Annotated in this window: 53 protein-coding genes and 1 riboswitch (2 of these 54 only partly in view); of the genes, 29 read left to right on the top strand and 24 right to left on the bottom strand. The window is 73.1% G+C overall.

Annotation, left to right across the window (positions count from 1 at the left end):
• The 5 genes from uppS to C8054_RS10955 form a co-directional block, all read right to left on the bottom strand.
• A protein-coding gene (uppS, locus tag C8054_RS10975) for a polyprenyl diphosphate synthase (protein WP_233219578.1) crosses the window boundary here: on the bottom strand, window positions 1-189 show its 5' portion. Its footprint begins 594 nt before the window's first position; the window shows 189 of its 783 coding nt (coding positions 1-189); the start codon lies at window positions 187-189; its stop codon lies off the left edge, out of view.
• 55 nt (window positions 190-244) lie between these two features.
• The gene (locus C8054_RS10970; RefSeq protein ID WP_107156652.1) at window positions 245-1042 is read right to left on the bottom strand and encodes an ABC transporter permease subunit; all 798 of its coding nucleotides are present in this window, start codon (window positions 1040-1042) and stop codon (window positions 245-247) included.
• Window positions 1029-1766, bottom strand: coding sequence for an ABC transporter ATP-binding protein (locus tag C8054_RS32010; protein WP_158273839.1), 738 nt, complete (start codon window positions 1764-1766; stop codon window positions 1029-1031). The genes C8054_RS10970 and C8054_RS32010 overlap by 14 nt, the downstream gene beginning before the upstream one ends.
• 74 nt (window positions 1767-1840) lie before the next feature.
• A complete protein-coding gene (locus C8054_RS32005) occupies window positions 1841-2482 on the bottom strand; it encodes a hypothetical protein (protein WP_158273838.1) in 642 nt (213 codons plus the stop codon).
• Between the two features lie 170 nt (window positions 2483-2652).
• The gene (locus C8054_RS10955; protein ID WP_107156713.1) at window positions 2653-2955 is read right to left on the bottom strand and encodes a PadR family transcriptional regulator; all 303 of its coding nucleotides are present in this window, start codon (window positions 2953-2955) and stop codon (window positions 2653-2655) included.
• A gap of 469 nt (window positions 2956-3424) precedes the next feature.
• Here C8054_RS10955 and C8054_RS10950 point away from each other — a divergent pair, with 469 nt between their 5' ends.
• Window positions 3425-3976 (top strand): hypothetical protein, encoded by a 552-nt coding sequence (locus tag C8054_RS10950; protein WP_107156649.1) that lies wholly within the window; start codon window positions 3425-3427, stop codon window positions 3974-3976.
• 55 nt (window positions 3977-4031) lie between these two features.
• Here the strand turns inward: C8054_RS10950 and C8054_RS10945 are convergent, their stop codons facing one another.
• The 4 genes from C8054_RS10945 to C8054_RS10930 form a co-directional block, all read right to left on the bottom strand.
• Window positions 4032-4904: a C39 family peptidase gene (locus tag C8054_RS10945; RefSeq protein WP_107156648.1), complete on the bottom strand. Its 873-nt coding sequence runs from the start codon at window positions 4902-4904 to the stop codon at window positions 4032-4034.
• Window positions 4905-5104: 200 nt separating this feature from the next.
• Window positions 5105-5244, bottom strand: a riboswitch (cyclic di-AMP (ydaO/yuaA leader).
• 314 nt (window positions 5245-5558) lie between these two features.
• Window positions 5559-6323: a hypothetical protein gene (locus C8054_RS10940; RefSeq protein WP_107156647.1), complete on the bottom strand. Its 765-nt coding sequence runs from the start codon at window positions 6321-6323 to the stop codon at window positions 5559-5561.
• 150 nt (window positions 6324-6473) lie between these two features.
• On the bottom strand, window positions 6474-6893 hold the full coding sequence (locus tag C8054_RS10935; protein WP_107156646.1) for a hypothetical protein: 420 nt from the start codon (window positions 6891-6893) through the stop codon (window positions 6474-6476).
• 78 nt (window positions 6894-6971) lie between these two features.
• Entirely contained in the window at window positions 6972-8180 is a 1209-nt protein-coding gene (locus C8054_RS10930) for an acyltransferase (protein ID WP_107156645.1), read from the bottom strand.
• Window positions 8181-8324: 144 nt separating this feature from the next.
• Here C8054_RS10930 and C8054_RS10925 point away from each other — a divergent pair, with 144 nt between their 5' ends.
• From C8054_RS10925 to C8054_RS10915, 3 genes are all read left to right on the top strand, one after another.
• Window positions 8325-9650: a polysaccharide pyruvyl transferase family protein gene (locus tag C8054_RS10925; protein ID WP_107156712.1), complete on the top strand. Its 1326-nt coding sequence runs from the start codon at window positions 8325-8327 to the stop codon at window positions 9648-9650.
• A 42-nt stretch (window positions 9651-9692) separates the two neighbouring features.
• Window positions 9693-10328: an alpha-ketoglutarate-dependent dioxygenase AlkB gene (locus C8054_RS10920; RefSeq protein ID WP_107156644.1), complete on the top strand. Its 636-nt coding sequence runs from the start codon at window positions 9693-9695 to the stop codon at window positions 10326-10328.
• 70 nt (window positions 10329-10398) lie between these two features.
• The gene (locus C8054_RS10915) at window positions 10399-11706 is read left to right on the top strand and encodes a uracil-xanthine permease family protein (RefSeq protein ID WP_107156643.1); all 1308 of its coding nucleotides are present in this window, start codon (window positions 10399-10401) and stop codon (window positions 11704-11706) included.
• 105 nt (window positions 11707-11811) lie between these two features.
• On the opposite strand, the gene C8054_RS10910 is transcribed toward C8054_RS10915, so the two are convergent.
• The gene (locus C8054_RS10910; RefSeq protein WP_107156642.1) at window positions 11812-14301 is read right to left on the bottom strand and encodes a DNA topoisomerase (ATP-hydrolyzing) subunit A; all 2490 of its coding nucleotides are present in this window, start codon (window positions 14299-14301) and stop codon (window positions 11812-11814) included.
• A 32-nt stretch (window positions 14302-14333) separates the two neighbouring features.
• Window positions 14334-16475, bottom strand: a complete 2142-nt coding sequence (locus C8054_RS10905; RefSeq protein ID WP_306766810.1) for a type IIA DNA topoisomerase subunit B — start codon at window positions 16473-16475, stop codon at window positions 14334-14336.
• A gap of 278 nt (window positions 16476-16753) precedes the next feature.
• Between C8054_RS10905 and C8054_RS10900 the strand changes: the two genes are divergently transcribed.
• The gene (locus tag C8054_RS10900) at window positions 16754-18010 is read left to right on the top strand and encodes a hypothetical protein (protein ID WP_107156641.1); all 1257 of its coding nucleotides are present in this window, start codon (window positions 16754-16756) and stop codon (window positions 18008-18010) included.
• Between the two features lie 104 nt (window positions 18011-18114).
• Here C8054_RS10900 and C8054_RS10895 read toward each other — a convergent pair whose 3' ends face one another.
• Window positions 18115-18747 (bottom strand): methyltransferase domain-containing protein, encoded by a 633-nt coding sequence (locus C8054_RS10895; RefSeq protein WP_107156640.1) that lies wholly within the window; start codon window positions 18745-18747, stop codon window positions 18115-18117.
• The gene (locus C8054_RS10890; RefSeq protein ID WP_107156710.1) at window positions 18747-19184 is read right to left on the bottom strand and encodes an Rrf2 family transcriptional regulator; all 438 of its coding nucleotides are present in this window, start codon (window positions 19182-19184) and stop codon (window positions 18747-18749) included. The genes C8054_RS10895 and C8054_RS10890 overlap by 1 nt, the downstream gene beginning before the upstream one ends.
• A 153-nt stretch (window positions 19185-19337) precedes the next feature.
• On the opposite strand from C8054_RS10890, the gene C8054_RS10885 reads away from it, so the two are divergent.
• The 3 genes from C8054_RS10885 to C8054_RS10875 all read left to right on the top strand — a co-directional run bounded on the left by C8054_RS10885 (window position 19338) and on the right by C8054_RS10875 (window position 22170).
• Window positions 19338-20552 (top strand): globin domain-containing protein, encoded by a 1215-nt coding sequence (locus C8054_RS10885; RefSeq protein ID WP_107156639.1) that lies wholly within the window; start codon window positions 19338-19340, stop codon window positions 20550-20552.
• 65 nt (window positions 20553-20617) lie between these two features.
• A complete protein-coding gene (locus C8054_RS10880; RefSeq protein ID WP_107156638.1) occupies window positions 20618-21487 on the top strand; it encodes an alpha/beta fold hydrolase in 870 nt (289 codons plus the stop codon).
• A gap of 53 nt (window positions 21488-21540) precedes the next feature.
• Window positions 21541-22170, top strand: a complete 630-nt coding sequence (locus C8054_RS10875; protein ID WP_107156709.1) for a hypothetical protein — start codon at window positions 21541-21543, stop codon at window positions 22168-22170.
• A 57-nt stretch (window positions 22171-22227) separates the two neighbouring features.
• On the opposite strand, the gene C8054_RS10870 is transcribed toward C8054_RS10875, so the two are convergent.
• Window positions 22228-22422, bottom strand: a complete 195-nt coding sequence (locus C8054_RS10870) for a GTPase activator (protein WP_107156637.1) — start codon at window positions 22420-22422, stop codon at window positions 22228-22230.
• A gap of 93 nt (window positions 22423-22515) precedes the next feature.
• On the bottom strand, window positions 22516-23406 hold the full coding sequence (locus C8054_RS10865; protein ID WP_107156708.1) for a DUF72 domain-containing protein: 891 nt from the start codon (window positions 23404-23406) through the stop codon (window positions 22516-22518).
• A 117-nt stretch (window positions 23407-23523) separates the two neighbouring features.
• Between C8054_RS10865 and C8054_RS10860 the strand changes: the two genes are divergently transcribed.
• From C8054_RS10860 to C8054_RS10850, 3 genes are all read left to right on the top strand, one after another.
• The gene (locus tag C8054_RS10860) at window positions 23524-24048 is read left to right on the top strand and encodes a DinB family protein (protein WP_233219577.1); all 525 of its coding nucleotides are present in this window, start codon (window positions 23524-23526) and stop codon (window positions 24046-24048) included.
• A gap of 113 nt (window positions 24049-24161) precedes the next feature.
• A complete protein-coding gene (locus C8054_RS10855; RefSeq protein ID WP_107156635.1) occupies window positions 24162-25124 on the top strand; it encodes a hypothetical protein in 963 nt (320 codons plus the stop codon).
• A gap of 23 nt (window positions 25125-25147) precedes the next feature.
• Window positions 25148-25855 carry a Pr6Pr family membrane protein gene (locus tag C8054_RS10850; RefSeq protein ID WP_199199686.1) on the top strand — a complete coding sequence of 236 codons (708 nt, stop codon included), beginning with the start codon at window positions 25148-25150 and terminating at the stop codon, window positions 25853-25855.
• Between the two features lie 20 nt (window positions 25856-25875).
• On the opposite strand, the gene C8054_RS10845 is transcribed toward C8054_RS10850, so the two are convergent.
• Window positions 25876-27948: a glycogen debranching N-terminal domain-containing protein gene (locus C8054_RS10845; RefSeq protein ID WP_107156634.1), complete on the bottom strand. Its 2073-nt coding sequence runs from the start codon at window positions 27946-27948 to the stop codon at window positions 25876-25878.
• A complete protein-coding gene (locus C8054_RS10840; RefSeq protein ID WP_107156633.1) occupies window positions 27945-28328 on the bottom strand; it encodes an SCP2 sterol-binding domain-containing protein in 384 nt (127 codons plus the stop codon). The genes C8054_RS10845 and C8054_RS10840 overlap by 4 nt, the downstream gene beginning before the upstream one ends.
• Before the next feature lie 134 nt (window positions 28329-28462).
• Here C8054_RS10840 and C8054_RS10835 point away from each other — a divergent pair, with 134 nt between their 5' ends.
• Window positions 28463-29443 (top strand): glycoside hydrolase family 88 protein, encoded by a 981-nt coding sequence (locus tag C8054_RS10835; RefSeq protein ID WP_107156632.1) that lies wholly within the window; start codon window positions 28463-28465, stop codon window positions 29441-29443.
• Here the strand turns inward: C8054_RS10835 and C8054_RS10830 are convergent.
• Window positions 29427-29936 carry a DinB family protein gene (locus C8054_RS10830; protein ID WP_107156631.1) on the bottom strand — a complete coding sequence of 170 codons (510 nt, stop codon included), beginning with the start codon at window positions 29934-29936 and terminating at the stop codon, window positions 29427-29429. The genes C8054_RS10835 and C8054_RS10830 overlap by 17 nt on opposite strands.
• 88 nt (window positions 29937-30024) lie before the next feature.
• On the opposite strand from C8054_RS10830, the gene C8054_RS10825 reads away from it, so the two are divergent.
• From C8054_RS10825 to C8054_RS10805, 5 genes are all read left to right on the top strand, one after another.
• Window positions 30025-30540 carry a 2'-5' RNA ligase family protein gene (locus tag C8054_RS10825; protein ID WP_107156630.1) on the top strand — a complete coding sequence of 172 codons (516 nt, stop codon included), beginning with the start codon at window positions 30025-30027 and terminating at the stop codon, window positions 30538-30540.
• A gap of 189 nt (window positions 30541-30729) precedes the next feature.
• Entirely contained in the window at window positions 30730-31839 is a 1110-nt protein-coding gene (locus tag C8054_RS10820; protein ID WP_107156629.1) for a hypothetical protein, read from the top strand.
• Window positions 31840-31862: 23 nt separating this feature from the next.
• Window positions 31863-32690 carry an MEDS domain-containing protein gene (locus C8054_RS10815; protein ID WP_107156707.1) on the top strand — a complete coding sequence of 276 codons (828 nt, stop codon included), beginning with the start codon at window positions 31863-31865 and terminating at the stop codon, window positions 32688-32690.
• Window positions 32687-33646, top strand: coding sequence for a sensor histidine kinase (locus tag C8054_RS10810; protein WP_107156628.1), 960 nt, complete (start codon window positions 32687-32689; stop codon window positions 33644-33646). Before C8054_RS10815 ends, C8054_RS10810 begins: the two co-directional genes overlap by 4 nt.
• A 119-nt stretch (window positions 33647-33765) precedes the next feature.
• Entirely contained in the window at window positions 33766-35313 is a 1548-nt protein-coding gene (locus C8054_RS10805; RefSeq protein WP_107156627.1) for a hypothetical protein, read from the top strand.
• A gap of 3 nt (window positions 35314-35316) precedes the next feature.
• On the opposite strand, the gene C8054_RS10800 is transcribed toward C8054_RS10805, so the two are convergent.
• Window positions 35317-36321 (bottom strand): NADP-dependent oxidoreductase, encoded by a 1005-nt coding sequence (locus C8054_RS10800; protein WP_107156706.1) that lies wholly within the window; start codon window positions 36319-36321, stop codon window positions 35317-35319.
• A gap of 48 nt (window positions 36322-36369) precedes the next feature.
• On the opposite strand from C8054_RS10800, the gene C8054_RS10795 reads away from it, so the two are divergent.
• The 8 genes from C8054_RS10795 (at window position 36370) to C8054_RS33205 (ending at window position 45401) form a co-directional block, all read left to right on the top strand.
• Entirely contained in the window at window positions 36370-36747 is a 378-nt protein-coding gene (locus C8054_RS10795; protein WP_107156626.1) for a MerR family transcriptional regulator, read from the top strand.
• 78 nt (window positions 36748-36825) lie between these two features.
• Window positions 36826-37200, top strand: a complete 375-nt coding sequence (locus tag C8054_RS10790; protein WP_107156625.1) for a hypothetical protein — start codon at window positions 36826-36828, stop codon at window positions 37198-37200.
• Window positions 37201-37243: 43 nt separating this feature from the next.
• A complete protein-coding gene (gene pip / locus C8054_RS10785; RefSeq protein ID WP_107156624.1) occupies window positions 37244-38200 on the top strand; it encodes a prolyl aminopeptidase in 957 nt (318 codons plus the stop codon).
• A gap of 54 nt (window positions 38201-38254) precedes the next feature.
• A complete protein-coding gene (locus C8054_RS10780; RefSeq protein ID WP_107156623.1) occupies window positions 38255-39088 on the top strand; it encodes a metallophosphoesterase in 834 nt (277 codons plus the stop codon).
• Window positions 39085-39744, top strand: a complete 660-nt coding sequence (locus C8054_RS10775) for a 4'-phosphopantetheinyl transferase (protein WP_107156622.1) — start codon at window positions 39085-39087, stop codon at window positions 39742-39744. The genes C8054_RS10780 and C8054_RS10775 overlap by 4 nt, the downstream gene beginning before the upstream one ends.
• Before the next feature lie 92 nt (window positions 39745-39836).
• Entirely contained in the window at window positions 39837-42098 is a 2262-nt protein-coding gene (locus C8054_RS10770; protein WP_107156621.1) for a catalase, read from the top strand.
• A 147-nt stretch (window positions 42099-42245) separates the two neighbouring features.
• Complete coding sequence (locus C8054_RS10765; RefSeq protein WP_107156620.1) at window positions 42246-43922, top strand: discoidin domain-containing protein; 1677 nt, start codon at window positions 42246-42248, stop codon at window positions 43920-43922.
• A 102-nt stretch (window positions 43923-44024) separates the two neighbouring features.
• Window positions 44025-45401, top strand: coding sequence for a glycosyl hydrolase family 18 protein (locus C8054_RS33205; RefSeq protein ID WP_107156619.1), 1377 nt, complete (start codon window positions 44025-44027; stop codon window positions 45399-45401).
• 64 nt (window positions 45402-45465) lie between these two features.
• Here C8054_RS33205 and C8054_RS10755 read toward each other — a convergent pair whose 3' ends face one another.
• The gene (locus C8054_RS10755) at window positions 45466-46221 is read right to left on the bottom strand and encodes a peptidylprolyl isomerase (protein WP_107156618.1); all 756 of its coding nucleotides are present in this window, start codon (window positions 46219-46221) and stop codon (window positions 45466-45468) included.
• Window positions 46222-46298: 77 nt separating this feature from the next.
• Here C8054_RS10755 and C8054_RS10750 point away from each other — a divergent pair, with 77 nt between their 5' ends.
• The 4 genes from C8054_RS10750 (at window position 46299) to C8054_RS10735 (ending at window position 52224) form a co-directional block, all read left to right on the top strand.
• Window positions 46299-47453 carry an RNA ligase RtcB family protein gene (locus C8054_RS10750; protein WP_107156617.1) on the top strand — a complete coding sequence of 385 codons (1155 nt, stop codon included), beginning with the start codon at window positions 46299-46301 and terminating at the stop codon, window positions 47451-47453.
• Entirely contained in the window at window positions 47450-48055 is a 606-nt protein-coding gene (gene prfH, locus C8054_RS10745) for a peptide chain release factor H (RefSeq protein WP_107156616.1), read from the top strand. The genes C8054_RS10750 and prfH overlap by 4 nt, the downstream gene beginning before the upstream one ends.
• Before the next feature lie 101 nt (window positions 48056-48156).
• Entirely contained in the window at window positions 48157-51168 is a 3012-nt protein-coding gene (locus C8054_RS10740) for an NACHT domain-containing NTPase (protein WP_158273837.1), read from the top strand.
• Between the two features lie 228 nt (window positions 51169-51396).
• Window positions 51397-52224, top strand: coding sequence for a DUF72 domain-containing protein (locus tag C8054_RS10735; RefSeq protein ID WP_199199690.1), 828 nt, complete (start codon window positions 51397-51399; stop codon window positions 52222-52224).
• A 49-nt stretch (window positions 52225-52273) separates the two neighbouring features.
• On the opposite strand, the gene C8054_RS10730 is transcribed toward C8054_RS10735, so the two are convergent.
• The 4 genes from C8054_RS10730 to C8054_RS10715 all read right to left on the bottom strand — a co-directional run.
• Window positions 52274-53692, bottom strand: a complete 1419-nt coding sequence (locus C8054_RS10730) for an ATP-binding protein (RefSeq protein ID WP_107156613.1) — start codon at window positions 53690-53692, stop codon at window positions 52274-52276.
• On the bottom strand, window positions 53689-55356 hold the full coding sequence (locus C8054_RS10725) for an FAD-dependent oxidoreductase (protein WP_233219576.1): 1668 nt from the start codon (window positions 55354-55356) through the stop codon (window positions 53689-53691). The genes C8054_RS10730 and C8054_RS10725 overlap by 4 nt, the downstream gene beginning before the upstream one ends.
• A gap of 85 nt (window positions 55357-55441) precedes the next feature.
• On the bottom strand, window positions 55442-56275 hold the full coding sequence (locus C8054_RS10720; protein ID WP_107156612.1) for a methyltransferase domain-containing protein: 834 nt from the start codon (window positions 56273-56275) through the stop codon (window positions 55442-55444).
• Between the two features lie 33 nt (window positions 56276-56308).
• Window positions 56309-56630, bottom strand: the end of a protein-coding gene (locus tag C8054_RS10715) for an ABC transporter ATP-binding protein (protein WP_107156704.1). The gene runs 452 nt beyond the window's last position; 322 of the gene's 774 nt are visible here — the last part of the coding sequence; its start codon lies off the right edge, out of view — the gene reads right to left on this strand; its stop codon occupies window positions 56309-56311.

The following is a 56630-nucleotide window of genomic DNA, read 5'->3' as shown; positions in this document are numbered from 1 at the left end:
GACCTCGTGAAGGTGTTCGGCGCCGTAGCGGTGGCCGATCCGGGCGTCGTGGAAGCCGTTCTGGCGGGCCCAGCGCCGGTTGCCGTCCATGACCATGGCGATGTGCCGCGGCAGGGTCGATTCGGACAGGTGGTGCGCCAGACGCCGAGCATAGAGTCGGTAGGCGGCCGATTTCAGGGCGGTGAGCACCTGTCGTTTCCTTCCCTGGCTCTCGAGCCGGAAGCTGGTGGGCACGGGTCGGGTTTCAGGCGGCCGGGTCGCGGTGCCGCAGAACGAGCCAGCCGGCCGCGACGCAGAGGACGACGGTGGCCAGTTGGACCGCTGCGCCGAGGGCCAGATCGTGGGCGCCGGCCGGATCGAACAGGCCGACCCAGTTCTGCCAGTAGTGCACCGGCAGGACGGCTGCGACGGCGTGCAGGGCGTGCTGGCCGTTGATGATACTCGCGATCACCACGAAGCCGACGGCGACGGCCAGTGCTTCGGCTCCGCGTGGCAACAACAGGCCCAGGGTGAAGGCGAAGGCGGCCATGGCGAGCATGCACAGCAGCGCATAGCCGGTGGCGGTCACCACACGACCGGTCGCCTCCGCGGTTGTCAGCGGGGCCGCGCCGATGAGGTGGAACCTGTGCCAGCCGAACAGGACGGTACCCGCCCCAAGACCCGCGACCATGACGACGGCAACGGCGATCAGGGTGGCAAGTGCCGTGGCAGCGAGCTTGGCGGCCAGCAGCCGCTCGCGGGTGACCGGCGCGACGTAGAGATAGCGTCGCACGCCCCAGTCCCGGTCGGCCGAGGCGATCGCGCAGGCCAGCAGCGCGACGACGATCGGGAGCAGCAGCGGCGCCAGGAACTCCAGACTCGCCATCGCGTGATTGGCCGCGGAGTAGGGCGAGGCGCCGAACAGGCCGCTCTCGTCGCCGTTGCGCTGCCCGGGCTGACCGGCGAACGGAACGGCCGCGGCGACCGGCACGCCGGCGAGGCAGGCCAGCGCGATCAGCGTACGTACCCGGACGAGCTGGGTGGTGAGCTCAAAGCGCAGCATCGTGGTGTCCGTCCGTCATGGCCAGGTAGGCGTCCTCGAGCGAGGCGTGCGGGCCGACCAGCTCGTCGAGCGGTCCTGCGGCCGCGAGACGGCCGTGGTTCAGCACCACCGCGTGGGTGGCGAGTTGCTGCACCTCGGCGAGCTGGTGGCTGGAGACCAGCACGGTCGCCCCGGTCGCGCAACGGTCTGTCAGATGGTGACGCAGGGCGCGGACCTCGGCCGGGTCGAGGCCGTTGGCCGGCTCGTCGAGCACCAACACGTCGGGGCGGCGCATCAGCGCGGCGGCGAGCATGAGTCGCTGCCGCATGCCCATCGAGTAGCCCTTCACGCGGCGCCCCACCGCTACACCGAGGCCGGCCAGGTCCAACGCCTCGTCGAGAGCCGGCGGCGGCCACGCTCCTCCCCCGACCGACCACAACAGCCTGAGGTTGGCGGTGCCGCTCAGGTGGGGCACGAACGCCGGACCATCGATGAGTACGCCGACCCGCCGCAGCACGGGTGCGCCCAGCCGCACGGGCGTGCCGGCGATGCGCGCGGTGCCGGAATCGGGGGTGGACAGCCCGATGAGCATCCGCATCGTGGAAGTCTTGCCGGCGCCGTTCGGGCCGAGCAGCGCGCAGATCTCGCCCTCGCCGACCTGGAAGCTGAGCCGGTCGACCGCCCGATGGCGGCGGTAGCGCTTGGTCAGGCCCTCGGCCTGGATCGTCACCTGTGGTACGGACATGCGGCATCGCCCTTTCCCGGCGGAACGCCGGAAGGTCGAGAACATCGGTGGGGGTGCGGGAAGGCCGCCCTGGATCAGGCGTCGGTCAGGAGACGCCGCGCGGCGATCCCGCTGAGCACGGTCGCGGCGCACAGGACACTCAGAACCGCGATCCAGCTGGGTATGAAGGGTGTGGCCACGAGACCCTGACCGCCGTCGAAGACGGCAGCGTCGACCGTCCGTACGCGAAGACCCCAGACCAGCGCGGAGATGGTGGCACCCGCCATCCCCACCGCCATCGCGGTCACGGCCACCGTACGCAGCCGATCCGATCCGGCGACCGGCACCTGCCGCGAGATCCGCGTCGCCGCCCACGCCGTTGCGGCCAGGACGCCGAGCCCGGCGACCGCGATCACCGCGAACGCGGCGATGTTCGGACCCGTGGGCACCGCGTGCCCCACGATCCGTATCACGGCGTACCAGAGCGCAACCGCCGCGAGCGGGACCACGAGACATCTCCACGCGCCACCCGCGCGACCACGGACCAGAACGGCGGCAACCGGCGCCGCCGCGGTGGCCAACGCCAGCAGCGCCATCGCCGAGGCGATCACCATCGTGATGCGGGCAGTTGCGGCGATGCGCGAGAAATCCTCGGTGAGCTTCGCGAAGCCGATCCCGGCCGCCGTGAACAACGCGGCCGACCAGACGGGCAAGGCGAGCGGCGAATCTCCGGACATCAGCGCTCCTCCGTGAGCTCGGACGGCCCCGAGCAGCGAGTCGACCACGAGTCGGGGCCGGCGATGGACCTGCATGTCACAGAGCAACTGGGCGTACTCCTCGCCGTATCGGTGCCGCCACGTCGGCGGATAGCAGCCGACCAGCGCCCGCACCAGGCGGAGGTCGCCGCTCATGCCGGCCTCAACCGCAGACGCTCCAGGCTGAGGGCGGCGAGCCGTCGCATCCGCTGCGCCTGGCCGGTCAGCTCGGCCGCCCCGGCCGCGGTCAGCCGGTACGGCCGGCGCCGCCCCTCAGCCGGCAACCCTTCGATCAATCCGCGCTCCTCCAGCCGTTGCAGGGCTGCGTACAACGTTCCCGGGCCCAGCGTCACGCCCGCCTGTTCGGTGATATCCGTGGTGATCGCATAGCCGTGCTTCGGGCCCCCCGCGAGGCTCGTCAGCACCAACAGTCCCGGTTCGGCCCACCGGCCCATTTCCTCGCCCACAGCTCCTCCGCCATCCGTTATATCGTCCAACGTACTACGCGCGGCGTAGTAGCACCAGCTATTCACGCCGCGACGGCCCTGGAGACATCTGGTGTTCCACTCCGGGGCGGGTGGGACGGTGGTGACACGTGGTGGGTGTTCTGGGAGTGCAGAGGATGGCCGGTGTTCGGCGCGGATGGGTCGGGTGGGTGGGGTTGTCCGGTTCGGCGGTGGTGGGCGGCACGCTCGCGGCGGAATCGTCGACGGGGTGGCGGCGTTGTATCCCGGTGCACGGCCGAGGAAGGCAAGCACCCCCGGCCCCGCCCGGGAATGACGGTGGGTCCCCGGTCGTTACACACACGTCCGGCGCCGCGTCGAGGCCCCCCGCCCCGCGAGCAGCCGGATCCCCCCGAACTTTTTGTGCGCCTGACGGTGCCCGCACCTCCCCCGGTGCGTTGACCCCCGAATGGAGCCCCCCATGAACACGATGCTGCGTAAGAGCGTGCTGGGTATTGCTGGTCTGGCGTTCACCGGTGGTGTGTTCGCCGGTCCGATCGCCGGTCACGTCGAGTCCGCGCACGCCGCCACGGCGAAGCCGGTCGCGGTGGCGAGCGTGCAGGGTGAGCAGTCCACGATCAACCTGAACGACGAGCAGACGGCCAACGTCAAGGCGATCATCGCGGCGACGAAGAAGGCCGGCCTGCCGGAGCGGGCCGCGGTGGTCTCGATCGCGACGGCGTTGCAGGAGTCGAAGCTGGAGAACCTGGGCCACCTCGGCGACAAGAATGACCACGACTCGCTGGGCCTGTTCCAGCAGCGCCCGTCGAGTGGTTGGGGCACGCCGGAGCAGATCACCGACCCGGAGTACTCGACGCTGGCGTTCCTGAAGGGTCTGAAGCAGGTCGACGGCTGGCAGGACATGCCGCTGACCAAGGCCGCCCAGACCGTGCAGGTGTCGGCCTACCCGGACGCGTACGCCCAGTGGGAGAAGCAGGCCACCGACCTCGTCAACAAGCACTGGAACAGCTGAGACAGCACGAAGGCCGGCACCCCTGCCCGGGGTGCCGGCCTTCGCGTGCGTACGGTCAGGCGGAGTAGCCGCGCGTGGCCATCCAGTTCGCCAGGTCGATGGTGCTGATCCAGTACGCCGGCAGCGACGGGTCGGCCGAGTCGGCGATCCGTACGGTCCGGCCGTCGTTCTGGTAGCCGACCACGGCGATGTAGTGGCCGCCCGGGAACGAGTGCCAGCCGCCGTTGGTGTCGGTGGCGTCCCCGACGACGTTCGAGACCACCGCCCGGCCGTTGCGGACCGCGTTGACCACGTCGGCCTGGAGCCGGTCGATCTGCGCCTTGGTGGCCGTGCCGGGGATCATGCGGGTCCGGTACGGGTCGCCCTTGACCTGCTGGTTGAGCACCCGGGTGGTGTCCTCGGCCGAGTTGGTGCCCATCTCGGTGGTACCGAGCGCGACGGCGAGCGTGTCCTGGCTGCGCTCGATGCCGGTGGCACTGAGCGCGTTCCGCACCGCGGCCGGGCCGCAGTAGTAGTAGGTGGTCTGCGCCTGGTAGTCGTAGTCGAGCACCTTGCTCGACGGCGGCTTCGGCGTGGCCTTGCGGGTGGTGTCCGGGTCGGCGACCTTCGCCGACGGCGAGGCCGTGGGCGAGGCGCTGGGCGAGCGGCGGGGCGAGGCGCTCGGCGAGGCGCTCGGCGACGCGCTCGGTGACGCGCTCGGCGACGGGACGGCGATGCGCGCCTCGCTGCGGCTGGCGGTGTCGCCGAGGCGGGAGCCGAGTTCCGCCACCGCGGCGGTGTTCTCCTGCCGGGTCGGCGTGTCGTCGGTGGCGGTCAGCGCGGCGCCGGTGCCGCCGGCCAGCACGAGGGCCGCCGCCGAACCGGCGACGATCTGGTACGGACGTTCGGTCGCGAGACGACGCAGGTGGCGCTTCAGGTGGTACTTCACGGGTTTCCTCCACGGTGTGGGCGGCACGCGTCGACCCCGCGCGTGGAGGAACTCACACGCGCTGGCGGGCGGGACGGCCGCGGGAAGTCGCCCGGATACCGGGCGGGACGGGGTCGGAAGCGCGTCGCGTCAGGCGAGCGCCGGCACCCCGGGGCCGTGGAGGCGGGGAGACGTTCGGGGGGTGGTGGGCACGGGAATGGAACTCCTTCCGTGGCCGCCGACCGGGTTAGCTGACGGATTCGGGCGGGAAGTACGCCCTACCGCGGCCGTGGGCTCGCGGATTCACCCCGGTGTTGCGTTGGGTCCCCGGTTCGTGTGCACGATTAGGCGGGTCGGCGCGGCGTCGCCATCTGCGATCGGGAACCGCACCGGACGCGCCGACACTACCGGCGGGTACACGCCCTGCCAAGCGCTCTCACCTGCCTAAACGTCCTCGACGACTACGGATTCGGAACAGCCGGTCACCGACCTCCCTCAATGGGACGAGCGGCCATGTCGGCGCCGTGCGGCAGGAAGCGGACATCCGGCCGGCGGAGAATCGGGCAGCGGGCGCGGCAGGGGCCATCGATCCGGCCAGCCGCCGGCGGACGACACCGGTGACCGGCCTCACCGGTTTCGGGTAACGATTCGGTCGACGTGCTTCCCGGGGGCCGCTCAGCCGACACGGGCCGGACGCCACCGGGCCCCGCGCACCGCCGACGGGACCGGGACGCGGCTCGCCGTCGAGACGCGGGACGCGGGCGCCGGCCGCAGCGCCGTGATGGCCGCGTACGACTCGGCGGCGAGCGTCCGGGCCGCCTCGGCGGCCAGTTCGGCGTCCCGCCACGCCAGGCGTTCCCGCTCGGCGGCCGTCTCCCAGCCGGCCCGCCGCCCGTCGCGGACGGTCCGGGCCAGCGCGATCTCCTGTTCGGCCGGGTGCCGGCGCGGGTCCCACCCGTTGCGGTGGGCCAGCACGTCGGCGAGCTGGCGGGCGGTCAGCTCCCCCCGCCAGTGCGCCGTCATGGCGGCGTGGTGCAGCCAGCGTTCGCGCGCCGCGTACTCGGCGGGGGTGCGGGGGGTGTGCGGGGCGGGCAGCGCGCCGGCACCGGCCAGGCGGCGGGCGGCGGCGTCCGCCTCGTCGTAGGCGGTCCAGGCCCGGTCGGCCTCGCTCTGGGCGGCCAGCCACTGCTCGCGCCGGCGGCGGGCGGTCTGCGTGGCCCCGGCGGCGGCCACCGCCACCTCGTCGGCGTAGCGGGCCAGGTCGGCGCGGTGGAGCGCCTCCGCGTCGACCGGGTCGGGTACCGGCTCACCCGCGCCGTCGCGTTCCGGTCGGGCGACCAGTACGGCGAGCAGGACGAGGGCGAGCACGGTCAGCGCCGACCAGATGGCGGCGGCCTCGGGGACGGCGGTGAGGAAATTGAGGAGAACGGTCTGCGACATGGTCGGCACCTCACGGGAGACAAGTGGCGGGTAACTCCGCACGGCCGGTCGGGGGCGGGGCGCGGCCGGAGTTCGGGCGCCGCCGGGCCGCCGAGGGGCGGTACGGGGTGAGGTTCGGTGGGCGCGGTCACGGGCCGGGCCCGTGGCGGGTCAGCGGGCGGGCGGGGCCCGCGGACCGGCCGGAGCCGGCGGCTGGCCGACCGGGAACGGGTGCCGTCCGGTCGGTGGCGGGACATCGCCCGCCGGCTGCGGCTCGGGAACGCCGACGCGGCTCCGCTGCCGATCGACGACGGGGACGCCCTGCCGATCGGCGGCGGCGTCGCCCTGCCGATCGGTGACACTGCCGTTCGGCCGTTCGGCGTCGGCGTAGCCCAGCCGTTCGGCGTCGGCGTCGGCGTCGGCCCGCAACCCGGCGACCGGGCCGGCCGCCGCGGGTGCGATCGGGGACACGCCGGTCGGCAGCGTGGCGGCGCCCAGCGAACAGGCCACGACCACGGCGAGACTGGCCAGCATCCGTGCGAACCAGCGCGCCACCCACCACACGGGACAGGTGAGCGCGATCGGAGCCACGGGAACAAATTACCGCCGATCCGGGCACGGCGCATCGTCGCCCGGCGTGTCGCGACGCCGTTGACCAGGGTGGACCGCTCAGTCCGGCCGGCGCCGCCCGGCGTACTCGATCGACGGGTCCGGCTCCCCGGCGGACACCGCGCCGGTGTCGTCGACGGCCGCGCGCGGCGCGGGCACACCCGGTCCCGGCGCGGCGGCGGCCGGGCCGCCACAGGCCCGGCGCGACGGGCCGAGGCGGCGCATCATCGGCTCCTCCACCCAGCGGTGCAGCACGGCGGCGAGCGCCAGGGTGAGCAGCAGGAAGCCGAGCACCGCGAGCGGGCCCCGCCACCCGGGCAGCCCGGTCCCCCAGTCCCCGGTGAGCCGCAGCACGGTCACCATGACCAGCACGTGGACCAGGTAGAACGCGAACGAGACCTCACCGAGCCAGAGCATCGGCCGGGACCGCCACGGGGTCCGCCGGCCCCGCACGTCGGCGTCCGCCGCAGCGGTGATGACCAGCAGGTACGCGACGGCGAGCAGCGCCGCCCAGAACTCGGCCCGGATCCACAGCGCGGCGACCACCCAGGTGGCGACGAAGGCCAGGCTGGCCGTGGTCAGCCCGGGGCCACGCCAGCGGTGGCGGCGCATCAGCTCGGCGGCCGCCGCCCCCATCCAGAACTCGAACGAGCGGGTGACCGGGAAGATCTGCGTGAACCACCACCGCTGCTCCTCGGGCACCAGGTGCTGGCCCGGCCAGAGCGCCAGGATGAGCAGCGGCGCGGCGACCAGCACGGCCCGGAGCACACCGGTACGCGCCCGGCGCAGCCACGGCACCACCAGCGGCAGGCACAGGTAGAAGGCCAGCTCGCAGGAGAGCGACCAGCTCACGTTGTTGATGCTGTAGAAGTAGCCGTTGAGCGGGATCCACGCCTGGACCAGGAACAGGTTCCCGATCGCGGCCCACGGCAGCACCGGGTCGGCGAACCAGGCCGCCACGGCCAGCGCCGCCAGGAACGTCACCACGTGGTTCGGGTAGATCTTGGCCGCCCGGCGGCGCAGGAACGTCCACCCCGACTCGCCGTCCCGGTACGACCAGACGAGCACGAAGCCACTGAGGATGAAGAAGAACTCGACGCCGGAGAGGCCGAGGCTGAAGACCTTGCCCATCACCGCCTGCCACTGCGGCTCCGCGATGATCCGCATGGTGCCCGCGTGGAAGCCGAAGACCAGCAGGGCCCCGATCCACCGCAGCCCGGTCAGCGACGGCAGACGCGGGGCACGGGTGGTGGTCGGGGCGCTGGTCATCCCGGGCACCTTACCGGGTGGCCGGGGCGCGTTCCGGCGCGGCGACGTCCGGGCCGGTCCCGGCGGGCGGCGGATAGGATTTCCGTTCCCGCGCGGCGGGGCCCCATCGGGCCCGCCGGGCCCGTACGGAAGGTGAGCAACCGGATGCACCAGCGGATCCTCCTCCGCGCCCGCAAGGGCCCGTTCGACGTCCTGACGCCCGAGGAGACCTTCGCCGGCAACTGGATCAGCGACAACACCGGCAACCTGGTCTTCAGCCACGCCGCGCACAAGCTGCTGGCCACCTCCACGGCGGAGGTCACGTCGACCCGGAAGCTCGCCGACCCGCGCGACGCCGACGAGATCAACGAACGGTACGACGCCTTCGTCATTCCGCTGGCCAACGCGTTCCGGCGCAGCTTCATCAACCGCCTCGAACCGATGACCCGGCTGATCGAGCGGCTGAAGATCCCGGTGGTGGTCCTCGGTGTGGGCGTGCAGACGAACGTCGACGGCGACCGGGAGTACCTCCGCCAGATCGACGAGCCGGTGAGCGCGTTCTGCCGGGCGGTGCTCGACCGGTCGCACAGCATCGGGGTGCGCGGCGAGATCACCGAGAGCTACCTGCGTACGCTCGGTTTCTCCGCGGTGGAGCAGATCGGCTGCCCGTCGATGTTCCTGCACGGGGACACGTTCACGCTGGAGAAGACCCGGCCGGAGCTGACCACCGACGACCGGATCGCGCTGACCATCTCCCCGTACGTCTCGTCGATGGCGCCGGTCGTCCGCCGCCACCGGGAGCGCTACCCGAACCTGTGCTACGTGCCGCAGGACCTGCGCACGCTCGGCACGCTGCTCTACGGCGACGCGCCCGAGCACCGGGGCAAGCACAGCGAGATGCCACTGCACACCTCGCACCCGCTCTTCGTCGAGGACAAGGTGCGGATGTTCGTCGACCCGTGGACCTGGATGGCCCACCTGTCCGGCTTCGACTTCAACTTCGGCACCCGCATCCACGGCACCATCACGGCGCTGATCGCCGGCACGCCCGGCTACCTGTTCGCGCACGACTCGCGCACCCTGGAGCTGGCCCGCTACTTCGGCATCCCGCACCGGATCATGCGGGACGTGCCGGCCGACGTCGACGCCGCCGACCTCTACGCCGAGGCCGACTACACCGCGCTGACCGAGGGCCACCAGGCCCGCTTCGACACCATCACCGCGTTCCTGGCCAAGCACGACCTCGGCACCTCGTTCGCCGACGGCGACAGCGCCGCGGCGTTCGACAGGCGCGTCGCGGAGACCGAGTTCCCGCCGGCGGTCCGCCCGGCCGCAGCCGCGCCGCCGACCGAGCTGCTGACCCGCATCCAGCGGCTCCACGACGAGAACCGCCGGCTCGCCGACACCGTGCGCACGCTGCGCGCGCAGGGACTGCGCGAGCGGATCAAGCAGGCCGTCCCGGACCCGGTCCGCCGGATGCTGCGACGCTGATCCGTCGTACGCCTGTTCGACCGTCGGGGTACGATCGCCTGCGTGTCCGACGTCGCGTACCAGCCCTCGATGCTCGACCTGGCCGAGCACGGGCCGACCCTCGGTCCGCTCGCGGGGCGGATCCGGCACGAGCTGAGCCGGGGCGCCTGGGTCGACCACCTGCCCGGCTGGGTGCGGGGCTCCGACGCGGTGCTCGACACGCTCCGGCACGACGTGCCGTGGCGGGCCGAGCGTCGCACCATGTACGACACCGAGGTCGACGTGCCGCGCCTGCTCTGCTGGTACGCCGGCGGCCGACCGCTGCCCCACCCGGTGCTCACCGCCGCCCGCGACGCGCTCACCCGGCACTACGCACCCGAGCTGGGGGAACCGTTCGTCACCGCCGGCCTGTGCCTCTACCGCGACGGCCGGGACAGCGTCGCCTGGCACGGCGACACCAAGGGCCGCTCCGCGCACACCGACACCATGGTGGCGATCGTCTCGTTCGGCTCGCCCCGCCCGCTGCTGCTGCGCCCGCGCGGCGGGGGCGGCCCCGGCGTGCGCTTCCCACTCGGCCACGGCGACCTGGTGGTGATGGGCGGCTCCTGCCAACGCACCTGGGAACACGCCGTGCCGAAGACCACCCGCCCGGTCGGGCCCCGGGTCAGCGTCCAGTTCCGCCCCGCCGGGGTGGCCTGACCCGGCCCCGTGCTAGAAACAACTCCCAGGGTCGATCCCGCCCCCGTCACCCGAGACAAAGGGCGAGGCGATGACCCAGCTCCCCACGATCCGCCGCTCCCCGTGGAGCCTTCACGGCGACGGCCGGTCGGTACGCCCCGGCGACGTGGTCCGTCCCGACGAACGGCTCTCCTGGCCGCGCACCGTCGGGGTGGGCGTGCAGCACGTGGTCGCCATGTTCGGCGCCACCTTCACCGTGCCGCTGATCACCGGCTTCCCGCCGGCCACCACGCTGTTCTTCTCCGGCCTGGGCACGCTGCTGTTCCTGCTGATCACCGGTAACCGGCTGCCGTCGTACCTCGGTTCGTCGTTCGCGTTCATCGCCCCGGTGATCGCCGCCAAGACCGACGGCGGCATCGGCGCGGCCCTGGGCGGCATCGTGGTCGCGGGCGCCGCGCTGGCGCTGGTCGGCGTCGTGGTGCACGTGGCCGGCGCCCGGTGGATCGACGCCCTGATGCCGCCGGTGGTCACCGGCGCGATCGTCGCGCTGATCGGGCTCAACCTCGCGCCGGTCGCCTGGGACGGTGCCGGCGCCGGCACCGGCGTCAAGGCGCAACCGCTGATCGCCGTGGTCACGCTGCTGGCGATCCTGGTCGCCACCGTGCTGTTCCGCGGTTTCCTGGCCCGACTGTCGATCCTGCTCGGCTTGGTGGTCGGTTGGCTGGTCGCGGCGCTGACCGGCCAGCTCGACCAGCAGGCGGTCACCGGGCTGCGGCAGGCCGCCTGGGTGGGGCTGCCGGAGTTCCACACGCCCAGCTTCAGCCTGCGCGCCGTGGTGCTGGTCATCCCGGTCATCCTGGTGCTGATCGCGGAGAACGCCGGGCACGTCAAGGCGGTCGCGGCGATGACCGGCCGCAACCTCGACCGGCAGATGGGCCGCGCGTTCCTCGGCGACGGCGTCGCCACCGTGCTGGCCGGCGCCGGCGGCGGTTCCGGCACCACCACGTACGCGGAGAACATCGGCGTGATGGCCGCGACCCGCGTCTACTCCACCGCCGCGTACTGGGTGGCCGGCGGCACGGCGATCCTGCTCGGGCTCTGCCCGAAGTTCGGCGCGCTGATCCTCACCGTGCCGGCCGGCGTGCTCGGCGGCGCCACCACCGCGTTGTACGGCCTGATCGCGGTGCTCGGCGCCCGCATCTGGATCGAGAACCGGGTCGACTTCCACGACCCGGTCAACCTGTTCACCGCCGCGGTCGCGGTGATCGTCGGCGCCGCCAACTACACGCTGACCGCCGGTGACCTCTCCTTCAACGGCATCGCGCTGGGCACCGCCGCCGCCCTGGCGATCTACCACGGCATGCGCCTGATCGCCCGCCTCCGCAACACCACCCCCTGACCCTCGCCCCGGGCCCTCTTTCACGGAAAGAGTGGCTATCCGGGGCGGAATAGCCACTCTTTCCGTGAATCAGCGCGCGCCGGGCGGGGTGGGGGTGGGGTGGGGTCAGTCGCGGTCGATGTGGTGGCCGATGACGGTGGGGCCGAGCATCACGGCGAAGCCGGAACCGTCGCGGCGCGGGTCGGCCGGGGGCAGGTCCACCGGGTCACCGTTGGCCGTCGCGCCCACCGGCCGCGGGCCGATCCAGGCCACCGACAGCTCCACCTCGCCCTTGAGGAGCCGCTGCGCGCGCACGCCGCCGGTCGCCCGTCCCTTCGCCGGGTACGCCGTCATCGGCGTCACCTTGACCGTGGCGCCGGTCGAGGTGACCACCATCGGCTCGCCGTGCCGCGGATCGTCGGTGCGGACCGCGCCGAAGAAGACCACCCGCGCCCCCGCCGGGAGGTTGATGCCGGCCATCCCGCCGCCCTTGACACCCTGCGGACGGACCAGGGACGCCGGGAAGCGCAGCAACGACGCCTCCGAGGAGACGAATGCCAGCGCCTCGGTGCCGTCGGCCAGCCAGGACGCGCCGACCACCTCGTCGCCCTCCCGCAGCGAGATCACCTCGAACTCGTCCGAGCGGACCGGCCAGTCGGGCGCGCACACCTTCACCACGCCTTGCCGGGTGCCCAGCGCCAGACCGGGCGACCCCTCGGCGGACGGGCCCAGCGGCGCCAACCCGACCACGGTCTCCCCCGGCGCCAACGGCGCCAGCTCGGCGGCCGACATGCCGCCGCGCAGCGACACCGTGCCGGACTGCTCCGGCAGCACCGGCAACGGCAAGACGTCGATCTTGAACGCCCGGCCGGCGCTGGTGACCAGCAGCACCCGCCCCCGGGCGGTGGAGTGCGCCACCGCGCGTACCGCGTCGTGCTTGACCCGGCCGCTGCGGCGACGCGCCTCGGCCGCCTCCTCCGACTCGGCCGCGGTGCGGGCGACCAGCCCGGTCGCGGAGAGAATCACCTGGCACGGATCGTCGGCGACCTCCAGCGGGCCGGCCGGCACCGAGGCGGCGAGGACCTCCTTCAGGTCGCCGTCGACGAGGGTGGTGCGCCGCGGCACGCCGAACTGCTTCACCACCGCGGCCAGCTCGTCGGAGACCAGCTTCCGCAGCACCTTCTCGTCGTCCAGGATCGTCGACAGCTCGGCGATCTCGCCGCGCAGCTTCTCCTGCTCGGTCTCCAGCTCCAGCCGGTCGTACCTGGTCAGCCGACGCAACGGGGTGTCCAGGATGTAGCTGGCCTGGATCTCGGAGAGCGTGAACCGCTGCATCAGGCCGTCCTTGGCGGCCTGGGCGTCCTCGCTGGCCCGGATCAGCTTCACGACCCTGTCGATGTCGAGCAGCGCGATCAGCAGCCCGTCGACCAGGTGCAGCCGCTCCTCCCGCTTGCGCTTGCGGTACGCGGTGCGCCGGGTCACCACCTCGTAGCGGTGGGACAGGAACACCTCCAGCAGCTCCTTGAGCCCGAGCGTGCGCGGCTGGCCGTCCACCAGCACCAGGTTGTTCACGCCGAAGGACTGCTCCAGCGGGGTCAGCCGGTAGAGGTCGGCCAGCAGCGCCTGCGGGTTGACGCCGACCTTGCACTCGACCACCAGGCGGGTGCCGTTCTCCCGGTCGGTGAGGTCCTTGACGTCGGCGATGCCGGTCAGCCGCTTGGTCTTGTTGACCTCGTTGGTGATGGCCGCGATGACCTTCTCGGCGCCGACGCCGTACGGCAGCTCGGTGACGGTGATGGCCTGCCGGCCCCGGCTGCCCTCCAGCGGGCCGATCTCCACCCGGCCACGCATCCGCACCACGCCGCGCCCGGTCTCGTACGCCCGGCGCACCTCGTCCAGGCCGAGCAGCAGCCCGCCGGTGGGCAGGTCGGGGCCGGGCACGAACTCCATGAGCTTGTCGAGCGTGGCGTCCGGGTGGTTGATCAGCCAGCGGGCGGCCTGGACCACCTCGCCGAGGTTGTGCGGAATCATGTTGGTCGCCATCCCGACCGCGATCCCGGACGCGCCGTTGACCAGCAGGTTCGGGAAGGCGGCCGGCAGCACGGTGGGCTGGGTCAGCGAGCCGTCGTAGTTGGGCTCGACGTCGACGGTGTCCTCACCCAGCTCGCCGACGAGCAGCATGGCCTCCCGCGACATCCGGGCTTCCGTGTAACGCGCGGCGGCCGGTCCGTCGTCCGGGCTGCCGAAGTTGCCGTGCCCGTCGATGAGCGGGACGTTGAGCGAGAAGTCCTGCGCGAGTCGCACCATGGCGTCGTAGATCGCGGTGTCGCCGTGCGGGTGGTAGCGACCCATCACGTCGCCGACCACGCGGGCCGACTTGACGTGGGAGCGGTCCGGCCGGAACCCCGACTCGTGCATCGACCACAGGATGCGCCGGTGCACGGGCTTGAGCCCGTCCCGGGCGTCCGGCAGGGCGCGGGAGTGGATGACCGAGAACGCGTACTCCAGGTAGGAGTCGGAAACCTCGGTGACCAGCGGGTTGTCGAAGACCCGGGCGCCGGCCTGGTCGAAGGCGGAGAGGTCGGCCTTCGCGCGGTCGTCCTTGCGGCGTGCCATGGTGCAGCTTCCTTCCGAAACGAACGCGGTGGTCAGGCGTCGATGGCGTCGCGGTCGACGCGGTCGGCGGAGTCGATGAGCCAGTTGCGGCGGGGCTCGACCTTCTCCCCCATGAGCAGTTCGAGGATCCGCTCGGCGGCGTCGACGTCGTCGAGCGTGATCCGGCGGACCGCCCGGGTGGCCGGGTTCATGGTGGTCTCCCACAGCTCGTCGGCGTCCATCTCGCCGAGGCCCTTGAAGCGCGGGATCGGGGTGACGATCTGCTTGCCGGCCTTCTCCAGCTTGCGGACCGTCGCCTCCATCTCGGCCTGGGTGTAGGTGTAGACGGTCTGCGGGTTACGCCCCCTGGTGGTGATCTTGTGCAGGGGCGGCATCGCGGCGTAGAGCCGGCCGGCCTCGATCAGCGGGCGCATGTAGCGGGCGAAGAGCGTGATCAGCAGCGTCCGGATGTGCGCGCCGTCGACGTCCGCGTCCGCCATGATCAGGACGCGGCCGTAGCGCAGCGTGGACAGGTCGAACGTCCGTCCGGAGCCGGCGCCCAGCACCTGCACGATCGCCGCGCACTCGGCATTGTCCAGCACCTGCTGGAGGTTGGCCTTCTGCACGTTGAGGATCTTGCCGCGGATCGGCAGCAGGGCCTGGTACTCGGCGGATCGGGCCAGGCGCCCTGTCCCGAGGGCGCTGTCCCCCTCCACGATGAACAATTCACTTCTGTCGATGCCTCCGGCGCGGCAGTCGACCAGCTTGGCCGGCATGGCCGCGCCCTCCAGCGCGGTCTTGCGGCGGGCGGCGTCCTTCTGCTGCTTCTGGGTGAGCCGGACCCGGGCCGCGTCGACGATCTTCTGGAGCACCGTGCGGGCCTCGGCCTTGGTGCGGCGGTCGTCCAGCCAGCTCTTGAGGTGCGCCTCGACCAGACCCTGGAGCACCTTGGTGATGCCGGCCGTGGAGAGCTCGTCCTTGGTCTGCGAGGTGAACTGCGGCTCCGGGATGCGCACGTGCACCACAGCGGTCATGCCCTCCAGGACGTCGTCCAGGGTGGGCGCGTCCTCCTTGGGCTTGAGCAGACCCCGGGTGGTGCGGGCGGCCTCCGCGAGAGTGCGGGCCAGCGCGCGCTCGAAGCCCTTGCGGTGGGTGCCGCCGTGGGCGTTGCGGATGGTGTTGGTGAAGCACTCGACGGTGCGGTCGTAGCCGGTGCCCCAGCGGAACGCGATCTCGACCTCGGCGCGACGCTGCACGTTGGACTGCATGACGCCGTTGGCGTCGGCGGCGTTCTCGCGGTAGGTGCCCTCGCCGGTGACCAGCAGCGTGCCGGAGACCGGGCGGTCACCGGCCGGGGCGAGGAACTCCACCATGTCGGTCAGGCCGTCGGGGAAGTGGAAACGCTCCTCGACCGCCTCCTCGCCGGTCTCGTCGCGCAGCCGGTAGGCCACGCCGGGGACCAGGAAGGCGGTGTTGCGCAGCTTGAGCCGGACCGCCGCGGTGTCGAGCGTGGCGCCGGTCTCGAAGTACCGCGGGTCGTGCCACCAACGGATCGAGGTGCCGGTGCGCTGGCCGCGCTTCACCGCGCCGACGACCTGGAGACCGGGACCGGGGGTGAACGGCGCGTCCGGGCCGTCGCCGTCGAAGATCCCCGGTACGCCGTGGCGGAACGACATGGCGTGCACCTTGCCGGCGCGGCGGACCGTGACGTCGAAGCGGCGGGAGAGCGCGTTGACGGCGGAGGCGCCGACGCCGTGCAGGCCGCCGGAGGTCTTGTAGCCGGAGCCGCCGAACTTGCCTCCGGCGTGCAGCCGGGTGAGCACCAGCTCGACGCCGGAGATGCCGGACTTGGCGTGCACGTCGGTGGGGATGCCGCGGCCGTCGTCGTCGACCTGGACCGAGCCGTCGGCGTGCAGGATCACGTCGACGGCGGTGGCGTGACCCGCGACACCCTCGTCGGTGGAGTTGTCGAGGATCTCGTTGACGAGGTGACCCACGCCACGGCTGTCGGTGGAGCCGATGTACATGCCGGGGCGCTTGCGGACGGCGTCGAGGCCCTCCAGATGGGTCAGGTCGTCGGCCCCGTAGAGCGTCTCAGGCTGTGCGGTCAACTGGTCGTACTCCCAGGTCTCGGCGGTGTGGTGCCGTTCACCGTGAGCGGTCCCACGGCGATCGCCGGGCGCGGCGCGCCGCAGCGAGCCTAGCCCGGCGCTCCGACAGGTCCGATGCACCCGGGTGCGGTGTTGCCCGGTCGACCTGCGGGCCGCCCCCGGCGGCGGTGCCCGACGACGACGGAAAGGCGTCCCTGCCCGACAACGACCGGGCCGCCGCTCGTCTTCCCGGTCGCTCGCGGGCGGATTGTGAACACCGGTCGTGACCACGTGTCCGGGCATTGACGCCCGTCACACGCCCGTGATGTGATCGCCACCTCAGAGGATCTTTCACGTTTCTATGTGTGAGGGTGAGGTGGGGCATGTCCGTGTTCCGTCGTTCCGTGCTCGTGGCGGCGCTGGCGCTCGCCACGGCAGCGCTGCCGGCCGCCGTGGCGCCCGCCGCGCCCGCCGCCGCGGCGCTGCCCACCGCCGCGGTGGCGTTGGGTGACAGCTTCATCAGTGGCGAGGGCGCCGGCGGGTACGCCCCGGTGGTCGACGTCAACGGCGTCGCGCAGGGCTTCCCCGGGTGGTCGGCGGCGAACGCCAACGCCTACTTCTGCCACCGCTCACCGAACGCCTCGCTGTTCCGGGCCGACCTGCCGGGCATCGCCGCGCGGTTCAACCTGGCCTGCTCGGGCGGGCAGCCCTACGACATCGCCAACGCCTCGGCCGGCCGCGCCAAGGGCCGGCAGGTGGCCGCCCAGCTCGACCAGCTCCGCTCGGTGGCCCGGACCCACGACATCGACCTGGTGCTCGTCGGGCTCGGCTCGAACAACAGCTCCTTCACGTTCGGCAGCGTGGCGGAGAAGTGCGCCAACCGGTTCATCGCGGACGCGTGGACGGGCTGGTGGGAGTTCTGGGCGTACCTGGGCGGGCCGGTGGAGCAGAAGCCGTGCACCGACGCCGACCTGGGCACCGCCGCGCAGTTCTCGGCCGCCACCGCGGAGACCACGGCGGCGCTGCGGCAACTGCTCACCACGCTCGACGAGGTCGACGCGGACGGCCAGCACCGGGTGGTGTTCCAGGACTACACCAACCCACTGCCGTACGAGCTGGACCAGAGCTACTGGAGCGAGGACAGCCGGGACGACACCCGGGACAAGTTCCGCGCGCTGGGCGCGGAGCGGTACGCGGCCGGCTGCCCCATCCACCGCGCCAGCCTGGCCCCGGGCCAGCGCTTCTCCCAGGGGCTCGGCACGCTGGTCAGCTCCGTTCGCGGCACGCTGGCCGCCGAGTTCCCGGCCGACGACCTGGTCTACCTGAACGTGCAGCGGGCGTTCGACGGCGCCCGGCTCTGCGAGTCGGCGGGCAGCCCGGCCAACACGCTGGCCACCCCGATCCGGCTGATGGACGGCCCGAGCGGCACCTTCGTGACCAGCCTCTCCGGCTACGACAAGCTGGACATCCAGCGGATCGCGAACGCCTGCGGCACCTACTTCCAGACCTGCCAGGAGTCGTGGCACCCGAGCGCCGCCGGCCACCAGGTGCTCGGCCGCTGCCTGAGCGGAGCGGCGGTGACCGGGGCCCGCGCCGTGTCCTGCGTCCGCGCCCCGGACGGCACGATCAGCGTGAGCTGACGCCACCCCGGCCCAGCGGGAGCGGACGCCACCCGACCAGCGGGCGCTGAGGACGCCGGCCGGCAGTCACCGGCCGGCGTCCCCGCGCGTGGGCACGCGGACGGTCAGGCGCGGGTCGCGGTGCCGAGCACGTGCGGCGAGGCGGGCGCCGGGATCCCGGCGGCGGGGAAACGGAACCGGTCCAGCCCGGTCACGGTGAAGCCGGCGGCCCGGATCGCGCCCACGGTGTCGCGGGCGGTGTGGCAGCCGGCGCAGAGCAGCGGCCAGAGCGTCGCGTCGGCGAGCCGCTGGGCCCGGCGCAGGCCCGGTGTCGACGCGACCACGTGCTCGTAGAAGCGCAGCTCGCCGCCGGGCCGGAGCACCCGGCGCGCCTCGCGCAGCGCCACCGCCTGGTCGGGCACCGAGCAGAGCACCAGCGACAGCACCACCACGTCGACGGCGCCGTCGGCGACCGGGAGCGCCTCGGCCACACCGGCGGCGACAGACACCGGAACCGGGGCGGTGGTCGCGGCGGCCCGGGCGAGGGCGCGCAGCCGGGGTTCCGGCTCCACGGCGAGCACCCGGGTCACGGTCGGCGGGTAGTGCGGCAGGTTGCGTCCGTTGCCGGCGCCGACCTCGACCGCCCGGCCGTGCAACCCGGCGACCAGGCGCCCCCGGTGCGTGGCCGCGCCGGCGGCGTCCATCGCGACGCTGGCCCGGGCGAAGAGCCGGGCGAAGACCGGGTGCGAGACGCCCATCAGGGGACGGCCGGCCGGGCGCCGAGGCTGAGCAGCAGCGGGCCGGCCGGGCCGTCGACCAGGTCGCCGAGGCGTACGCCGTCGAGCACGGCGAGGAACGCGGCCTGGGCCCGGCGCAGCTCGCCGCGCAGCCGACAGCCGGTGACCAGCGGGCAGGCCGGTTCGGCGCAGTTGACCACCTCGTCGTCGCCCTCGAAGGCGCGCACCACCGCGGCGACGGTCACGTCGCCGGCGTGCTCGGCGAAGGCCACCCCGCCGGAGCGGCCCCGGATGGTGACCAGGACGCCGAGCCGCTGCAACCGCTGCACCACCTTGGCCACGTGGCTGCGGGGCAGGGCGAGCCGGGTGGCCAACTCGTCCACCGTGGCCCGGACCGGGGACGCCGCGGTCAGCATGGCGATTCGCAGCGCCATGTCGGTCGACCGGTTGAGCCTCACACCACGACAGTAGTCACTGGACGCCGTGGGCGACACGGGCCGATCGACGGTGATCCGCGCCACGTCCGTTCCGGGACCTTGGACCCTGAAGAGGAATCTTTGACTCCTGTTTCGTGGTGGTCGACCCCGTTCGACGCCAGAAGGAGACAAGCCGTGCTCTCGGAATCCTCCGCCGCCGTGGTGACCGCGACCCTGCCCGCCGTCCGGGCCCACGGCGAGGCGATCACCGGCCGGTTCTACCGACGGATGTTCGACGCCCACCCGGAGCTGCTCGACCTGTTCAACCGGGGCAACCAGGCGACCGGCCAGCAGAAGGCCGCGCTCGCCGCGGCGGTGGTCGCGTACGCCGGGCACCTGACCGGGGACGCCGCCGGCCTGCCGTGGGGGCCGGTCCTGGACCGGATCGCGCACAAGCACGCCTCGCTCGGCATCACCGCGACCCAGTACCCGATCGTCGGCCGGCATCTGCTCGCCGCGGTCGCCGAGGTGCTCGGCGACGCCGTCACGCCGGCGGTCGCCGCCGCCTGGGACGAGGTCTACTGGCTGCTCGCCTGCGAGCTGATCGCCCGGGAGGCGCGACTGTACGCCGGCGCCGGCGTGCCGGAGGGCGGCCCGGTGTGGCGGGACTGGCGGGTGACCGGCCGGGCCCGGGCGACCGCCGACGTCGTCTCGTTCACGCTCGCGCCGGCCGACGGCGGCGCGGCCCCCGACTTCACGCCCGGCCGGTACGTCTCGGTCGCGGTCGACCTGGACGACGGTCGGGGACAGCAGATCCGGCAGTACAGTCTCTCCGGCCGACCGGGTGCCGCCGAGTGGCGGATCACCGTGAAGCGGGTCCGTGGTCAGGCCGGCGCGCCGGACGGCCTGGTCTCCGGGTACCTGCACGACCGGGTGTCGGTGGGCGACACGCTCCGGCTGAGCCCGGCGTTCGGCGAGGTCGACGCGACCGGTGACGGCGGGCCGCTGCTGCTGGTCAGCGCCGGCATCGGGATCACCCCGGCGATGGCGACGCTGGCGCACCTGGCCGAGCGGGACCCGCGCCGAGAGGTGACAGTGGTGCACGCCGATCGCGCCGCCGCCGCCCACGCGCTGCGGCACGAACTGCCCGCGATGCAGGAGCGGCTGCCGAACCTGGCGGTCCACCTCTGGTACGAGGACACCGCCGACGCCGAGTTGCCCCCGCTGAAGGCGGAGGTACGCGCCGGCCTGGTCGAGCCGGCCCGGATCCCGGTCGCCGCCGGGGCCACGGCCCACCTGTGCGGCCCGATCGCGTTCATGAACCTGGTCCGTGGTGACCTGCTGCGCCGGGGTGTGCCGGCCCGGCGGATCGCCTACGAGGTCTTCGGCCCCGGGATGCTGCCCGGCTGACCGGCCGGGATGGGTGCGACGGGTCCACCCACCGTTTGCTACCCACCGGTAGCTAGGCTGGGCCGGTGAGTGGCGAGTACGCGCAGGAGTACGTGGACGTCGACGGCGCCCGGCTCGGCGTCCAGGTCTATCCGGAGCCGGCCGGGCCACCCGGCGCGCCGGTGGTGGTGATCTGGCCGGCGATGGGCGTCCGGGCCCGCTACTACCGTCCGTTCGCCGCCGCGCTGCGCGACGCCGGGCTCGCGGTGATCGTGGCGGACCTGCGTGGCACCGGGGAGAGCACCCCGGCGCCGGCGCGCACCTGCCGGTACGGCTACGCCGAGCTGGCCACCGACGTCGGCGCGGTGCTGGACGCGCTCAAGCCCCGGTTGGACGGCCGCGTCCGGGTGCTGCTCGGGCACTCCCTCGGCGGGCAGGTGGCGGTGCTGCACCAGGCGCTGCACGACGCCGGCCGGGTGGACGGGCTGGCGCTGGTGGCGGTGGGCCTGCCGTGGTGGCGCCGCTACCCGGGCCGACGCGGCTGGGGCGTGCTGCCGTACACCCAGGGCATCGCCGCGGTGGCCCGGCTGCTGGGGGTCTGGCCCGGCTGGGGGTTCGGCGGCCGGCAGGCGAGCGGCGTGATCCGCGACTGGGCGCACACCGCCCGGACCGGCCGGTTCCCGGCGCTCGACGGCGTCGACGCGGAGGCCGCCGTGCGGCGGATCCGCACGCCGGTGCTCGCGGTCAGCGTCGACGACGACCAGTACACGCCGCACGAGACGCTGGACCACCTCTGCGACAAGCTGACCGGCGCGCCGGTGACCCGGCACCGCTACACGGTGGCCGAGGCGGGCGCCGCGCTGGACCATTTCACCTGGGTCCGCGCGGCGGCGCCGCTGGCCGCCCGGGTGGCCGCGTTCGCCGGCGCGCTGCCGGGACGAATCCCGGGGGCGTGAGCCGGCCGAGGACGGGTATGCCGCACCGCCCGAACACGGCGGAGGGGGATCAGATGTCCGAACGGCACACCGCGTTGCGCTCGATGCACGACCTGGGCCTGGCGGCCTGGTTCGGCGGCTCACTGATGGGGGCGCTCGGCGTCAACGGCGCGGCGGCACGAATCGACGACACGACTCAGCGACTGCCGGTGGCCTCGGCCGGCTGGGCGCGGTGGACCCCGGTGAACGCGGCGGCGATCGGCGCCCACCTGGCCGGCGCGGTCGGTGAACTGGTCACCGAGACCCCGCGGATGGCCCGGCAGTCCGGGGTGGGGAAGGCCAGCGCGGTGAAGACCGTGCTGACCGTCGGCGCGCTGGCGGTGACCGGCTACAGCCGGCTGGTCGGCATGCGACTGGAGAAGGCGGGCGGGCCGCCCGTCGACGGGATCACCGAACCGAACCACCACACGCCGGCCACCGTCGCGGCCAGCCAGCGGCAGATGAAGCTGCTCCAGTGGGCGGTGCCGGCGCTGACCGGCGCGCTCGTCGTGATGACCGCCTACATGAGCGAGCAGCAGAAGCCCGGTCAGGTGTTCCGCGGCATGCTGGACCGTGCCGGCGGGCTGATGTCCGCGCCGAAGAACCTCGGCAAGATGGCCGCCGTGGGCGCGGCCGGCCGTCAGTTGGTCGCGTCCGGCCGCTGAGCCACCGCGCGGCCGGCGACCCACATCGGGGTGGTTCGCCGGCCGCGCGGTGCCCGGTCAGGAGCCGGTGCCGTCCTCCCCCGGCGCGCCGGGCGCGGACGGTTCGTTGTCCGGCACCGGCGACCCGGTCACCGGTCGCCCGGTGTCGTGCACCAGGTCCGGGGCCATGCTGCCGCCGTGCGCCTCCTCGGCCTCCCGGGTCGCCCGGGGATCCCGGCCGTCCGCTGTCGTCTCGTCCCGCCGTTCGTCCATCTGTTCGTCCCCCTCGCTGTCGTCCCTGGCCGGTACCCGTGCGGCAGCCGGAAAAACCCGGGGTGCTCCGGTGGGCCGGTCAGGGCGCCACCGCTAGGCCCGCACGGCGGCGGGCACCACGCCGAGCAGCTCGGCGAGGCGGGCGGCGTCCCGTTGGGCCTGGTCGCCGCAGCAGTTGTTGGTCAGCACGTGCAGCTCGGCGCACTGGTCGGCCAGCTCGCGCAGCAGCACGGACCAGTGCCGCAGCTCCGAATCGCCGTAGGCGTAACGGAACCGCTCCTGCTTGTCGCCGCTGGACCAGGCGTCGCTGTGCCCGTGGAACCGGACCACCGCCAGGTCGGTGGTGGCGACCAGGATCGGCGGCACCGAGGAGACGTGGCCCTGCGGCATGTCCACACAGCCGTATCCGAGGCCGTGCTCGCGCAGGAACGTCACGGTGTCGACCACGGCGTCCTCGGTGAACCAGGAGGAGTGACGCAGCTCGACGGTGACCGGAAAGGGCCGGCACCGCTGCGCGGCGGCCAGGATCCGCCGCCGGGCCGCTTCGCCGCGGGCCAGCCACGGCGGGAACTGCAACAGCACCGCGCCGAGCCGGTCGGCCGCCGCGAGTGGCGCCAGCGCCGCGTGGAACCGGTCCCAGAGCTGGTCGTACGCCCCGGCGGACAGGTCGCGCCACCGGATCCGGCTCGGGCCACCGGTCGGCCGCAGGTCCTTCGGCAGCGCGTCGACAGGCGTGTGGTGGCCGGTGAAGAGCCGGAACGCCTTGACGTCGAAGGTGAAGCCGGGCGGGGTGGCGTCCGCCCACGCCGTCGTGGTCTCCGGCGCCGGCACGGCGTAGTACGAGGTGTCCACCTCGACCAGACCGAAGCGCTCGGCGTACCAGCGCAGCCGGCCGGCCGGCGTGTTGGCCCCGCGCGGGTACCAGCCGGAACGGACCAGCATCTGATCGGCCCACGAGGACGTGCCCACCTTGATGACACCCATGTCGTTCAGTTCACCGCGAACCGGACGGACCGGCAACCGGAGGCTCCGGTGTGGATCGCCGCAGTTGTCGGTGCCGGGTCGTACCGTGACCCGGGAACGATCGAAGGGACGAACGGCATGGCTGTCACGAACGACATGGCTGTCACCGACCGGGTGCCCACCGGCGAGCGGGCCGATCTGCTCGCCGCCCTGCGCCGGCACCGCGGCTTCCTGCGCCAGACCGTGGCCGGGCTCGACGACGCGCAGGCCGCCCGCCGCAGCACGGCCAGCGAGCTGTGCCTCGGCGGGATCGTCAAGCACGTGGCGATCACGGAACGGAGCTGGGCGCGCTTCGCGGCGGGCGGCGCCGAGGCGATGCGGAGCGAGCCGGTCGACTGGGCCGGCCAGTTCCGGATGGACGAGGGCGACACCCTGGCCGCGCTGCTCGCCGAGTTCGACCGGGTGGCCGCCGCGACGGACGCGCTGGTCACCACGCTCGACCTGGACGCCGCGCATCCGCTGCCCGACGAGCCGTGGTTCGAGCCGGGCGCCGCCTGGACGGTCCGCCGGGTGCTGCTGCACCTGATCGCCGAGATCGCCCAGCACGCCGGCCACGCCGACATCATCCGCGAGTCGATCGACGGCGCGAAGACCATGGGCTGACCCCACCCGTCCCCGGGGCGGGGCGGCGGCGCAGGTGAGGGTGACCGGTCTCACGCCGCCCGCCGGGTCCGGCGTGTGACGCTCCCACAGGTGGCGGCGCTGAGGGTCACGAGATGGACGCATCCCGCCTGGACCAGGAAACCGTCGAGCGACTGCTCGCCGGTTCCTCCGTCGGCGCGCAGACCGCTCCCCCCGCGCTTGTCAGGTTCCTCGACGCCGTCCGGGCGGGGCCCGACGCCGGGGAGCTCGACGGCGAGGCCGCCGCCGTCGCGGCGTTCCGGGCGAACGTCCCGGCCATCGGTCGGGCGGCCGGCATCCCGGAGCTACGGCCGGCGGCCGGCGCCCCCGGTCGACGGCCGGCGGCGGGACGCCCCGCCACCGGCGGGCGTCCGGCCCGCCGGTTCGCCGGGTTGCTGGGCGTCAAGCTCACCGTCGCCACGCTTGCCGCGTCGCTCACCGGTGGCGTCGCGCTGGCCGCGGTCACCGGCAACCTGCCCGGCACCACCCGCGACGAGACGCCACCGGTCGGCACCAGCACCGGCACCCGCCCCACGGCCCCGTCCACGCCCCCGGGCCGCCCGAGCCGTCCGGCCCCCGGTCCCACCGTCGGCGCCCCCGACCCGTCCGCCCCGGCCAGGCTCTGCGCCGCGTACCGGGCCGTCGCCGGAGCCGAGCGACGGCGCGCGCTGGGCACCCCGGCCTTCGCCGGGCTGGTCGCCACCGCCGGCGGCCCGGGCCGGGTGGCCGCCTACTGCGCCGCCCTGCTCGACGGCGCCGGTGCGCCGAGCGGCGCCGGCTCCCCGGCGTCGGGTGGCCCGAGCGGGCCGGCGGAGCACCCGACGGGCGGGCCACCGACAGGTGTCGTTCCCACCTCGGTGCCGTCCGGCCCTCCGGCCGGCACCGTACGGCCACCGACCGCCACCGCCACCGCCGGACCCCCGGTCAGCCCCACCGCCGACACCGCGCGGACACCGGCCGGTCCCGGCTCCGACACCGCGCGGACACCGGACGGCCCCGGCGCCGACCGGACGCCTGACGACGCCGCACCCGACCCGACCGGCCGGCGCGCCGGTTGACGACCGGCTGGTAACTTGCCCCGGTGACCCCGCGGCGTCGCCGACCGGCGATCCTCCTCCGCCTGGCCCTGGTGCTCGGCGTGGTGGCCGGCATCGTGCTCACCGCGCTCGGCCCGGCCACGGTGACCGGCCTGCTGCCGTACTTCACCATCCAGAGCAACGTGGCGGTCGGCGTCCTCGCCGGCTACGCCGCCTGGTGCGCGGCGCGCGACCGGCCGGAGCCGCCGAGCGCGCTCAAGGGCGCGGTGACGCTCTACATCACCATCACCGGCACGGTCTACCACCTGGTGCTGGCCAACCCGGCGAGCCCGTTCGCGATGGCCCAGCCGCACCGCGAACCGGGCGAGTGGTGGGGCAACCAACTGCTGCACACCGTGGTGCCGCTGCTCGCGATCGCCGACTGGGCGCTGTTCGACAGGCGCGGCCGGCTGCGCCCCCGGTACGCCGCCTGGTGGCTGGTGTTCCCGCTGGCGTACCTGGGGTTCGCGCTGATGCGCGGGCTCGTCGTGCACCGCTACCCGTACCCGTTCCTTGACGCCGGGCAGCTCGGCTACGACGGTGTCGGGCTCAGCGCGCTCGGCTTCGCCGCGGTGTTCTGGCTGCTGGGCCTTTTGTTCGTGGGCGTCGACCGGCTGCTCGCCCGGGCGGGTGCGGCACCGGCGGCGCCGGTGGGCGGGCCGCTGTCCCCGGCCACCGAGCCGACGACACCGGCGAACCGCGGCGCCGGCTGACACTGGCGGCTGACAGCGGGTCAGGCCGCGTCCCGGGTGCCGGCCCGCAGCCGCCGGCGGCTGTCCCGTTCCCGGCCGTACGAGTCGGCCCGCCCCCAGCGGCCCGGCACGTCGAGCAGCTCGATCCGGCCGTAGCCGGCCGGGATGGCGGGGTCCACCAGCAGGTTGTCCCCGCACGGCCGCAACCCCAGCATGACCGCGACCAGCATCAGCAGGCCGCCGGAGGCCCACGACTGCGGTCGGCCGGCGGCCGGGAGCTGCACCGGGTACTTGGTGACCCGGCGCGGGTAGCCGGCGATCACCTCCGGCACCGACCCGCCGAGCGTCTCCGCCACCCCGAGCACGCCGGCGGCGATCCGGGCGGCCTCCGCGTCGTAGCCGTAGCGACGCAGACCGGCCGCGACGAGCGCGTTGTCCGACGGCCAGACCGCGCCGAGGTGCGCGCCGACCGGGTTGTACGGCCGCTGCCCCTCGGCGTACGTGCGCACGCCCCAGCCGGAGAAGAGGTCCGGCCCGCACAGGTGGGCGGCGAGCGAGTCGGCCCGCTCGGGTTCCACGATCCCGCTCCAGAGCAGGTGCCCGAGGGCGGAGGTGAGCGCGTCGACCGGCTCCCCGTCGGGGGTGAGGGCCAGCGCGTAGTAGCCCCGCTGGGGGAGCCAGAAGTCCCGGTTGAACCGTTCCCGCAGCCGCGCCGCGTCGGCCTCCAGCCGCTCGGCGTACTCCGGGTCGTCCCAGCACTCCCGGGCCAGCCGGGCGCCCCGGATCCGCGCGTCGTACGCGTACCCCTGGAGTTCGGCGGTGGCGCGCGGGAACGGCGGCTCGACGCCGTGCCGGTCGACGATCGCCTCCGGCGAGTTGCGCCAGGTCTGGTTGGCCAGCCCGTTGACCGTGTTGCGCGGCTGGTAGCGCAGGTAGCCGTCGCCGTACGGGTCGCCGTACTCGGTCAGCCAGTTCAGCGCCATCCGGGCCGGGTGCCGCAGTTGCCGGACCAGGTCCGCGTCGCCGCTCCAGCGCTCGTACTCGTCGAGCAGGACGACGAAGAGCGGCGTGGTGTCGGCCGCCCCGTAGTAGAGCGCGGTCGGCTCCTCGTCGAACGCGGCCGCCTCGCCGTACCGCAGCTCGCCGAGGATCTTGCCGGGCTCCTCGTCGTGGTAGTCGTCGAGTTGACCGCCCTGGGCCAGCGCGAGCATCCGCAGCGTCGGCGGTGTCAGTTCGGGCGTGAACGGCAGCGTCTCCAGGCAGGTGATCAGCGCGTCGCGCCCGTACAGCGTCATCGCCCAGGGCAGCCCGCCGACCGGCACCCGCTCGGCGTACGCCAGGGGGGTGTACCGCAGCGCGGCGAGGTCGGTCAGCGCCTGCCGGTACGCGGCGGCCAGGGGTTGGCGTTCGGCGACCAGTTGCGGCGCCTGGTCGAGCCAGCGGTCCAGGTCGTCCCGCATGCTCCGCCGGACCTGCTGGCGGTGCGCCTCGATGTCGCTCCGCAGGTCCCGTTCGCCGGCGCCCTGGATGATCATCCGGACGTGCAGCTCGGTGTGCCAGGCGCCGTTCGGGTCGACCCGGATCCGGAACGTCATCCCCTGCTGGTCGACCTCGACCGGTGCGGTGCTGGAGACGCGGGTCTCCCGGGTGAACCGTCCGCGCCGGTAGCGGATCCGCAGCTCGCGCTGCTCCGAGTCGGCGGTGGCCACCGGCCGGCGCGGCGCGGGATGGCGGATCTCGGCGGTGTCGGCGAAGTCGCTGCCGATCTCCATCCGCACGATGAAGTCGGCCGGCTCGGCGGAGTGGTTCAGCACCGTGATCTGCTCGTGGAACGCCTCGCCGACGGAGCGGTGCCGGATCACCGAGACGTCCGCGTCCACGTAGTGGCTGGCGGCGCCGGGCACCAGCACGTAGCGGGTCTCGTAGTAGGTCAGGTCGTCCCGGGAGAGCGAGTGCAGCCGCTCGCCGTCGACCGTCAGGATCCACCGGGACAGGAACCGGGTGTCGAAGGAGAACAGGCCGATCGGGGCGCACGGGTGCGCCTCCATGTCGCCCTGCGCGTCGCCCATGGCGAAGGCGTTGCCGGCGAGGACGGAGACGAGTTCCTGTTTCATCGGGCCACCGGCCGGTGGGGGGAGCCGGCCACGTCCCGGGGATGCCGGGCCCCGGGCGGGCCGGGGAAGATCCGGCGCAACGTCATCAGGAGCTGGAGGTTGCCCTGCGCGCTGATGTCGTTGCGCAGCACCGCCGCGGCCAGGTGCAGGTGACCCGCGGCGATCCGGTCGAACACCTCCCGGTCGGCGTGGACCACCAGGTCCGCCTCCTCGGCCGAGCGGGCCACCCGCACGTCCTGCCGGTCGATGCTCAGGTACCAGTGTTCGGTCCGGCCGCCCTCCCGCAGGTCCAGGCGGATGGTGCCGGAGGTGGTCTCCGGCAACTCGGGGTGCCGGCCGGCCGCCCCCCGGGCGAGGTGCTCCGCGGCGGAGGTGCTCATCGGTCCTCCCTCGTGCGTCGTCGCGGCGGCCCGACGCGCGGCTCCGCCCGTGGCCGCAGCGTTCCCGCCGCCGGGGTGAGTCCAACTCACCCGGTCCGGGTGAGACGGGCCGCCGGGGTGGGTACCGGACGGGCATGTCGACGACCGCTGACGCCACCACCGACCGGGTGCTGCTCGCGCTGCTGACCATGCAGCGGGAGTCCTGGGAGCAGGGGATCACCGGGCAGGCGTTGCTCGACCTGGGCCGTCTCGACGCGGCGACGCTCGTCGCGGACGCCGCGGTGACCCGGCAACGGCCCGACGGCCGGCTCGGTGAGCTGGCCGGGTCGGTGGGCGCGGTGAACGGCGCCGCCTGCGGCGAGGTGGTCCGGCACGCCGAGACCACCACCGGCGATCCGAGGTACGCCGCCGCGCTTGACGCCCAGCTCGACTGGCTGACGCGCCGGGCCCCCCGGGACGCCGACGGCACGCTGTTCCACCTGCTGGACGGCCGGCAGGTGTGGGCCGACACGGTCTACATGGTGGTGCCGCTGCTCGCGTTGACCGGCCGGACGGAGCTGGCCGCCCTCCAGGTGACGGGGCACCGACGCCGGCTGCACGACGCGCGTACCGGCCTCTACGCGGCCCGCTGGGACGCCGACCGGGGCGAGCTGGACCGCCCGCAGCCGTGGGGCACCGGCAACGGCTGGGTGGTGGCCGGGATCGCCCGGGCGCTGCGCCTGACGTCGGACTGGCCGACCGGGACGCGCGCCGAGCTGGCCGGGCACGCCGCGGAGGTGCTGACCGCCTGCCTGCGGTACCGCACCGACGACGGCCTCTTTCCCGACGTGCTCGACGACCCCGGCGCGTTCCGCGAGGCGAACACCGCCCAACTGCTCGGCTACGCGGCGTTGACCGGGGTGGCCGACGGCTGGCTGCCGCCGTCGTGGTTCGACACCGGCGCGGAACTGCTGGCCGCTGCCGCCCGGCGGGTGGACCGGTACGGGCGGGTGACCGGCGTCAGCGGCGCGCCGGACTTCGCCGGCCCGGGCACCTCCCCCGAGGCTCAGGCGTGCTTCCTGCTCGGGCAGGCCGCGCTGGATCGCGCGCGGGCGGTGGTCAGCGCTGCCGGATGAGCCCGCGCACGTAGGCGGCCTGCCCGGCGTGCTGGAGGTCGTCGTCGAGCACGCTCACCAGCCGGACGCCGAGCGTGACCGGCGGGTCCCAGTTCTCGTCCACCACCCGGTCCAGGTCGGCCGGACGCAGCCCGCGCAGGTACGCCACGCTCCGCCGCACCACCGCCCGGTGGTAGTCGAGCAGCACGCCGCCGTTCTCCGGGCGCACGGCGGCGATCTGCTCGGGCCCGTGGCCGTAGCCGGTGTCGTCCGGATCGGGCCGCAGGCCGCACCGGCCCGCCCAGTCGCCGGTGACCCAGAGCTGCCGCTCGCCGAGCAGGTCGGCGACGTGGTGGTCCTGGATCCGGGTCAGGTGCCAGACGAGCCAGCCCACCGGGTTCGCCCCGTCCGCCGGGGCGTGCCGCAGCTGTTCCGGGTCGAGCCCGTCGAGGGCCCCGGCGACCAGGTCCGGCAGTCGCCCGTACGCCTCGGTCAGCAGGTCGTTCACGTCCACGTGGCCTCACTCCCCCACCGTCTCGTGCCGTCCCCCGGGGCAGTACCGCCCAGCGGGGGCGGCAAACCTCGCCGCCTAGGGTGGTCGGGTGGTCGCGGCGCTGGAGCTGTATCTGGACACCGACGCCTCCCGGCGGATCCGGGTGTTGTGGGACCTGCTGGAGTCCGAGGGGGTGCCGAGCATGCGGTCGCTGCTCGCGCAGCGGCACCGCCCGCACGTCTCGCTGGCCGTCGCGCCCCGCCTCGACCCGGAACGGGTGGCCGCGGCGCTCGCCGGGACGGTGGTGGCCGCGCCGCTGCGCCTGGAGTTCCAGCACGCCGGCCAGTTCGTCGGACGGGTGCTCTGGCTCGGGCCGGCGCCCACCTCGGAGCTGCTGGCCCACCACGCCGTGGTGTACGAACGGCTGGCCCGGGCTGGCGTCGACGTGGTGGAGCACTACCGGCCGGGGCGCTGGGTGCCGCACTGCACGCTCTCCATGCGGGTGCCGAACCCGCTGATGGCCGCCGCGGTGCGTCGCTGCCTGGAGGTGCTGCCGCTGACCGCCACCGTGGTCGGCGCCGCCGTGACCGACCACGCCCGCGACATCGCCCGGCCCCTTCCCTGATCCCGCGCTCTCCCCCACTCCCGCGGGCGGCGGACCGCCGGAGCGGAGGCCGGGTTTCGCGCCATCTGCGCCCACCCGTGGCGATTCGCGCCGAACCGGGGCAAGCTGGTGAAAGCGCAGGTCAGAGCCTTTCTGGCCACCCGAGGACGTGCGGCCGGAGCGCTAACGAGCCCACCGAAGGAGACCGCGATGGCCGCACCCGTGATCCGTTCCGTCACCGCCACCCGGACCGTCCTGCTGCCCGGGCAGTCGACCACCGTACGGGTCGACGCCTACCACCCCGACTCACGGCTGCTCACCGTCGCCGGCCGGGTCAGCGACCCCACCGGCGCCGCCTGGGACGTCCCGGTCCGGGTGGACCTGAGCGTCCCGCTGACCATCCAGCTCACCAGCACGTCGCCCGGCGTGACGGTCACCCCGAACGGGACCGACCCGACCAGCTTCACGGTCACCGTCCTGGCCGGCCGGGGTCCGGTCACGGTGACCGCGACGGCGCGGGACGCCGCCGGCCGCACCGGCGCCGGCACCCTCACGCTGACGGTGCCGCTGCTGGTCGGGATGAGCGCCGAGAAGGGGGCCCGGACCCGGCAGGTGGTCGCCGACTATCCGGACATCCGCTACATGCGCGACTACGGCACCGACGGCCCGGACGCGGACGCGTTGCCGGAGCTGCCCGCGCTGGACGCCGGCAAGTTCGTCGACGCGCCGTCGGCCGTCATGCACGTCTCCTGGAAGGACGACGTCGAGCAGTTGGCGGGCTGGCTCGACGGCGCACGCCGGCCGATCTACCTGACCTGGTACCACGAACCGATGGGCGACGTGACGCCGGCGACGTACCGGGCCACCGCGGCCCGGGTGACCCAGCTCGTGGCCGGGCACCCCAACCGGCGCTGGGTGCTCGGGCACGGCCCGATCGTCACCCGCTACTGGCTGGACGAGGGCGGCGGCAATCCGGCCGACTGGGCCTATCCGGGCATGACGCACTACGGCGTGGACTGCTTCTCGCGGGACACCGCCGCGTACTGGCCCGCCTCCCGGATGTTCGGGGTGGCCTTCGGCAAGGTGCGTGCCGCCTGTCCCGGCGTCCGGCTGCTGGTGCCCGAGTACGGGCTGAGCCGGACCACCGCCGACACCACCGGCGCCGGCCGGGCACAGGCGGTCCGGGACCACGTGGGCTGGCTGCGTCAGCAGACCGACGTGGACGCGATCGCGTACTGGAACAACTGGGCCGAGTTCGCGCTGGGTGACCCACCCCTCGACGCCACCGCCTGGCGCGATCTCCAGTTCGTCGCGGCATAGGATGGGCCGATGAGGTGGAGCCGGTGACCGACGGGGGCGTGACGGACCCGGGCCACGGCCATGCCTGCCTCGCCTACGACGACCCGGCGGTGTTCCACGCCTGGGCGGTCGAGCAGGTCACCACCGGTCTCGCCGCGGGCGAGCAGGTCTGGCTGGTCGGTCCGGAGGAGGCCGACACCGTGGCCCGACGACTGGCCTCGGTGCCCGGCTTCGACGCCGCGCGGCGACGCGGCGCGGTCCGGCTGTTCCCGGTCGGCCACGCCTACCGCCACGACGAGGTCGTCGACCCGGAGCGGCAGGTGCAGGCATACGTGCGGGCCACCACCGAGGCGCTGGCCGCCGGCCACACCGGCCTGCGGGTGCTGGCCGAGGCGACCGGCCTGGTCCGCACCGTCGCGCAGCGCGACGCGTTCGCCCGCTACGAGCACCGCATCGACCACTGGATGCGGCACCGGCCGATGTCGGCGGTCTGCGCCTACGACCGTCGGGTGCTCGGCGACGCGGCGATCGCGGAGCTGGCCTGCATGCATCCGGAGACCAACACCGACGTGCCGTTCCGGTTGTACGCCGGCGGCGGTGACGCGGTGGTGGCGCTCGGCGGCGAGCTGGACCCGACCGCCCACCGGCTCTTCGCCGCCGCGCTGGAGCGGGCCGATCCGCGCCCGACGGCCGGGCGGCTGGTGTTCGACGCGACAGGGCTGCGCTTCCTCGACCACCGCAGCCTGCTGCACCTGCGCGACCACGCCCGTCGGCACGACGCGGTCGCGGTGCTGCGCACCCGCCGGCCGGCCGCGGCACGGCTGGCCGAGCTGCTGGGCCTGACCGAGGTACGGGTGGAGGTGGTCCGGTGAGGACCGGCGCGGCCGCCGGCCACGTGGGCTACTTCCACGAGGCCCTCCTCTACGACTCCGACGAGGAGTTGCTGGCCGTGGCGCTGCCGTTCCTGTTGGGCGGCATCGAGGCCGGCGAACGCGTGGCGGTGAGCCTGGACGCGCCGCATGCCGAGCTGGTGCGCCGGGCGCTGCCCGTCGGCGCGGACGTCACCTACCTGCCCGGCGGGGACGTCTACGCCCGGCCCGCCGCGGCGATCCGGGCCTATCGGGAGTGGTTCGCTTCGGCCACGCTGGGCCGGACGCAGCTCCGGATGGTCGGCGAGCTGCCACCGGCGCTGCTCGGCGCGACTTGGGACGCGTGGGCCCGCTACGAGTCGGCGATCAACCACGCCTACGACGACTTCCCGGTCTGGGGCATCTGCGCCTACGACCGGCGAGTCGTGCCGCCGCACGTGCTGGCCGACGTGATGCGTACCCATCCCCGGATCGCCCGGCCGGACGGCAGCCACGAGCCGACCGGCGCCTACACCGAGCCGGCGACCTATCTGGCCGAGTGCCGGCCGGCCCCGCTGGACCCGCTCCAGCAGACCGCGCCACTGGTCGAGCTGACCGATCCGACGCCGGCCCACGCCCGCGAGGCGGTACGCGCCGCCGACCCCGGGCACCTTCCGCCCGACGGCGTCGAGGACCTGGTGATGGCCGTCAGCGAGGTGGTGTGCAACGCGACGCGGCACGGGACGCCACCGGTGCGCCTGCGGTTGTGGTGCGCGGCGGACCGGATGGTGGTGAGCGTCCACGACCTGGGCGCCGGCCCCAAGGACCCGTACGCCGGGCTGCTGCCGGCCGGTGACGGCACCGAAGGTGGCCTGGGGCTGTGGATCAGCCACCAGAGTTGCGACCACGTGACGCACCACCGGGACGCCGACGGTTTCACCATCCGCCTGACGGCGGGGAATCCGCACTTCCCGGCCTGACCGTCGGACCGACCGGCGGGCCGGGGGCGGGGCGGGGCGAGCGCCGCGCGCGCACACGGTACCGTTGCGCCTCATCGTGCCCCGCGGCCTGGCGCTGGCGAACCGACGGAGGATGGCGCATGTCCAACGGTGAGGAACCGTTCGCACCCCACGACGACGTGTCCGCGCGACCGCGGTTCGACCCGGCGCTGCGCGGCTACGACAAACGGCAGGTCGACCGGTACGTCGAGCAGATGGACGGCGAGATCGGCGCGTTGACCGCCGCCCGGGACCGGGCGTACGCCCAGATCCGTGACCTGACCACGCAGGTGCAGCGGGCGCAGGCCGAGACGGTCGAGCTGCGCGACCGTCCGACGGCGGTGGACCGGGCGTCGTTCCGCGACCTCGGCCCGATGGTCGACCAGATCCTCGACCTGGCCGAGAAGCAGGCCGGTCAGATCACCGAGATGGCCACCAAGCGCGCCGACGACTTCCAGGCCCAGGCCGAGCGGGTGCTGACCGCGGCCCAGGAGCAGGCCGCCCGGGACCGGCGCGAGCTGGAGGAGGAGCTGTCCAGCCGCCGGGCCGAGCGGGAGCGGGCCGACGAGGAGCGCCGGGTCGCCGCGCAGGCGGAGCTGGCCGCGGTCCGGGAGCTGGCGGAGAAGCTGCGCGCCGAGGGTCAGGCCGTGCACGACCGGGCCCAGCAGGAGGCGAAGCGGATCAGCGAGCAGACCACGCAGCAGGTCGAGCAGGCCCGGTCCGCCTCCGAGGCGCTGGTGAAGGCCGCCCGCACCCAGATCCAGCAAGAGGTGCAGGCCAACCGGAGCAAGGCCCAGCAGGAGCTGGCCCAGTGGCAGGCGACCATGGCCCGCGAGCTGGACGAGCGGCGGGCCGCGGCCGAGCAGGAGTTGGCCGACCGGGCGACGGCCGCCGAGCGGGACATCGCCGCGCTGGTCGCCGAGGCCCAGCAGTACGCCACCGAGGTGCGTGAGCGGGCCGACGAGGAGACCGCGGCGCACCAGGTGCAGCTCACCGCCGTGCAGCGGGAGATCCAGCAGCGGCAGGAGGCGTTGACCCAGCTCAAGAGCGAGCTGGAGAGCGTCGGCAAGCAGTTGGAGCAGGCCCGTGGGGAGATCACCACGATCGAGCGGGCCGGCGCCGAGCTGGAGGAGCGGCTGGTCGGCGTACGCCGGGACCTGACCGCCGAGACCAAGCGGCTGGACGAGGCGCGGCGCGCGGCGGAGCTGGCCGAGCAGCACGCCAAGGAGACGCGGGCCCGGGTGCAGCGGGAGGCCAAGCGGGTGGCGGACCTGGCCGCGGCGGCGGTGATGGCGGCCGCCGCGGGTGGTGGCGAGACCGCCGAGTATCCGCAGGTGGCGGCGCGGCTGATGGGGACCGTCACGGCGGCGACCGAGCCGGCGCCGGTCGAGCGGACCGACGCCGACCGGACCGACGTCGAGCGGGCGGAGGTCGAGCGGGCGGACGCCGAGCGGGACGAGAACGACCGGCCCCGGGCCGGGCGCGCGGAGGCCGAGCGGGACGACGTCGACCGGCCGCGCGCCGAGCCGTTCATCGAGCGGCTGGACGGGCCGAGCTTCGACGCGTTCGCGGTGCGGACGCCGGCGCCCCGCGCGGTGCCCGAGGCGGAGATCACCGGGCCGGACACCGGCGTCCGCGCCCCGGCCTGACGGTCAGGCGACGCCGTCCGCGGCGGGCTCGTCGTCGAGCGTGACGACGAGCTTGCCGGTGACCCGGCCGGTGTCGGCGCGCGCGTGCGCGGCAGCCAGCTCGGACAGTGGATAGGTCCGCTCGATGTGGACCGTGAGCTGTCCCGCGTCGACGAGGTCGCGGATCGTGTCGAGCGGCCGGGCCAGGTCTGTCCCGCCCAGCCAGCGGTACCGTCGGCCTCGTCGGTGCGCCTGCTGTTCCGTGACGCCCGGGTCCAGCGCGGCACCGAGCAGCAGGCCGTCCGGGCGGAGCGCGTCGAGCGACAGTCCTCCGTAGTCGCCGCCGACCAGGTCGAGGACGACGTCCACGTCGCGGGCGACGCGGCGGAAGTCGGTGCGGGTGTAGTCGACGGGTTCGTGCACGCCGAGGTCGCGCAGGAACCGGTGGTGCGCGGTGCGGGCCGTGCCGAACACGTACGCGCCGCGTTGCCGGGCGAGCTGGACCGCGAGGTGGCCGACCCCGCCGGCGGCGGCGTGGATCAGGATCCGTTGGCCGGGGCGCAGGTCCGCGTACTCGACGACGGCGAGGAGCGCGGTGCGCGCCGCGACCGGCAGCGCTGCCGCCGTCGGGTGGTCCACGGTGGCGGGTCGGGCCGCCAGGCTCGCCTCCGGCACCGAGACGATCTCCGCGTACGTGCCGATGAAGTGGATGCCGTAGACCTCGTCCCCGACCCGGAACCGGCCGTCCGGCGCGGCCTCGACGACGGTGCCGGACAGGTCCGAGCCGAGGACCAGTGGGGGCGGACCGAGTTCGGGCACGAGCCCGCGGCGGATCTTCGTCTCGCCCCGGTTGACCGACGCCGCGTGCACCCGGACCAGCGCGTGTCCGGGTGCCCGGACGGGTCGGGGCACCCGGACCGTGCGCAGCACGTCGGGTCCGCCGAACCGGGTGACGACGCCGGCGCGGATCAGGTCGGGCCCGGGCGGCGGGCCCGGCGGGGCGGCGGATCCGGGAGGTTGAGTGGCCATGGCCAGCACCGTAAAGTCTCACATCGATGTGAGAGTCAAGGAGTCGCCGTGCGGATCGGTGAGCTGTCCCGGCGGACCGGAATTCCGGTGCGGATGCTGCGGTACTACGAGGAGCGCGGGCTGCTGACCCCGGAGCGCGCCCCGAGCGGCTACCGGCGGTACGCCGAGGCGGATGTGGACCGGGCCACGCTGGTCAGCAGCCTGATCAGGTCGGGGCTGCCGACCCGGCTGATCCTGCCGTTGCTTCGCGACCCGTACGGCCCGGTGGCCGGCGGCACGCCGGGCGACGAGGGGGGCGAGATGGTCGCGCTCTTCACCGCCGAGCTGGCCCGCCTCGACGACCGGATCGCGTGCATGAGCCTCAGCCGGGACGCGGTACGCCGACACCTGCGACTGCGGCGCGCTCGGGCGCGGGCGGAGCGCTGATCCCGACACCCTTGCCACCCGCGTTTGCGATATGCAAATATGTGGATCAATTTGCCGCCTCGACTTCGGGGGTTCGACATGCGGAAAGCGTCCTCGATCGGCGCGGCGGCGCTCCTGACCGTCGCCGCGGCGGGGGTCGCGGTGGTGGGCACGGCGGCGCCGGCCAGCGCGAGCTGCAGCCACTCCCACTCCAACGTGGACACCAAGTTCGGCCAGCTCTTCAACGCCACCAACGTCAACATCCGCAGCGGCCCGCACACCACCTGCGCTTCCCTGGGCTACGGCCAGCTCAGCCACAACGTCGACTTCCACTGCTTCGCCAGCGGCGACCGGGTCAGCGCGAACGGGCACACCACCTACACCTGGACCTACCTGCGGGACACCACCACCGGTGTCTCCGGCTGGGTCGCCGACGCGCTGCTCGACAACCTCGGCGGCAACGTCGCCTGCTGAACGGGTCCCCGCGACGCGGGTCGCGCGGGCAGAATCACCGGGCATGACCGGAGTCGCCCTCCACCCGCCCGTCGCGCCGTACGCCACCCACCGGGTCCCGGTCGGTGACGGCCACGTCCTGCACGTGGAGGAGGTCGGCCGGCCGGACGGCGTACCCGTGGTGTTCCTGCACGGTGGGCCCGGCGGCGGTCTGGTGCCGGCGGCGCGGCGGTTCTTCGATCCCGGGCGCTACCGCGCGGTGCTGTTCGACCAGCGCGGCGCGGGCCGCAGCACCCCGTTCGGCGAGCTGCGGGCCAACACCACCGGGCACCTGGTGGCCGACCTGGAGACCATCCGGCGGCGGCTCGGCATCGACAGGTGGCTGGTGTTCGGCGGCTCGTGGGGTGTCACGCTCGGCCTGGCGTACGCGCAGGCGCACCCGGACCGGGTGACCGGCCTGGTGCTGCGCGGCGTGCTGCTGCTGCGGCGCAGCGAACGGGACTGGTTCTACCAGGGCGGCCTGCGGCACCTCCAGCCCGAGGAGTGGGCCCGGTTCGTCGCCCCGATCCCGCCGGCCGAACGCGACGACGTGCTGGCCGCCTACCACCGGCGGTTGCACGGCCCGGACGCCGACGTGGCGCGGGCCTGCGCGCGCTCCTGGGGGCGGTGGGAGGCGGTGAACTCCTCGCTGCGCCCCGACCCGGCGGTGCTCGACCACTTCACCGCCGACGAGCAGGCGTTGCCGATCGCCCGGATCCTGTCGCACTACGCGGTGCACGGCGGCTTCCTCGCCGAGGGGCAACTGCTCGACGGCGTGGACCGGATCCGCCACCTGCCGGCCGTGATCGTCAACGGCCGCTACGACCTGTGCTGCCCGCCGGTGTCCGCGTACGACCTGGCCCGCCGGTGGCCGGAGGCGGAGCTGCGGATCGTGCCGGACGCGGGCCACTCGGCGGCCGAGCCGGGCATCGCGCGGGAGCTGCTGCGCGCCGTCGACCGGGTCGCCGACCTGATCGGCTGAACACCGCCGTTCCGCGCCTGGCCATTCGGGACCGTCGCTGGCAAGATCGGCCGAATGACGGGTGCGCTGTACGCGGTCAGTGATCTCCACGTGTCGTACCCGGAGAACCGGGCGGTGGTGGACGGCCTGCGCCCGGAGTCGGCGGACGACTGGCTGATCGTGGCCGGCGACGTCGGGGAGCTGTTCGCCGACATCGAGCGGACGTTGGCACAGCTCCGCGACCGGTTCGCCCGGGTGATCTGGGCGCCCGGCAACCACGAGCTGTGGACCCATCCCACCGACCCGGTGACGCTGCGCGGGGTGGCGCGCTACGAGGCGCTCGTCGCCATGTGCCGGGGCCTGGGCGTGCTCACCCCGGAGGACGACTATCCGGTGTGGCGGGGCGCGGACGGGCCGGTCACCGTGGCCCCGCTGTTCCTGCTCTACGACTACTCGTTCCGCGCCCCCGGCACGTCCACCAAGGAGGAGTCGCTGCGGGTGGCGTACGAGTCCGGGGTGGTGTGCACCGACGAGATGCTGCTGCACCCCGACCCGTACCCGGACCGGGAGTCGTGGTGCTGGGCGCGGCTGGCGGCGACCGAACGGCGGCTGGCGGCGGCCGACCCGGCGCTGCCGACCGTGCTGATCAACCACTGGCCGCTGGTCCGCCAGCCCACCGACGTGCTCTGGTTCCCGGAGTTCGCGCAGTGGTGCGGCACCGAGCGCAGCGCCGACTGGCACGTGCGGCACCGGGCCGCCGTCGCGGTCTACGGTCACCTGCACATCCCCCGCACCACCCACTACGACGGGGTGCGGTTCGAGGAGGTGTCGCTGGGCTACCCGCGGGAGTGGGGCCGCCGGGGCGGCGAGCCGCGCCCGATGCGGCGGATCCTCGGCGGCACCCCGTGATCGAGGCGTTGCTGCCGCCGGCGGCGGTGGCCGTCGAGGCGTTCACCGACCGGGCCGACGACGAGCCGTACCCCGGGGAGGAGGACCTGGTGGCCCGCGCGGTGGCCAGCCGCCGCCAGGAGTTCGTCACCGCCCGGCGCTGCGCGCGGGAGGCGCTGGCCCGGCTCGGGTACCCGCCGGCCCCGATCCGCCCCGGCCCCCGGCGGGAGCCGCTCTGGCCGGCCGGCGTGGTGGGCAGCATCACCCACTGCACCGGGTACCGGGCGGCGGTGGTGGCCCCGGCCGCCGCGCTGGCCGGGCTGGGCATCGACGCCGAGCCGCACGGGCCGCTGCCCGAGGGGGTGGCCGACGCGGTCACCGTCGCCGGCGAGCCGGCGCACCTGGCCGGGCTGCGCGCCGCCGACGCGGGCGTGCACTGGGACCGGCTGCTGTTCAGCGCGAAGGAGTCCGTCTACAAGGCGTGGTACCCGTTGACCAGCCGGTGGCTCGGCTTCGAGGAGGCGGAGCTGACGCTGGACCCGGCCGGCCGGTTCACCGCCCGGGTGCTGGTCGACGGCGCGCGGACCGACGGCGGGCCGCCGTTGGACGTGCTCGACGGGCATTGGTTGGTGGAGCGCGGGCTGGTGGTGACCGCGGTGGTCGTGCCGCACCGCTGACCATCCCGTCCGGGTGATCCTTGTTTGTCCTCCCCTGCCCAGGGTAGGGCCCTGAGGGCTAGGTCAAAACGCCGCAGGGAGGACAGAGCCTGATGGAATCCAGCAAGCCCGCCCAGGTCGTCAAGGGTGTCGTCGAGGCCGCTGTCGAGAAGGTCGGCGAGGCACTGACGCCGGACGTACCTGGTGCGCCGGGCAGTGCCCCACCATCGCTCGAGGAGCCGACCGCGCCGCACGGCCCGCTGCCGCCCAAGGACGAGCAGGGCGCGCCGGACACGCGTACCCCGACCGGCGCGGAGACCGGCGTGCCGAAGATCGCCAAGGGGCAGCAGGGGGCGTACCTCACCACCGCCAACGGCGCCCGGCTGCGCGACACCGACCACTCGCTCAAGGCCGGCCCGCGCGGCCCGGTGCTGCTCCAGGACCACCACCTGCGCGAGAAGATCATGCACTTCGACCACGAGCGGATCCCGGAGCGGGTGGTGCACGCCCGCGGCGCCGGCGCGCACGGCGTCTTCGTCGCCAACGGCGCGGCCGAGCAGGTCACCCGCGCCGGCTTCCTGAAGAAGGGGCGCGAGACGCCGGTCTTCGTCCGCTTCTCGACCGTGCTGGGCTCGCGCGGTTCGGCGGACACGGTCCGCGACACCCGGGGCTTCGCCACCAAGTTCTACACCGACGAGGGCACGTTCGACCTGGTCGGCAACAACATGCCGGTCTTCTTCATCCAGGACGCGATCAAGTTCCCGGACATCATCCACGCCGGCAAGCCGCACCCGGACCGGGAGATCCCGCAGGCGCAGAGCGCGCACGACACGTTCTGGGACTTCGTCTCGCTGCACACCGAGGCGCAGCACCACACCATCTGGAACATGTCCGACCGGGGCATCCCGCGGTCCTACCGGACCATGGAGGGCTTCGGCGTGCACACGTTCCGCCTGGTCGACGACGCCGGCGCGACGGTGCTTGTCAAGTTCCACTGGAAGCCGAAGCTCGGGGTGCACTCGCTGGAGTGGGAGGAGGCGCAGCTGATCAACGGCATCGACCCGGACTTCCACCGCCGCGACCTGTACGACGCCATCGAGGCCGGCGCGTACCCGGAGTGGGAGCTGGGCATCCAGGTCTTCCCGGACACGCCGGAGGAGACGTTCGCCGGGATCGACCTGCTCGACCCGACGAAGATCGTGCCGGAGGAGCTGGCGCCGGTGCAGCCGATCGGCACGCTCACGCTCAACCGGACGCCGACCAACTACTTCGCCGAGGTCGAGCAGGTGGCATTCCACGTTGGGCACCTGCCGCCGGGCATCGACGTCACCAACGACCCGCTGATGCAGGGCCGGCTCTTCTCGTACCTGGACACCCAGCTCACCCGGCTGGCCGGGCCGAACTTCACCCAGATCCCGATCAACCGGCCGCACGCCGACGTCAACGACATGCTCCGGGACGGCTTCCACCAGCAGGCGGTGCACGCCGGAGTGGCGCCCTACCGGCCGAACTCGCTTGACGGCGGCAACCCGTTCCCGGCCGGTGACCGCGAGCACGCGTTCGTCGACGTGCCGGTGACGGTGGCCGAGGCGCCGAAGGTCCGGGCCGCGCCGGCCTCCTTCGACGACCACTACAGCCAGGTCCGGCTCTTCTGGGCGAGCATGTCGCCGGTGGAGAAGGAGCACATCGTCCGGGCGTACACGTTCGAGCTGGGTAAGTGCTACCACCAGGCGATCAAGGAGCGGCAGCTCCAGTGCCTGGCCAACATCGACCCGGTGCTCTGCGAGCAGGTCGCCACCGGCCTGGGGCTGCCCGCGCCACAGCCGACCGTGCCGCTGGCCGAGGTGCAGCCCAGCCCGGCGCTGTCGCAGGTCGGCCGGGAGTGGCCGGCCGACGGCCGGATGGTGGGCATCGTGGTCGACGCCGACGGTGACCTCGACGACGTCGCGCAGGTCCAGCGCGCGGTGTTCTCGGCCGGCATGGTGCCGCTGCTGATCGCCGCGCACGGCGGCACGGTGGGCGGGCTGCCGGTGCAGCGTACGTTCGCCACCGCCCGTTCCGTCGAGTTCGACGCGGTCCTGCTGGCCGGCGCGCCGGCGCCGGCCCCGGACGCGTTGCCGGCGCGGGACGCCAAGGCCGGCGCGCCGGGTGCGACCGCCGTCGACCCGCGGGTGTCGCTGCTGGTCGAGGAGGCGTGGCGGCACGCCAAGGCGATCGGCGCGTGGGGCGCCGGCGCCGAGGTGCTGCGACTGACCGGGGTGGCTGGTTCGCCGGGCGTGGTGACCGGGGGCTCCGGCGCCGAGGCGCTGGAGTCGGTGCAGCGACTGATGGCGGCGCACCGGGTCTGGGAGCGGTTCCCGGCCTCGGTCGCCTGACCGACGCACGACCGAGGGGCGGTCCGCCACCGGGCGGGCCGCCCTTCACGCTGCTTGTTTCATCGATCTGTCTGAGTATTGCAGTTCCATGTCGCGCACTGCCATTATGACCGTCAATTTCTTCCTCCCCTCGAAGGAGCGGTCCGCATGGCGCCCACCCGCCGTACCCTGATCCGGTCCGTGGTGGCCGGGTCCGCGCTCGCCGCGCTGCCCGACCTCGCGCTCTCCCTCACCCCCGCAGCCGCCGCCAGTCCCCCCGGCGACGTGGTCGGCAAGGTCTCCGTCGGCTACCAGGGCTGGTTCAGTTGTCCCGGCGACGGCGCCCCGATCGGCGGCTGGTGGCACTGGAGCCGGGACCGGTTCCAGTCCCCCTCGCCGGCGAACACCACGATCGTGTCCTGGCCGGACATGCGGGAGTACGACCGCGGCTACCCCACCGCCTACCCGAACCTCGGCGACGGCCGGCCGGCCACGCTCTTCTCCTCCTACGACCAGCAGACCGTGGACACCCACTTCCGCTGGATGCGGGAGTACGGCTGCGACACCGTGGCATTGCAACGATTCAACCCGTTCGGTGACGAGGGGCCGACCCGCGACGCGATGGCGGCGAAGGTCCGCTCGGCGGCGGAGCGGTTCGGCCGCAGGTTCTACGTGATGTACGACGTGACCGGCTGGACCGCGATGCAGTCGCAGCTCAAGGAGGACTGGGCGACGAGGATGTCGGCACACACCGCCTCACCGGCGTACGCCCGGCAGAACGGCAAGCCGGTGGTCTGCGTGTGGGGGTTCGGCTTCGCCGACGACGGTCGGCCGTTCGCGCCCGCCGCCTGCCTGGACGTGGTGCGGTGGCTCAAGGCCCAGGGCTGCTACGTCATCGGTGGCGTGCCGACCTACTGGCGGCAGGGGATCAACGACTCCCGCCCCGGTTTCGCCGACGTCTACCACGCGTTCGACATGCTGTCGCCGTGGATGGTCGGGCGCACCGGCACGCTCGACGGGCTGGACTGGTTCCACGCCAACGTCAACGTGCCCGACCTGGCCGACTGCGCCGCGCACGGCATCGACTACCAGCCCTGCGTGATGCCGGGCGACCTGTCCGCCGGCCACCGGCGGCACGGCGACTTCTACTGGCGGCACCTCTACAACATGGTGCGGCTCGGCGCGCAGGGCCTCTACGTGTCCATGTTCGACGAGTTCAACGAGGGCAACCAGATCGCCAAGACCAGCGAGACGGCGGCGGCCACCCCGGCCGGGACCGGGATCCGGGCGCTCGACGAGGACGGCACCGCCTGCTCGGCGGACTACTACCTGCGGATCACCGCCGACGGTGGCCGGATGCTCAAGGGCCAGTTGGCGCTCACGGCGGTGCGGCCCACGCCGCCGGTGACCGCTGGCGGGCAGCCGCCCGGCGGCGACCTGGCGGCCGGTCGGCCGACGTCGGCGAGCAGCCAGCAGAACGGGCCGTTCGGCGCCGGCAACGCGGTCGACGGCGACCGGGGCACGTACTGGGAGTCGGCCAACGGCGCGTTCCCGCAGTGGTGGCAGGTCGACCTCGGCGCGACCGGGCCGGTGGCCCGCCTGTTCCTCGCGCTGCCGGCCGGCTGGGAGGCCCGGACCCAGACGCTCGCGGTGCAGGGCGGCACGGACGGCACGACGTTCACCACGCTGACCGGGCCGGTCGGCGTCCGGTTCGACCCGGCCACCGGCAACCAGGCGACGCTGACGTTCACCGCCACCCCGGTCCGGTACCTGCGGGTGCGGTTCACCGGCAACACCGGCTGGCCCGCCGGACAGCTCGCGCAACTCTCCACGTACGCCGCCTGACTCATCGAAGTTCGTCGTTGACGCCTTAGTTAATAGTCTTTAATATTTGGTCCACCTCGAGGAACACCCCCTGTCCGCCCCCGTCCCCCGGGAAGGCCCTCGATGCCCACACCCCACCTCCGGCGCCGCCTCGCCGCCGGTGCGCTCGCGCTGGCCACCGCCGCCGCGACGCTCGCCCTCACCCCGTCCGCCGCCGAGGCGGTGGTGCTGCCCAACGGCTTCAAGAGCGTCGGGTACATGCCGTCGTGGAGCGGCAGCGTCACCAGCATCCAGTACGGCAAACTCACCCACGTCAACTACGCCTTCGTGCTGCCCAACGGCGACGGCAGCCTGCGCGCGGTGGAGAACCCGAGCAAGCTCTCCTCGCTGGTCTCGCTCGGGCACGCGAACAACGTCAAGGTCTCCATCGCCATCGGCGGCTGGAACGACGGCGACGACTCCGCGTTCGAGGCGCTCGCCGCCACCTCCGGCGCCCGCGGCGCGTTCGTGAACAACGTGGTCGCCTTCGTCAACCAGTACAACCTCGACGGGGTCGACATCGACTGGGAATACCCCGACCCGGGCACGTCCGCCAGCAACTACACGCTGCTGATGCAGCAACTCGGAAGCGCCCTGCACAGCCGCGGCAAGCTGCTCACCGCCGCCGTGGTCGCCGAGGGGTACTACGTCAACGGCGTACCCACCGCGGTCTTCAACTCGGTCGACTGGCTCAACATCATGGCGTACGACGGCGGCAGCCCGCACGCCAACTACGACTGGTCGATCGCCGCCGTGAACGGGTGGAAGGCGCGCGGCCTGCCCGCTGCCAAGGCGGTGCTCGGCGTGCCGTTCTACAGCCGGCCCGGCTACTACACGTACGCCGCGCTGGTCGGCATGGACCCGGCCAACGCCAACCGCGACTGCACCACGGCCGGCGGCGCGCAGCAGTGCTACAACGGCATCCCGACGGTCAAGCGCAAGACGCAGTGGGCCCTGGCGAACGCCGGCGGCATGATGAACTGGGAGCTGTCCCAGGACACCACCGGCGCGACGTCGCTGGTCAGCGCCATCTACGACACGGTCACCGGCGGCGGCACCACCCCACCGCCGTCCGGGCGGACCGGGCCGATCACCGGCCTCGGCGGCAAGTGCGTCGACGTCGCCGCCGCCGGCACCGCCAACGGCACCGCGATCCAGCTCTACACCTGCAACGGCACCGCCGCGCAGAGCTGGACCGTGGGTGGCGACGGCACGCTGCGGTCGCTGGGCAAGTGCCTCGACGTGACCAGTGCCGGCACCGCGAACGGCACGAAGATCCAGCTCTGGGACTGCAACGGCACCGGCGCGCAGGTCTGGCAGGCGCAGAGCAACGGCACGCTGCGCAACCCGGTGTCGAACCGGTGCCTGGACGCCACCGACAACAGCTCCGCCGACGGCACCCGGTTGCAGATCTGGGACTGCTTCGGCGGCGCCAACCAGGTCTGGCGACTGCCGGCCTGAGCACCCGCCCGCGGCACCGGCCCGGCGGGGCGGCCTCGACAGCCGTCCCGCCGGGCCGTCGCCGTCAGCGGCCCCGGGTGGCCTTGCAGATCTCCACCGGCTGGGCCGGCGCGCCGTCGACCGGCGCCGGGTCCTCCGGCGTGGCGGCGATGCCGCCGGCCGCGATCCGGTCCAACGTGGCCAGCCCGGCCGCGTCGACCCGCCCGAAGACGGTGTAGTTCGGGCGCAGCGCCGAGTCCGCCTGGACCAGGAAGAACTGGCTGCCGTTGGTGTCCGGGCCGGCGTTCGCCATGGCCAGCGTGCCACGGGCGTAGAGGCGGCGTACGCCGGTCGGATCGGTCGGCGCGGGCGGCAGGTCGGTGGGCAGCTCGTCGCGGTACCGGTAACCCGGGCCGCCCTCGCCGGTGCCGGACGGGTCACCGCACTGGAGCACCGTCAACGTCGGGTACGCGGTGAGCCGGTGGCAGGGCGTCCGGTCGTAGAACCGGTGCCGGGCCAGGTGCAGGAAGCTCTGCACGGTGCACGGCGCCTGCTCGCGGTCGAGGGTGAGCCCGATCGGCCCCTGGTTGGTGCGCAGCGTGACCCGAACCGTGCCCCGGTCCGGCGTACGGCGCGGGTCCGGCGGCAGCGGCACCGGCCGGGCCGCCGGCTCGTCCGGCGTCGGCGTGTACGCGCACGGCCCCTTGGTCGGTGCGGGGTCGGCGGCCGGGGCCGCGGTCGCGGCGACGGCGGAGCCGGCGACCAGTGCGACGGCGGCCACCGTCACCCCGGCGAGGCGGGCCAGCAGCGGGGCGGCGTGCGGTCGGGTTTCGCTCGACACGTGGGTCCTCCCTGGACTCGTGGTACCAGAACGACCGGAGTCTATGGAGCCGGTGACCCGATGTCGACGAAAGTCGGTTGCCGGGCGCGGCGGGCTCCGGGAGGGTGACGGCCGTGCCCGCCTCCGTCTCCGTCTTCTCCTCCCCCGGCAGTTGGATCGAGTCCGCCGCACTCGACCAGTGCCACCAGGTCGCCGCGCTGGACGGCATGACGCACGTCGCCGCCATGCCCGACCTGCACCCCGGCAAGGGCGCCCCGATCGGCGCCGCCATGGCCTCGACGGTGCTCTACCCGTTCCTGGTCGGCTCCGACATCGGCTGCGGCATCGCGGTGTTCCCGATCGCGCTGCGCCGGGCCGTACCGGAACGACTCGCCGCCCGTTTCCCCGACCTGGACCGTGCGCTGCACCCCGGACGGGACGCCGACGACCCGGCGTGGTCGGTGCTGACCGGCGACGTGCCCGCCGGCCACCTCGACGGCCTCGGCACGGTCGGCCGGGGCAACCACTTCGTCGAGCTGGCCCGCGTCGGCGCGCTCGACGCGCCGGAGCACGCCGAGCGGCTCGGGCTGGCCGCCGGCGACCTGGTGCTGGTGGTGCACTCCGGGTCGCGTGGACTGGGCGAGCGGATCCTCCGCGACCACACCGAGGCGCACGGCGCCGGCCCGGCGCCCGATCCGGAGGCCTACCTGACCCGGCACGACGACGCCGTCCGGTGGGGCTCGCTCAACCGGCGGCTGCTGGCGGCCCGGGTCGCGTACGCGCTGGGCGCCGAGCCCACCGAGCCGGTCGTCGACCAGTGCCACAACCTGGTGGAGCTCCGTGACGGGCACTACCTGCACCGCAAGGGCGCGGCCCCGGGCGACGGCCGGGACGTGCTGGTCGCCGGCACCCGGGGCACCCCGTCCCACCTGGTGGCCGCGCACGCCGGCGCGGACGCCAACCACTCGGTGGCGCACGGCGCCGGCCGGAAGATGTCCCGCGCCGACGCGCTGCGCCGGGGCAGGGCCAAGCACACCGTCGAGGAGCTGCGCCGCACGCCGGTCGGCTCGATCGTGGTGTGCGGCGACCGGCAACTGCTGTTCGAGGAGGCGCCCACCGCGTACAAGCGGATCGAGCAGGTGATCGGCGACCTGGTGGCGCACCGTCTGGCCACGCCGGTCACCACCACGGTGCCCCTGGTCACCTACAAGACGCCTGATGTCGCGCCGGGTCGCCGCCGGGGGCGGCGGTGACGGAGCTGTTCCTGTCCGCCGGGCGCGGCCCGGCGGAGTGCGCGTGGGCGCTGGCCCGCCTGCTGTCCCGCCTGGAGGCCGACGCCGCCCGGCACCGGCTGGGCACGAGCCGGGTGGAGAGCGTGCCGGGTGACCGGCCGGCCACCTGGCGATCGGTGCGGCTGCGGATCACCGGCGCCGGCGCGGAGGCGTTCGCCGCCGGCTGGACCGGGACGCTCTGCTGGCAGGCGCCCAGCCCCTACCGGCCGGGTCACGGGCGCAAGAACTGGTACGTCACCGCCCGCCCGCACCGGGCCGACCCGGTGTCCACACCGTTCCACGAGGCCGACGTGGAGTTCGTGCCCTGCCGCACCGGCGGGCCGGGCGGCCAGCACCGGAACAAGGCCAGCACCGCCGTCCGGGCGACCCACCGGCCGTCCGGTCACGTCGTGGTGGTGGACACCGAACGGTACCTGCACCTCAACCGCCGGATCGCGGTCGACCTGCTGCGCCGGCGGGTCGCCGAGGACGACGAGGCCGCCCGGCGCGACGGCGCGACGGCCCGCTGGCGAACCCACGACGAGCTGGTCCGGGGCGACCCGACGCGGGTGGAGCAGCCGTGACGGATTTCGACCCCTCCGGACGGTTGGTTCCCATACGGGCGACTTCCTGAGACCCTTGTGTAATGCGGTCAGCCAATCCGATGCTCACCTACCGTGGGGCCTTGCGCATCCTCGGAGAGTACGACTCGCCGACGCTCAGCAAGATCGACAACCTACTGGGAGGCGTCATACTCGGTTCCGGGCTGGCCATGATTGTGACCCCCGTCGCCGGGTTGGTGGCTGCTTGGAGTTGGGTGGGCCAGAAGAACGAAGCGGTGCGCTTGATGAACAAGCTACTCCATGGCGCAATCAGAGGGCTGGGTGAGCGCACTCAGTTCGAGCGCCACCAACTGATTGGGGCGGCGCACACGGTCTTGGCGGCTGCCGCGTTTCTCGAGGTGGTGCGCAGCTCCGTCGGCGAAGAAAACTATCGAGCCGTTCAGTTGAGCGACCGTGAGGAGGAACGCGTCGCGCTGGGACGGTGGAGAATGACCGGTGAGCCATTTCTGGAGTTTCTCTACAGCCATCCCATTCCCGCACCGTCAGCCACCATCGGCTTTTACGAGAACTGCGCCGCAATTTTGGATTGGCACAATGACGCGGCTGCCCGACTACGCGATCTGATGGACAGTTACGTAGAGTCCTCCGACACCAGTCCGGAATGGCTGGCCTTGGACCCGAAAGCCTTGGCCAAGCAAGCTTCGAGTCGCTACAGGACGCTCTACCTGAAAATGTGTGCCGATGTTCCTGAGTTCTTCATTTGGGCCTCGCTCAGCGAGCACCGCGCCACTCGCAAGCACATCGAGAAGATGGGGCAGGACTTCATCAGGGCAGTCTCCACGCGAGAAGATGCCGCGCTGGCAAGAATGACCTTGATGCTTCAAGCCGTCGCCGGCGCCGAGCATTCGTACGGAAGCGAAAAGCGCTTGGTCATGAGCCGGGCAAACAGGGCTGTCCTCAGCGAGCCGATCGTGCCGATCGGGAGCCAGCTGGCCGAGGAGAGGGTCAACTTTCCCACGGTCGAAAAGGGATTTGTGAGTCCTTCATACCGCTTTTCAAGGTACACCGGCGGCCAGAGCCGCCCGTGGGACGACCGCTGGTGGACGAAGCAGGCGGTTCATAACGATCTTGATGTCAAGATGTGCTCTTTCCTCACCGCCCCCGAAGGGGTTATGCAGCCATGTCTTGTGCTTGGCCATCCAGGTGCAGGCAAATCGATGCTCACCCGGGTACTGGCTGCCAAACTCCCCTACGAGAGCTACACCTGCCTGCACGTCCCCCTTCGACGGGTGAGTTCCGATGCCCTCATCTACAATCAGATCGAAGAAGGCCTGCAGCTTGTCACCCACGGCCGCACCAACTGGTCCGAACTGACGGACCACAGCCGTGACACAGTACGAGTCATCTTCCTCGACGGCTTGGACGAAATGCTCCAAGCGTCGAGAATCCAGAGGACCGCGTATCTCCAGGATGTCGCAGAGTTTCAACGAAGGGAGTTCGCCCAAGAACGGCCAGTCTATGTGGTGGTGACGTCTCGAACTGTGGTTGCCGACCGGGTGGCGATCCCTGAGGGCACCCTGGTCATTAGACTCGAAGAATTCCACGAGGCTCAGGTTGAGAGCTGGCTGAGCAAGTGGCGAGAGGCGAACCGGCAACTCATTGACGCCGGATCAATCCGGGGACTCGATTCCCGAACCGCCATGCGGCACCGCGACCTAGCGACCCAGCCCTTGCTCCTCATGATGCTGGCACTCTATTCCGCAGACCCCCAAGCCGCAGACCTTAACAGCGACATCTCCTCCGCCACTCTCTATCGACAGCTTCTACATCAATTCGCATTTCGGGAAGCGTCCAAGAGGACAGCCGAGCCCGAGCCGGAGCCAATGCCGATCGACGATCGGATAAACAAGCATCTATGGCGATTGTCGGTAGCAGCTTTCGCCATGTTCAACCGCGGCAGTCAGCAGGTTCGGGACGATGCCCTCGGATCGGATCTATCGGTGCTCGCGCCCTCTAAGAACGCGAGCGAGGTCCGCGTCACCGAACTCGGTAGCAAGACGATCAGTGAGTTCTTCTTCGTACATGCCGCCGAGTCGGACGGTATGCGACCGAACGAGACGCGGCGTGCCTACGAATTCCTTCATGCAACTTTCGGCGAATATCTCATCGCAAGCGCCATCATCGACGAAGTCGCCAAATTGGCCGGGATCGCCCGACTGCGACGGGGCCTGGGAAATATGGACGACGAACTTCTGTTCGCACTGCTCAGCCACCAGCCGCTTGCCAACAGGTCCAGCATTCTGACCTTCTGCACACAACTGATCGAGGGTTACCACTCAACGCTCGACGAAATGTCCCTAGCTCTCTCGTCGCTCTTCATCAACGCACGCAGCCGTCCCGATTCCAGCCACTATCGCGCCTACCGCCCGTCTCCGACTGATCACGTTCGTCAGATTGCCGCCTACACCGCCAACCTACTTCTGCTGAAACTGATATGCGCCAAACAACCCGTGCCGATCGCAGATATCTATCGGAGCGAGGACGCGGAAGCACAGTGGCGTTCGAGCGTGGAAGTCTGGCAGGCATCCTTGACTCCAGAGGGATGCCTGGCGATCGCTCGCTCCATCCGATTCGACGGCACGTCGATAGCACTGGCGACCGACGCTTCAACCGAAGACGATCTTGATATCTCCTTTGCGCGCCTGAGTGGAAACCTCTTCAAGGAAATCCGGCTACGACTCGGCACCAGCCTGCTGACTGAAAAACGGTGGCACGCTCGACTCAACGAGAATGCGGAGGAGATCGTGAGTCTCCTTCTAACTCTGTGCATTGAGCACGAGTCCGCAGAGAAGCGCAAGGCCAAGAACTCGGACCAGGCGTGGGCAGCCGAACTGTTGAACATCGCACTTGTCGGAAAAAGCCTGGACATGACTGCCTACGAGACTGTGCACGAAACGGTACGGGTGGCGTTGAATACAGGAAGAAGCCCCATCAACTCCACCACCCTCATCGTCCTGAAGAGCCGCTTCCCCGAGCTCGTGCGCGACTTCCCTAAACTTCGCTCGATCGAGGGCACGCCATATGCAGTTGTCGCTGACCAACCAACGAGCCAGCACAACCCCATAGGTACCTGACGCGCCACGCGATCCGCACGTAGATCTCGTCGGTGTGGGCTGACTGACTTCCCTCGGCCAAACCACCGGGCGCGCCAAGCCGGGCCCGGCTTCGCTCGCCATGCTCGCCGGCGTCCCTCCGGACCTCCCCTGTCCACGGGAGACCGACCCGTTCCGGCCTCACCACCGTGGCCGGATACGGTGAACGCGTCGAGAGGAGACCGGATGCGGCTGCACGTCGGGTGTGCCATGTGGACGCACAAGTCCTGGGCAGGCCGGTTCCTGCCGCACCCGCTGCCGGCCGGTGAGCGGCTGCGCGCGTACGCCGGCTGGTGTGACGCGGTCGAGGGCAACACCACGTTCTACGCCACCCCGGCCCGGGAGACGGTGACGTCCTGGGCGGAGCAGACCGACCCGCAGTTCCGCTTCCTGGCGAAGCTGCCGAAGGTGGTCACGCACGAGCGCCGGCTCACCGGCGGCGAGGCCGAGCTGCGGGCGTTCCTGGACGCGATGGAACCGCTCGGCCCGCGGGCACACGTGCTCTGGGTGCAACTGCCCGGCTCGTTCGGCCCGACCGACGTGCCCGACCTCGACCGGTTCCTGCGTGCCCTGCCCGCCACCCACCGCTACGCGGTCGAGGTCCGACACCCCGCCTTCTTCACCGACCCCGACGCGGTCCGGCTGCTGGAGCGGATGCTCGGCCGGGCAGACGCGGAGTGGGTCCCGTTCGACACCACCACGTTCTTCCGGACGCCACCGACCAGCGACGCGGAACGGGAGGCGTGGACGCGCAAGCCGCGCCTGCCGCTGCGCACCGGGGCGTTGACCGACCGGCCGGTGGTGCGCTATCTCGGCCGGGACGACCCGGCCGCGACGGTCGAGGGCTGGCAGCCGTGGCTGGACGTGGTCGTCGGCTGGCTGCGCGAGGGCCGCTCGCCGACCGTGTTCGTGCATACGCCGGACAACGCGGACGCCCCCGAGCTGGCCCGGCGCTTCCACGACCAGGTCCGCGCCCGCCTGCCCGAGCTGGCGCCGCCGCCCGAACCCGAACCGGTCGGCCCGGCCACACTGTTCTGACCGCCGCCGCGGGCCGCCCGGCCGACATCGGCCGGACACCCGCGCCCGGTCAGGCCGGCGTGAGCGGCAGCAGCACCGTGAACCGGGTGTCGCCGGGCTCCGACCGGACCCGGATGTCGCCGTGGTGCTTGTTGACCACGATCCGGTACGAGATGTCCAACCCGAGACCGGTGCCCTCGCCGACCGCCTTGGTGGTGAAGAACGGCTCGAAGATGCGCGGTCGAACCGCCGGCGGGACACCCGGACCGGTGTCGGCGATCTCCACGGTCAGCCGGTCGTCGGTGCGGCCGGTGCGCACCGTCAACGTGCCCTCGCCGGCCATCGCGCCCAGCGCGTTGTCGATGAGGTTCGTCCAGACCTGGTTGAGTTCGGCCGCGTACGCCGACACCGTGGGCAGACTCCGGTCGTACTCCCGGACCACCCGCACGCCCGCCGGGATCTTCGCCTGGAGCATCACCAGCGTGGCGTCGAGCAGCTCGTGCACGTCCACGGTCTGGACGGGCGCACGGTCGAGCTGGGAGTACTGCTTCGCGGCGCCGACCAGCCCGGATACCCGGGTGACCGCATCGTCGATCTCGCCCATCAGCAGCTCGGTGTCGATGGTGTAGGTGATCCAGTGCACCGCCGACTCCAGGTCGTCGCCGCCGACCGCGGCGTCGACCTGGGCCAGCCAGCCGGTGTCGAGCCCGCCGGCCACCAGCGTCGGCGCCAGCTCCCAGGCCCCGCGTACGCCGTGCTCGTCGAGCCAGTCGGCCAGCTCGTCCTCGGCGTCGCTGGCCGCCAGCGGCGACAGCGCGGGCGCGGCGGCGGCCCGCTTCACCGCCTCCTCCTGCAACGCGACCAGGTCGTGCAGGCGCCGCCCGTCGAGCCGACCGTCGGCGATCATGGCGAGCTTGTGCCGCATCTTCGCCACCCGGCCGCGCAACGCCGACGTGGCCCGGACCGCCGCCGCCGCCGGATTGTTCAGCTCATGGGTGAGCCCGGCGGAGAGCGCGCCCAGCGCCAGCAGCCGTTCCCGCTCGCCGACGATGGTCTGCGTGTTGCGCATCCCGACGAACAGCCCCTCCAGCAGGTGGGTGGCCATCGGGAACCAGCCGCGCACGGCAGCCGCGACGATCGCCGCGGGCAGGACGAACACCTCGCAGTCGGTGACCGCGAGCAGACTGCCCTGATAGCGCTGCTCCGCCGGGTCGCCGATGTACGCCTGCATGGCACCGCCGTAGACGCCGCGCTGGCTGGTGCGGTTCACCTCCACCTCGTCGCCCTGAACCCGGCGGTGCATCGCCACGGTGCCGTCCAGCAGCACGTAGAAGCAGCTCGCCGGCTCGCCCTCGACGTAGACCGCCTCGCCGGCGCGGCGCCGCTCCACCCGGCCGTGCTCGGCCAGGTGGGCGAGCTGCTCCGGGGTCAGCGACTCGAACAGGAACAGCCCGCGCAGCTCGTCGGGGCTGAGCCGATCAGCACTCATTGCGCCTCCAAATACCGGTGCACCAGCGAGACCGCCATCGCGCCCTCCCCCACCGCCGACGCGACCCGCTTCACCGAGTCGGCCCGCACGTCCCCGGCGGCGAACACGCCCGGCATGCTGGACTCCAGGTGGTACGGGTCGCGCGGCAGGGACCAGCCGGCCGGCCGGTGGCCGCCCCGGGTGAGGTCCGGCCCGGTCAGCACGAAGCCCCGACGGTCCCGGACCACCGCGCCGTCGAGCCAGTCGGTGTGCGGCTCCGCGCCGATGAAGACGAACAGCCACGAGGTGTCCACCTCGCGGGTCCGGCCGGTGCGCATGTCCCGCAGCGTCACCCGCTCCAGGTGCTCCTGCCCGGCGCCGCCGACCACCTCGGTGCACGGGTGCACCTCGATGGCGTCGATCCGGGCGATCTGGTCGATCAGGTAGCTGGACATCGACCGGGACAGGTCGTCGCCGCGGATGAGCAGGTGCACCCGGCGGGCGTACCGGGAGAAGTGCACCGCGGCCTGGCCGGCGGAGTTCGCCCCGCCGACGATGTAGACGTCCTCCCCGGAGCAGCTCGGCGCCTCGCTCGCCACCGAGCCGTAGAAGCAGCCGCGCCCGGTCAGCTCGGCCAGCCCGGGCGCCGGCAGCATCCGGTAGGAGACGCCGGTGGCCAGCACCACGGTGTGCGCGGCGACGCTGCTGCCGTCGCTGAACCGCAGCACCCGCGCGCCGCCCGCGTTCTCCAGCGACACCACCTCGCGCGCGCTGAGCAGCTCCGCGCCGAACCGCAGCGCCTGCCGGCGGGCCCGGTCGGTGAGCTGGGCGCCGGAGACGCCGTCCGGGAAGCCGAGGTAGTTCTCGATCCGGCTGCTCTGCCCGGCCTGCCCGCCGGTCGCCCGCCGCTCGATCAGCACGGTCCGCAACCCCTCCGAGGCGCCGTAGACCGCCGCGCCCAGCCCCGCCGGGCCGGCGCCGACCACCACCAGGTCGTAGAACTCGGCGGCCGGCGTGGTGGCGAGGCCGACCCGCGCGGCCAGGTCGGCCGTCGTCGGCCGCACCAGCGACGTGCCGTCCGCGGTCACCACCAGGGGTACGTCGTCAGCGGTCACGCCCGCGGCGCTGAGCAGCCCGGCGCCCTCCGGCTCGTCGGCGAGCACCCAGCGGAACGGCACCAGGTTGCGGGCCAGGAAGTCACGCGTCGTGAACGACGGCTCCGACCAGCGGTGCCCGACCACCCGCAGCTCGGGCGTGGTCGTGGCACCCTCCGCGGTCCACGCCGCCAGGAGCTGGTCCAGCACCGGATAGAGCTTCTCCTCCGGCGGGTGCCACGGCTTGAGCAGGTAGTGGTCGAGATCCACCACGTTGATCGCGTTGATCGCGGCGTCGGTGTCGGCGTACGCGGTGAGCAGGACCCGGCGCGCGGCGGGGAACAGGTCCATCGCCGCCTCGAGGAACTCGATGCCGTTCATCTGCGGCATCCGGTAGTCGGCGAGCAGCACCGCCACCTGCTCGCCGCGCAGCTTCAACTCGCGCAGCGCGTCCAGCGCCGCCTCGGCGGAGTCGGCCCGGACCACCCGGTAACGGTCGCCGTAGCGACGCCGGATGTCACGGGCGACCGCCCGGGAGACGGCCGGGTCGTCGTCGACGGTGAGGATCGCGGGGTTGGGCATGCCGCCCATCCAAGCACCCCCGGCCGCCCGTGCCCACCGGCCACGGCGCACCTCGTCGACGAGCCGTCCGGCCCGTTGCGCCGGGGCCCACGCGTCAGGGTCGGGCCGGACCCCGACGCCGGCCCCGGGACGACACGAACTGGTACGACATCGCCGCGAACCCGCTGTCGCGAAGCAGCCGCCGGAACGCGTCGAGCTGGCCCGGCGACAGCCCGGCGTCGAGCAGTTCCGGTTCGAGTTGGCGGGAGTTCGTGCCGTAGAGCGAGATGCCGAGCGACCCGCCCGCCCAGCTCTGCGCGTGGCTGACGGTGTCGACGTCGACCAGGCCGGCGGCGGCCAGTTCGGCGTGCACGTCCTGCGCCCAGGCCAGGTCCGCGCCGTGGCTCTGGAGGATGCTCAGCATCGCGTCGGTGACCTGGGCGAAGAGTTTCGCCGCGTCGTCGCTCGGCGCGGTGAGCACCCGCAGCGGCGCGGTGCAGTCGAACTCCTCGACCACCAGCCACCCGCCCGGGGCGAGCGCGCCGGCCAGCGTGCGCAGGACCCGGCGCCGCTCCGGCAGGTGCAGCAGCACCAGCCGGGCGTGGATCACGTCGAACCCGTCCCCCGGCGGCGGCTCCCGGCGCACGTCGTGCCGGCGGACGTCGAGGTTGCCGGCCGGCCGCAGGTGCGTCAGGTCGAGGTCGGTGGCGAGCACCCGGCCGGTCGGGCCGACGGCGGCGGCCATGGCGCGGGCCACCGAGCCGCCGCCGGCACCGACCTCCCAGCACCGGACGCCGGGGGCGAGCAGCGGCGCGGCGAGCCGGCCGGTGGTGATCGGGTCGAGGAAGGCTTCGAGGGCGTGCAGCTGGGGCACCGCGTCGGCGGCACCGGTGTCGAAGGCGTAGTCGGTCCCGGGGGCGGACTCGGTCTCGGGGACGTCGGTCGGCATCGTTCCTCGTTCCTGTGTTCGCGGTCGGTCGGTTCAGGGGCCCGAGGGCGTGGGCAGCCCGGGCCGGGGCCGGGGAGCCGGTGGCTCCGCGACCGCGGCGACGCTGAGCAGCGCCGCCACCGCGCCCGGGTCGGCCCGGGCCTCGTCGGCCGGCCGGTCGTAGACCACCCGGCCGTACTCCAGTACGGCGACCCGGTCGGCGACCTCGACCGCGTGCCGGATCTGCTGCTCCACCAGGAGCACGGTCAGCCCGGCCCCGGCCAGCGACCGGACCAGGTCGCGGACCCGCAGCGCCAGGTCCGGTGCGAGCCCTTCGCACGGCTCGTCGAGCAGCAGCACGCGGGGCTGGCCGAGC

The organism is Micromonospora sp. RP3T (assembly GCF_003027925.1).
GTDB lineage: Bacteria > Actinomycetota > Actinomycetes > Mycobacteriales > Micromonosporaceae > Micromonospora.
The sequence above is the reverse complement of the archived record's forward strand: the minus strand, read 5'-3'. Positions and strand labels throughout refer to the sequence as shown.

What these genes read in the sequence shown, in the direction of transcription:
- C8054_RS10970 (WP_107156652.1), bottom strand. Translation starts at nt 1,042, where the DNA reads ATGCTGCGCTTTGAGCTCACCACCCAGCTCGTCCGGGTACGTACGCTG.
- C8054_RS32010 (WP_158273839.1), bottom strand. Translation starts at nt 1,766, where the DNA reads ATGTCCGTACCACAGGTGACGATCCAGGCCGAGGGCCTGACCAAGCGC.
- C8054_RS32005 (WP_158273838.1), bottom strand. Translation starts at nt 2,482, where the DNA reads ATGTCCGGAGATTCGCCGCTCGCCTTGCCCGTCTGGTCGGCCGCGTTG.
- C8054_RS10955 (WP_107156713.1), bottom strand. Translation starts at nt 2,955, where the DNA reads ATGGGCCGGTGGGCCGAACCGGGACTGTTGGTGCTGACGAGCCTCGCG.
- C8054_RS10950 (WP_107156649.1), top strand. Translation starts at nt 3,425, where the DNA reads ATGAACACGATGCTGCGTAAGAGCGTGCTGGGTATTGCTGGTCTGGCG.
- C8054_RS10940 (WP_107156647.1), bottom strand. Translation starts at nt 6,323, where the DNA reads ATGTCGCAGACCGTTCTCCTCAATTTCCTCACCGCCGTCCCCGAGGCC.
- C8054_RS10930 (WP_107156645.1), bottom strand. Translation starts at nt 8,180, where the DNA reads ATGACCAGCGCCCCGACCACCACCCGTGCCCCGCGTCTGCCGTCGCTG.
- C8054_RS10925 (WP_107156712.1), top strand. Translation starts at nt 8,325, where the DNA reads ATGCACCAGCGGATCCTCCTCCGCGCCCGCAAGGGCCCGTTCGACGTC.
- C8054_RS10915 (WP_107156643.1), top strand. Translation starts at nt 10,399, where the DNA reads ATGACCCAGCTCCCCACGATCCGCCGCTCCCCGTGGAGCCTTCACGGC.
- C8054_RS10910 (WP_107156642.1), bottom strand. Translation starts at nt 14,301, where the DNA reads ATGGCACGCCGCAAGGACGACCGCGCGAAGGCCGACCTCTCCGCCTTC.
- C8054_RS10900 (WP_107156641.1), top strand. Translation starts at nt 16,754, where the DNA reads ATGTCCGTGTTCCGTCGTTCCGTGCTCGTGGCGGCGCTGGCGCTCGCC.
- C8054_RS10895 (WP_107156640.1), bottom strand. Translation starts at nt 18,747, where the DNA reads ATGGGCGTCTCGCACCCGGTCTTCGCCCGGCTCTTCGCCCGGGCCAGC.
- C8054_RS10875 (WP_107156709.1), top strand. Translation starts at nt 21,541, where the DNA reads ATGTCCGAACGGCACACCGCGTTGCGCTCGATGCACGACCTGGGCCTG.
- C8054_RS10870 (WP_107156637.1), bottom strand. Translation starts at nt 22,422, where the DNA reads ATGGACGAACGGCGGGACGAGACGACAGCGGACGGCCGGGATCCCCGG.
- C8054_RS10865 (WP_107156708.1), bottom strand. Translation starts at nt 23,406, where the DNA reads ATGGGTGTCATCAAGGTGGGCACGTCCTCGTGGGCCGATCAGATGCTG.
- C8054_RS10860 (WP_233219577.1), top strand. Translation starts at nt 23,524, where the DNA reads ATGGCTGTCACGAACGACATGGCTGTCACCGACCGGGTGCCCACCGGC.
- C8054_RS10855 (WP_107156635.1), top strand. Translation starts at nt 24,162, where the DNA reads ATGGACGCATCCCGCCTGGACCAGGAAACCGTCGAGCGACTGCTCGCC.
- C8054_RS10845 (WP_107156634.1), bottom strand. Translation starts at nt 27,948, where the DNA reads ATGAAACAGGAACTCGTCTCCGTCCTCGCCGGCAACGCCTTCGCCATG.
- C8054_RS10840 (WP_107156633.1), bottom strand. Translation starts at nt 28,328, where the DNA reads ATGAGCACCTCCGCCGCGGAGCACCTCGCCCGGGGGGCGGCCGGCCGG.
- C8054_RS10835 (WP_107156632.1), top strand. Translation starts at nt 28,463, where the DNA reads ATGTCGACGACCGCTGACGCCACCACCGACCGGGTGCTGCTCGCGCTG.
- C8054_RS10820 (WP_107156629.1), top strand. Translation starts at nt 30,730, where the DNA reads ATGGCCGCACCCGTGATCCGTTCCGTCACCGCCACCCGGACCGTCCTG.
- C8054_RS10805 (WP_107156627.1), top strand. Translation starts at nt 33,766, where the DNA reads ATGTCCAACGGTGAGGAACCGTTCGCACCCCACGACGACGTGTCCGCG.
- C8054_RS10800 (WP_107156706.1), bottom strand. Translation starts at nt 36,321, where the DNA reads ATGGCCACTCAACCTCCCGGATCCGCCGCCCCGCCGGGCCCGCCGCCC.
- C8054_RS10790 (WP_107156625.1), top strand. Translation starts at nt 36,826, where the DNA reads ATGCGGAAAGCGTCCTCGATCGGCGCGGCGGCGCTCCTGACCGTCGCC.
- pip (WP_107156624.1), top strand. Translation starts at nt 37,244, where the DNA reads ATGACCGGAGTCGCCCTCCACCCGCCCGTCGCGCCGTACGCCACCCAC.
- C8054_RS10780 (WP_107156623.1), top strand. Translation starts at nt 38,255, where the DNA reads ATGACGGGTGCGCTGTACGCGGTCAGTGATCTCCACGTGTCGTACCCG.
- C8054_RS10770 (WP_107156621.1), top strand. Translation starts at nt 39,837, where the DNA reads ATGGAATCCAGCAAGCCCGCCCAGGTCGTCAAGGGTGTCGTCGAGGCC.
- C8054_RS10765 (WP_107156620.1), top strand. Translation starts at nt 42,246, where the DNA reads ATGGCGCCCACCCGCCGTACCCTGATCCGGTCCGTGGTGGCCGGGTCC.
- C8054_RS33205 (WP_107156619.1), top strand. Translation starts at nt 44,025, where the DNA reads ATGCCCACACCCCACCTCCGGCGCCGCCTCGCCGCCGGTGCGCTCGCG.
- C8054_RS10735 (WP_199199690.1), top strand. Translation starts at nt 51,397, where the DNA reads ATGTGGACGCACAAGTCCTGGGCAGGCCGGTTCCTGCCGCACCCGCTG.
- C8054_RS10730 (WP_107156613.1), bottom strand. Translation starts at nt 53,692, where the DNA reads ATGAGTGCTGATCGGCTCAGCCCCGACGAGCTGCGCGGGCTGTTCCTG.
- C8054_RS10725 (WP_233219576.1), bottom strand. Translation starts at nt 55,356, where the DNA reads ATGGGCGGCATGCCCAACCCCGCGATCCTCACCGTCGACGACGACCCG.
- C8054_RS10720 (WP_107156612.1), bottom strand. Translation starts at nt 56,275, where the DNA reads ATGCCGACCGACGTCCCCGAGACCGAGTCCGCCCCCGGGACCGACTAC.